At 65.1% G+C, this 56,121-nt stretch carries 59 protein-coding genes and 1 tRNA gene; 40 read left to right on the top strand and 20 right to left on the bottom strand.

The features are described from left to right. The first annotated feature begins 98 nt into the window (after positions 1-98). Complete coding sequence (locus Q8K99_12505) at positions 99-1,454, top strand: multiheme c-type cytochrome (protein MDP2183375.1); 1,356 nt, start codon at positions 99-101, stop codon at positions 1,452-1,454. A gap of 63 nt (positions 1,455-1,517) precedes the next feature. Here Q8K99_12505 and Q8K99_12500 read toward each other — a convergent pair whose 3' ends face one another. Continuing rightward, complete coding sequence (locus Q8K99_12500; protein ID MDP2183374.1) at positions 1,518-2,876, bottom strand: trypsin-like peptidase domain-containing protein; 1,359 nt, start codon at positions 2,874-2,876, stop codon at positions 1,518-1,520. A gap of 220 nt (positions 2,877-3,096) precedes the next feature. Between Q8K99_12500 and Q8K99_12495 the strand changes: the two genes are divergently transcribed. After that, the gene (locus Q8K99_12495) at positions 3,097-3,579 is read left to right on the top strand and encodes a hypothetical protein (GenBank protein MDP2183373.1); all 483 of its coding nucleotides are present in this window, start codon (positions 3,097-3,099) and stop codon (positions 3,577-3,579) included. Positions 3,580-3,595: 16 nt separating this feature from the next. Beyond that, the gene (locus Q8K99_12490; GenBank protein ID MDP2183372.1) at positions 3,596-4,540 is read left to right on the top strand and encodes a D-alanine--D-alanine ligase; all 945 of its coding nucleotides are present in this window, start codon (positions 3,596-3,598) and stop codon (positions 4,538-4,540) included. Between the two features lie 19 nt (positions 4,541-4,559). Here the strand turns inward: Q8K99_12490 and Q8K99_12485 are convergent, their stop codons facing one another. Both Q8K99_12485 and Q8K99_12480 read right to left on the bottom strand, forming a co-directional pair. Further along, complete coding sequence (locus tag Q8K99_12485) at positions 4,560-5,249, bottom strand: HAMP domain-containing sensor histidine kinase (protein ID MDP2183371.1); 690 nt, start codon at positions 5,247-5,249, stop codon at positions 4,560-4,562. A gap of 96 nt (positions 5,250-5,345) precedes the next feature. Beyond that, entirely contained in the window at positions 5,346-8,024 is a 2,679-nt protein-coding gene (locus Q8K99_12480) for a cation-translocating P-type ATPase (GenBank protein ID MDP2183370.1), read from the bottom strand. 387 nt (positions 8,025-8,411) lie between these two features. Between Q8K99_12480 and Q8K99_12475 the strand changes: the two genes are divergently transcribed. From Q8K99_12475 to Q8K99_12460, 4 genes are all read left to right on the top strand, one after another. Further along, positions 8,412-8,735, top strand: coding sequence for a ferrous iron transport protein A (locus Q8K99_12475; protein ID MDP2183369.1), 324 nt, complete (start codon positions 8,412-8,414; stop codon positions 8,733-8,735). Continuing rightward, the gene (gene feoB / locus Q8K99_12470) at positions 8,732-10,612 is read left to right on the top strand and encodes a ferrous iron transport protein B (GenBank protein ID MDP2183368.1); all 1,881 of its coding nucleotides are present in this window, start codon (positions 8,732-8,734) and stop codon (positions 10,610-10,612) included. The genes Q8K99_12475 and feoB overlap by 4 nt, the downstream gene beginning before the upstream one ends. A 387-nt stretch (positions 10,613-10,999) precedes the next feature. Further along, positions 11,000-11,527 carry a hypothetical protein gene (locus Q8K99_12465; GenBank protein MDP2183367.1) on the top strand — a complete coding sequence of 176 codons (528 nt, stop codon included), beginning with the start codon at positions 11,000-11,002 and terminating at the stop codon, positions 11,525-11,527. A gap of 112 nt (positions 11,528-11,639) precedes the next feature. Then, complete coding sequence (locus Q8K99_12460) at positions 11,640-14,558, top strand: helicase C-terminal domain-containing protein (GenBank protein ID MDP2183366.1); 2,919 nt, start codon at positions 11,640-11,642, stop codon at positions 14,556-14,558. On the opposite strand, the gene Q8K99_12455 is transcribed toward Q8K99_12460, so the two are convergent. Genes Q8K99_12455 through Q8K99_12445 form a run of 3 tightly spaced genes read right to left on the bottom strand, consistent with a single transcriptional unit; the run spans position 14,555 to position 16,866 of the window. Beyond that, positions 14,555-14,932, bottom strand: coding sequence for a tautomerase family protein (locus tag Q8K99_12455; protein MDP2183365.1), 378 nt, complete (start codon positions 14,930-14,932; stop codon positions 14,555-14,557). The genes Q8K99_12460 and Q8K99_12455 overlap by 4 nt on opposite strands. A 22-nt stretch (positions 14,933-14,954) precedes the next feature. Continuing rightward, the gene (locus tag Q8K99_12450) at positions 14,955-15,905 is read right to left on the bottom strand and encodes a WYL domain-containing protein (protein MDP2183364.1); all 951 of its coding nucleotides are present in this window, start codon (positions 15,903-15,905) and stop codon (positions 14,955-14,957) included. Next, positions 15,898-16,866 (bottom strand): WYL domain-containing protein, encoded by a 969-nt coding sequence (locus Q8K99_12445; GenBank protein ID MDP2183363.1) that lies wholly within the window; start codon positions 16,864-16,866, stop codon positions 15,898-15,900. The genes Q8K99_12450 and Q8K99_12445 overlap by 8 nt, the downstream gene beginning before the upstream one ends. 283 nt (positions 16,867-17,149) lie before the next feature. Here Q8K99_12445 and Q8K99_12440 point away from each other — a divergent pair, with 283 nt between their 5' ends. From Q8K99_12440 to Q8K99_12420, 5 genes are all read left to right on the top strand, one after another. Then, positions 17,150-18,673, top strand: coding sequence for an ATP-binding protein (locus Q8K99_12440; protein ID MDP2183362.1), 1,524 nt, complete (start codon positions 17,150-17,152; stop codon positions 18,671-18,673). Then, positions 18,670-19,638 (top strand): hypothetical protein, encoded by a 969-nt coding sequence (locus Q8K99_12435; GenBank protein ID MDP2183361.1) that lies wholly within the window; start codon positions 18,670-18,672, stop codon positions 19,636-19,638. The genes Q8K99_12440 and Q8K99_12435 overlap by 4 nt, the downstream gene beginning before the upstream one ends. Positions 19,639-19,688: 50 nt before the next feature. Then, positions 19,689-20,444 carry a hypothetical protein gene (locus tag Q8K99_12430; protein ID MDP2183360.1) on the top strand — a complete coding sequence of 252 codons (756 nt, stop codon included), beginning with the start codon at positions 19,689-19,691 and terminating at the stop codon, positions 20,442-20,444. Between the two features lie 20 nt (positions 20,445-20,464). Next, entirely contained in the window at positions 20,465-21,304 is an 840-nt protein-coding gene (locus Q8K99_12425; GenBank protein ID MDP2183359.1) for a VanW family protein, read from the top strand. A 226-nt stretch (positions 21,305-21,530) separates the two neighbouring features. Beyond that, entirely contained in the window at positions 21,531-21,899 is a 369-nt protein-coding gene (locus Q8K99_12420) for a response regulator (GenBank protein ID MDP2183358.1), read from the top strand. A 47-nt stretch (positions 21,900-21,946) separates the two neighbouring features. Here Q8K99_12420 and Q8K99_12415 read toward each other — a convergent pair whose 3' ends face one another. Then, positions 21,947-22,114, bottom strand: a complete 168-nt coding sequence (locus Q8K99_12415; GenBank protein ID MDP2183357.1) for a Flp family type IVb pilin — start codon at positions 22,112-22,114, stop codon at positions 21,947-21,949. Between the two features lie 240 nt (positions 22,115-22,354). On the opposite strand from Q8K99_12415, the gene Q8K99_12410 reads away from it, so the two are divergent. From Q8K99_12410 to Q8K99_12400, 3 genes are all read left to right on the top strand, one after another. Next, on the top strand, positions 22,355-22,792 hold the full coding sequence (locus Q8K99_12410) for a hypothetical protein (protein ID MDP2183356.1): 438 nt from the start codon (positions 22,355-22,357) through the stop codon (positions 22,790-22,792). A gap of 169 nt (positions 22,793-22,961) precedes the next feature. Next, positions 22,962-23,870, top strand: coding sequence for an ABC transporter ATP-binding protein (locus tag Q8K99_12405; GenBank protein MDP2183355.1), 909 nt, complete (start codon positions 22,962-22,964; stop codon positions 23,868-23,870). Continuing rightward, positions 23,870-24,673 carry an ABC transporter permease subunit gene (locus tag Q8K99_12400; protein MDP2183354.1) on the top strand — a complete coding sequence of 268 codons (804 nt, stop codon included), beginning with the start codon at positions 23,870-23,872 and terminating at the stop codon, positions 24,671-24,673. Before Q8K99_12405 ends, Q8K99_12400 begins: the two co-directional genes overlap by 1 nt. A gap of 20 nt (positions 24,674-24,693) precedes the next feature. Here Q8K99_12400 and Q8K99_12395 read toward each other — a convergent pair whose 3' ends face one another. Continuing rightward, positions 24,694-25,446: a Crp/Fnr family transcriptional regulator gene (locus Q8K99_12395; protein ID MDP2183353.1), complete on the bottom strand. Its 753-nt coding sequence runs from the start codon at positions 25,444-25,446 to the stop codon at positions 24,694-24,696. A gap of 89 nt (positions 25,447-25,535) precedes the next feature. Between Q8K99_12395 and Q8K99_12390 the strand changes: the two genes are divergently transcribed. The 4 genes from Q8K99_12390 (at position 25,536) to Q8K99_12375 (ending at position 28,429) form a co-directional block, all read left to right on the top strand. After that, the gene (locus tag Q8K99_12390) at positions 25,536-25,949 is read left to right on the top strand and encodes a nitrous oxide-stimulated promoter family protein (protein MDP2183352.1); all 414 of its coding nucleotides are present in this window, start codon (positions 25,536-25,538) and stop codon (positions 25,947-25,949) included. After that, positions 25,946-26,335, top strand: coding sequence for a 4Fe-4S binding protein (locus Q8K99_12385; protein ID MDP2183351.1), 390 nt, complete (start codon positions 25,946-25,948; stop codon positions 26,333-26,335). Before Q8K99_12390 ends, Q8K99_12385 begins: the two co-directional genes overlap by 4 nt. A gap of 136 nt (positions 26,336-26,471) precedes the next feature. Beyond that, on the top strand, positions 26,472-28,118 hold the full coding sequence (gene hcp, locus Q8K99_12380) for a hydroxylamine reductase (protein ID MDP2183350.1): 1,647 nt from the start codon (positions 26,472-26,474) through the stop codon (positions 28,116-28,118). Between the two features lie 2 nt (positions 28,119-28,120). Continuing rightward, on the top strand, positions 28,121-28,429 hold the full coding sequence (locus tag Q8K99_12375) for a hypothetical protein (protein MDP2183349.1): 309 nt from the start codon (positions 28,121-28,123) through the stop codon (positions 28,427-28,429). 18 nt (positions 28,430-28,447) lie between these two features. Here Q8K99_12375 and Q8K99_12370 read toward each other — a convergent pair whose 3' ends face one another. Further along, the gene (locus Q8K99_12370; GenBank protein ID MDP2183348.1) at positions 28,448-28,999 is read right to left on the bottom strand and encodes a hypothetical protein; all 552 of its coding nucleotides are present in this window, start codon (positions 28,997-28,999) and stop codon (positions 28,448-28,450) included. Positions 29,000-29,187: 188 nt separating this feature from the next. Between Q8K99_12370 and Q8K99_12365 the strand changes: the two genes are divergently transcribed. Both Q8K99_12365 and Q8K99_12360 read left to right on the top strand, forming a co-directional pair. Continuing rightward, complete coding sequence (locus Q8K99_12365; protein ID MDP2183347.1) at positions 29,188-29,784, top strand: hypothetical protein; 597 nt, start codon at positions 29,188-29,190, stop codon at positions 29,782-29,784. A 97-nt stretch (positions 29,785-29,881) separates the two neighbouring features. Then, a complete protein-coding gene (locus tag Q8K99_12360; protein ID MDP2183346.1) occupies positions 29,882-31,660 on the top strand; it encodes a M28 family peptidase in 1,779 nt (592 codons plus the stop codon). Here Q8K99_12360 and Q8K99_12355 read toward each other — a convergent pair. Together Q8K99_12355 and ccsA are read right to left on the bottom strand one after the other, a co-directional pair. After that, a complete protein-coding gene (locus Q8K99_12355; GenBank protein MDP2183345.1) occupies positions 31,657-32,274 on the bottom strand; it encodes a hypothetical protein in 618 nt (205 codons plus the stop codon). The two genes, Q8K99_12360 and Q8K99_12355, sit on opposite strands and share 4 nt — an antisense overlap. Further along, positions 32,259-33,269: a cytochrome c biogenesis protein CcsA gene (gene ccsA / locus Q8K99_12350; protein MDP2183344.1), complete on the bottom strand. Its 1,011-nt coding sequence runs from the start codon at positions 33,267-33,269 to the stop codon at positions 32,259-32,261. The genes Q8K99_12355 and ccsA overlap by 16 nt, the downstream gene beginning before the upstream one ends. Positions 33,270-33,507: 238 nt before the next feature. Here ccsA and Q8K99_12345 point away from each other — a divergent pair, with 238 nt between their 5' ends. The 16 genes from Q8K99_12345 (at position 33,508) to dnaB (ending at position 45,078) form a co-directional block, all read left to right on the top strand. Beyond that, positions 33,508-34,722: a GGDEF domain-containing protein gene (locus tag Q8K99_12345; protein MDP2183343.1), complete on the top strand. Its 1,215-nt coding sequence runs from the start codon at positions 33,508-33,510 to the stop codon at positions 34,720-34,722. 12 nt (positions 34,723-34,734) lie between these two features. Beyond that, positions 34,735-35,400 carry a DUF1461 domain-containing protein gene (locus Q8K99_12340; protein MDP2183342.1) on the top strand — a complete coding sequence of 222 codons (666 nt, stop codon included), beginning with the start codon at positions 34,735-34,737 and terminating at the stop codon, positions 35,398-35,400. A 121-nt stretch (positions 35,401-35,521) separates the two neighbouring features. Further along, positions 35,522-35,668, top strand: a complete 147-nt coding sequence (locus Q8K99_12335; GenBank protein MDP2183341.1) for a DUF5679 domain-containing protein — start codon at positions 35,522-35,524, stop codon at positions 35,666-35,668. A gap of 177 nt (positions 35,669-35,845) precedes the next feature. Then, the gene (locus Q8K99_12330; protein ID MDP2183340.1) at positions 35,846-36,487 is read left to right on the top strand and encodes a TrkA family potassium uptake protein; all 642 of its coding nucleotides are present in this window, start codon (positions 35,846-35,848) and stop codon (positions 36,485-36,487) included. Between the two features lie 3 nt (positions 36,488-36,490). After that, positions 36,491-37,159 carry a TrkA family potassium uptake protein gene (locus tag Q8K99_12325; GenBank protein MDP2183339.1) on the top strand — a complete coding sequence of 223 codons (669 nt, stop codon included), beginning with the start codon at positions 36,491-36,493 and terminating at the stop codon, positions 37,157-37,159. Between the two features lie 14 nt (positions 37,160-37,173). Beyond that, the gene (locus Q8K99_12320; protein MDP2183338.1) at positions 37,174-37,326 is read left to right on the top strand and encodes a hypothetical protein; all 153 of its coding nucleotides are present in this window, start codon (positions 37,174-37,176) and stop codon (positions 37,324-37,326) included. Further along, the gene (locus Q8K99_12315) at positions 37,326-38,828 is read left to right on the top strand and encodes a potassium transporter TrkG (GenBank protein ID MDP2183337.1); all 1,503 of its coding nucleotides are present in this window, start codon (positions 37,326-37,328) and stop codon (positions 38,826-38,828) included. The genes Q8K99_12320 and Q8K99_12315 overlap by 1 nt, the downstream gene beginning before the upstream one ends. After that, positions 38,825-39,388 (top strand): hypothetical protein, encoded by a 564-nt coding sequence (locus Q8K99_12310; protein ID MDP2183336.1) that lies wholly within the window; start codon positions 38,825-38,827, stop codon positions 39,386-39,388. The genes Q8K99_12315 and Q8K99_12310 overlap by 4 nt, the downstream gene beginning before the upstream one ends. Before the next feature lie 68 nt (positions 39,389-39,456). After that, positions 39,457-39,532, top strand: a tRNA-Gly gene (locus Q8K99_12305). Positions 39,533-39,704: 172 nt separating this feature from the next. Beyond that, entirely contained in the window at positions 39,705-40,646 is a 942-nt protein-coding gene (locus Q8K99_12300) for a M23 family metallopeptidase (GenBank protein ID MDP2183335.1), read from the top strand. 78 nt (positions 40,647-40,724) lie between these two features. Then, positions 40,725-41,018, top strand: a complete 294-nt coding sequence (rpsF, locus tag Q8K99_12295) for a 30S ribosomal protein S6 (protein MDP2183334.1) — start codon at positions 40,725-40,727, stop codon at positions 41,016-41,018. Between the two features lie 61 nt (positions 41,019-41,079). Beyond that, positions 41,080-41,490: a single-stranded DNA-binding protein gene (gene ssb / locus Q8K99_12290; protein MDP2183333.1), complete on the top strand. Its 411-nt coding sequence runs from the start codon at positions 41,080-41,082 to the stop codon at positions 41,488-41,490. Between the two features lie 76 nt (positions 41,491-41,566). Beyond that, complete coding sequence (gene rpsR, locus Q8K99_12285; GenBank protein ID MDP2183332.1) at positions 41,567-41,827, top strand: 30S ribosomal protein S18; 261 nt, start codon at positions 41,567-41,569, stop codon at positions 41,825-41,827. Between the two features lie 7 nt (positions 41,828-41,834). Then, complete coding sequence (locus Q8K99_12280) at positions 41,835-42,785, top strand: DUF2232 domain-containing protein (protein ID MDP2183331.1); 951 nt, start codon at positions 41,835-41,837, stop codon at positions 42,783-42,785. A gap of 58 nt (positions 42,786-42,843) precedes the next feature. Next, on the top strand, positions 42,844-43,467 hold the full coding sequence (gene rplI, locus Q8K99_12275; protein MDP2183330.1) for a 50S ribosomal protein L9: 624 nt from the start codon (positions 42,844-42,846) through the stop codon (positions 43,465-43,467). A gap of 261 nt (positions 43,468-43,728) precedes the next feature. Next, positions 43,729-45,078 (top strand): replicative DNA helicase, encoded by a 1,350-nt coding sequence (gene dnaB, locus Q8K99_12270; GenBank protein ID MDP2183329.1) that lies wholly within the window; start codon positions 43,729-43,731, stop codon positions 45,076-45,078. Positions 45,079-45,101: 23 nt separating this feature from the next. On the opposite strand, the gene Q8K99_12265 is transcribed toward dnaB, so the two are convergent. Then, positions 45,102-45,356: a glutaredoxin family protein gene (locus Q8K99_12265; protein ID MDP2183328.1), complete on the bottom strand. Its 255-nt coding sequence runs from the start codon at positions 45,354-45,356 to the stop codon at positions 45,102-45,104. A 140-nt stretch (positions 45,357-45,496) separates the two neighbouring features. On the opposite strand from Q8K99_12265, the gene Q8K99_12260 reads away from it, so the two are divergent. Further along, complete coding sequence (locus tag Q8K99_12260; protein MDP2183327.1) at positions 45,497-46,876, top strand: FAD-dependent oxidoreductase; 1,380 nt, start codon at positions 45,497-45,499, stop codon at positions 46,874-46,876. A 9-nt stretch (positions 46,877-46,885) separates the two neighbouring features. Here the strand turns inward: Q8K99_12260 and Q8K99_12255 are convergent, their stop codons facing one another. The 7 genes from Q8K99_12255 to Q8K99_12225 form a co-directional block, all read right to left on the bottom strand. Then, on the bottom strand, positions 46,886-47,503 hold the full coding sequence (locus Q8K99_12255; GenBank protein ID MDP2183326.1) for a TetR/AcrR family transcriptional regulator: 618 nt from the start codon (positions 47,501-47,503) through the stop codon (positions 46,886-46,888). Then, on the bottom strand, positions 47,500-48,561 hold the full coding sequence (locus tag Q8K99_12250; protein ID MDP2183325.1) for an ABC transporter ATP-binding protein: 1,062 nt from the start codon (positions 48,559-48,561) through the stop codon (positions 47,500-47,502). Before Q8K99_12250 ends, Q8K99_12255 begins: the two co-directional genes overlap by 4 nt. A gap of 9 nt (positions 48,562-48,570) precedes the next feature. Beyond that, positions 48,571-49,692: an ABC transporter permease gene (locus tag Q8K99_12245; GenBank protein MDP2183324.1), complete on the bottom strand. Its 1,122-nt coding sequence runs from the start codon at positions 49,690-49,692 to the stop codon at positions 48,571-48,573. Next, positions 49,692-50,834: an ABC transporter permease gene (locus Q8K99_12240; protein MDP2183323.1), complete on the bottom strand. Its 1,143-nt coding sequence runs from the start codon at positions 50,832-50,834 to the stop codon at positions 49,692-49,694. Before Q8K99_12240 ends, Q8K99_12245 begins: the two co-directional genes overlap by 1 nt. Beyond that, entirely contained in the window at positions 50,831-51,811 is a 981-nt protein-coding gene (locus tag Q8K99_12235) for an ABC transporter ATP-binding protein (GenBank protein MDP2183322.1), read from the bottom strand. Before Q8K99_12235 ends, Q8K99_12240 begins: the two co-directional genes overlap by 4 nt. Further along, positions 51,808-52,584, bottom strand: coding sequence for an efflux RND transporter periplasmic adaptor subunit (locus Q8K99_12230; protein ID MDP2183321.1), 777 nt, complete (start codon positions 52,582-52,584; stop codon positions 51,808-51,810). The genes Q8K99_12235 and Q8K99_12230 overlap by 4 nt, the downstream gene beginning before the upstream one ends. A 61-nt stretch (positions 52,585-52,645) precedes the next feature. Then, positions 52,646-53,812 carry an HlyD family efflux transporter periplasmic adaptor subunit gene (locus tag Q8K99_12225; GenBank protein ID MDP2183320.1) on the bottom strand — a complete coding sequence of 389 codons (1,167 nt, stop codon included), beginning with the start codon at positions 53,810-53,812 and terminating at the stop codon, positions 52,646-52,648. Positions 53,813-54,053: 241 nt separating this feature from the next. Here Q8K99_12225 and Q8K99_12220 point away from each other — a divergent pair, with 241 nt between their 5' ends. Continuing rightward, positions 54,054-55,076, top strand: a complete 1,023-nt coding sequence (locus Q8K99_12220) for an arsenic resistance protein (protein MDP2183319.1) — start codon at positions 54,054-54,056, stop codon at positions 55,074-55,076. A gap of 64 nt (positions 55,077-55,140) precedes the next feature. Continuing rightward, on the top strand, positions 55,141-55,497 hold the full coding sequence (locus Q8K99_12215) for a hypothetical protein (protein ID MDP2183318.1): 357 nt from the start codon (positions 55,141-55,143) through the stop codon (positions 55,495-55,497). A 72-nt stretch (positions 55,498-55,569) separates the two neighbouring features. Here Q8K99_12215 and Q8K99_12210 read toward each other — a convergent pair whose 3' ends face one another. Beyond that, positions 55,570-55,980 (bottom strand): hypothetical protein, encoded by a 411-nt coding sequence (locus Q8K99_12210; GenBank protein ID MDP2183317.1) that lies wholly within the window; start codon positions 55,978-55,980, stop codon positions 55,570-55,572. Positions 55,981-56,121: the final 141 nt, after the last annotated feature.

The raw sequence follows: 56,121 nt of genomic DNA, 5'->3' as shown, positions 1-56,121 counted from the left end.
AAACCAATGCCGTCGGTCGCGAGGTAGTTGACCGCGCGGCCAAGGGGTACAAAGCGTACAAGACCTTCGAGCGCGTGCGCCAGCGAGAGGGGCATGGTTTGAGACGATTTCGCGGAGTCGCCACGGTGGTGGCGGTGTGTATGGTCGCCTTGGCGTTCGTGGCCTCAGCGGCTGCGCTACCCAAGGTGCCGGTGGACAAGTTCGAGCCCGTGGAGAACTGCGGGTGCCACGCGGCCTTCATGGAGACGTGGAATGAGTCGATGCACGCGAAGGCTCTCATCGACCCGCTCTACCGCTACAAGCTGGATGAGGCAAACAAGGCCACGGACGGCGCGATCGGTCCGTTCTGTGAGGCCTGCCACGGTGCGGTCGCGGTCATGGCCGGCTTGTCCGGCGCGCCCGACAAGATGCCGCCCCAGGCCCGCCAAGGAGTGACCTGCGATCTGTGCCACCAGGTCATCGGCACCTCCGAGCCACTCGGGAACACATCTCTAAAGGTCAAGCCCGACGGGCCCAAACGCGCGCAGTTCAGGGACGCGAAGTCTCCGTACCACAAGACGGTCTACTCTCAGTTCCACGAGACCGCGGAGTTCTGCGGGATGTGCCACAACGTCAACCACCCGGGCAACGGGATGCACCTTGAGGCAACCTACACCGAATGGAAGAACGGCCCCTACGCTGCGCAGGGCACGGTTTGCCAGGACTGCCACATGACGCCAGGACCAGGTGTCGTCAAACCGTATCCGGGAAGCGCGGCAGCGGGCGGGCCACAGCGCGACCACATCTACATCATGACTTTCGCGGGCGGCAACGTGGGGCTCGGCGATGCGGAGCGCGCCGAGGAGCGGCTCAAGGCGGCCGCAACGCTAGAGATGGAGCTGCCGGACATCTTCGCCCCCGGAACCGTGCAGCCGGGCAGGGTGACCATCACGAACTCTGGAGCAGGGCACTATCTCCCGACCGGTCTCACAGAGATCCGGCGCATGCTGCTTGAGGTCGTCGCGACGGACAGCAGTGGCGCGGAGAACGTCATCGGCACGCATGAGTTCGGCAGCGTCCTCAAGGACGAGAAGGGCAACGCTCCCGCCGAGCTGTGGGAGGCTGTCGCGTTCTCCTCGGACGACAGGATTCCGCCCAAGGAGTCAGTCACGGACACATTCGATGTTCTGATGCCCGAGGACGGGAGCGTCACCGTGACAGCCCGTCTGACGTACCGGTCCGCTCCCGAGGAGATGGCGGAAGCGGCGGGAGTCGAGATCCCGACAACGCTGATGGCTTCGACAGCGATGACCGCGTACGGATCGGAGAAATCACGCAAGCAGGCGGCCTCGGAGAGCGACGGAACCAAGGGGGGCGGTACGGTGCCACTCTGGGTGGTTGCAGTGGGGCTGATTGCCTTCGTGTCCGTCGTCGTGCTAGCGGTGCTTCGCTTCAGCAAGGGTTCGGCAGGGTAGCGCTCCGGAAGAACCGAGGGCTCCGCCCGGGGCACGCTGTACGTTTGCCCGTGCAGGGTACGGCTACTCGGCTTCCTCAGCAGGTGTCTCGATGTTGGCCGGCTTCGTTCCGACTGTCATCGTGAGTTCGGCTCGCTCGCCCTTTCGGTACAAGCCGATCACTACTCGATCGCCGACTTCGTGACGCCGAACTTCGAGGATGAGGTCGTTCATCGAGCGGATCTTGGCGCTGTCGAGCGACACGATCACATCGCCCTTCTTCACCCCGGCCTTTTCCGCTTCGGTGCCCTTTGTCACGTCGACAACGAACGCGCCCTCGGCCACAGGCAGCTTCTCTTCCTTGGCAAGCACGGAATCCACGTCCTGGCCAAGCACGCCAAGGAAGGGATGATCGACAGTTCCGGATAGAATGAGCTGGTCAGCGACGCGAACCGCAGTCTCGACGGGAATGGCGAAGCCGATGCCGGCGCTGGCTCCCGTGTCAGAGTAGATCGCCGAGTTGACGCCCACGAGGCGGCCAGCTCGGTCGACAAGAGCGCCGCCGGAGTTGCCGGGGTTTATCGCCGCGTCGGTCTGAATGACGTCGATCAGCGGGTAGATCCCTGCCGGCGCATCGACCGAGTCGGTCAACGCCCGGCCAAGGGCGGAGACGACTCCGGAGCTGACAGACTGTGAGAGGCCGTACGGCGAACCGATCGCGACGACCAGCTGCCCCACCGAGAGCTCGTGGGAGTTCCCGATGTCGATGAGCGGGAGTTTGGCGGAGACCGACACCACGGCGATATCTGTTTCAGTGTCGAACCCGACCAACTCGCCGTCGTAGTACTCGCGACCGGAATCCGTCACGGAGATATCCTCGCCGTTCTCGACAACGTGCGCGTTGGTGATGATGTAGGTCCCTCCGTCCTCGGTGCGCTTGTAGGCGACACCGGAGCCGTTCGAGACCGCGGGAACGCCGGGATGTCCTCCAGGCAGTCCCGAGTCCGGTGAGGCGGCCGTTGCCGTCACCCCGGCTACGTCGATGTTGACCACGGTGGGCAACGCGGCCGCGGCTGCGGCAATGACAGGCTCGTCGGTTTCGGCGGGGATGACCTGTACGGTGGAGGGGGTCTTCTGGTCGCTGTGTGTAGCCAGCCATGCGCCCCCGAGTCCGGCAGCGCCTCCGACGACCGATGCGACGATCAAAGCGGTGAAGAGCGAAATGCCGATCACGGCTCCCGTCGACGGCGATTGCCGGGGTTCCTTGGCGTCAGCGGGCGGGGGCTCCTGAGGCGGCGCCCATGCGGTCTCGGCCAGTGGCAGAGGCACCGGTGCCGGAGCGACCTCGAGGGCGGGCTCCGCGGGGGGCCACGCTTGATTCTCAGGAGCTGATGGGATGACGGGCTCCCCGGACGGTTCGGGCGTTGTCGGTTCATCTTGCATCGCGGTCACCTCGTGCTCGCGGGAGGCGGTCTCTTCTTCGAGAAACCATGGTACGCCTTCGGACAGAACCCGTGGTCAATCACGCGCAGAATGCATAGAAGCACCACAGTGCGTGCGAGGCTCACACAAGGCCGATTCAAGGGGCTTTCCGGTACGCGAGCGTGTTGAGGCAGGGCACCCGCTCGCGTAGACTGCCAGTGGACGACCGGGAGGGGAACACATGGACGAGCTTGTCGAAGAACCCGGCGCAGAAGTCGCCGAGATTGCGCCCGAGGACGCAGCGAACAGCGACATCGCCGAGGAGCCTGCGCCCGAGCCTGCGGTGGCCGAGGAACTCGTCTCGGAGACCCGTCCGCGCATTCCCTGGTGGCCTTTCCTGGTGTACGGGGTGCTCTGGATCGGACTTGTCGCATACGCCGGTACTCAGATCTCCACCGCGGAAGGTGCGGTCCCGGCTGTCGAACAGATCGTCTACCCCTATGTCGTGCTCGCGGGACTCGTGCTCATGCTCCTGGGCCCGCTCGCCAGCATCATCGTGTGGCTTGCTGTCTGGCTGCGTGCGGGCGTGGGAAGGCGAGGCGGCTTGTTCACCACGGCACTCGTCCGGGGGTCGATCTCCACGCTGTTGGGAGTTGTCGCGTGGTGGGGCGCTCTGTACGTTCTGGACGCGCTCAGACTCGGGCTCATCGGACCATTCGGCTGAGGTGGAGGACCAACTCATGACCAAGGCACCCCAGACCGGTCGTCCGGTGGTTGCCGTGCTGATGGGCGGGCGGTCTGCGGAGCGCGAGGTCTCACTCAACACGGGAGCCCAGGTTGCCCGCGCGTTGCAGGAGACCGGGCACGTTATCCTCGAGATAGACGCGGGCGACCCGGACTTCATCGACTCACTGCGCAGCTCGGGCGCCGGCGTCGTCTTCATCTGTCTGCACGGTCGTCTTGGCGAGGACGGCACGGTGCAAGGCCTGCTGGAACTCCTTGGTATGCCGTACGTGGGATCCGGCGTGTTGGCGAGTGCACTTGCGATGGACAAGGTGATGTCCAAGCATGTCTACGCATACTCCGGAATTCCGACGCCACCGTATGTCGTGCTCCGGCGCGGGCGGCCCTACGACGAGGCGGCGATCACCGCCGACCTTGGCACGAAGACGGTCGTGAAGCCCGCCAATGAGGGGTCGGCGATCGGCGTCACGATCGCCCACACACCCGGGGAGCTGCCGGCAGCCATCGGAGAGGCGTTCGTGCACGACGACGTTGTACTCGTTGAGGAGTTCATCGCGGGTGTCGAGGTGACAGTGGGCGTCCTTGGCAATGACGACCCGTTTGCACTGCCCACGCTGGAGATCGTGCCCGAGCACGAGTTCTACGACTATGAATCCAAGTACGTGCCCGGCATGAGCAACCACATCATCCCGGCTCGAGTCTCCCGGGAGCTGCGCGATGAATGCCAGCGTATCTCGCTGGAGGCGCACGAGGTGCTTGGATGCCGGGGGATGTCGCGATCCGACACGATCGTGACCGAGGACGGAACGGTTCATCTACTCGAGACCAACACTATCCCCGGCATGACTGCGACAAGTCTTCTGCCGGATGCCGCGCGGGCAGCCGGTATCGAGTTCCCCGAACTGTGCAGGATGCTCGTCGACTTCGCGCTCGAAACGTAGGGGCCGCTGCCAGTTCGCGCTAGTACGCGACCGGCATTCTCACGACGAAGCGAGCGCCGGCGAGTTCCACGGGATCCTCGAGCGCGACGGTGCCTCCGTGCGCCTCGATGATCGTGCGTGCCACCGGGAGTCCCAACCCGAGGCCGGCGGGCATGCTGCGCCCGGCCGTGACCCGCTCGAATAGGCCGAAGATGCGCTCGCGGTCCTCGGGCGACACACCAGGCCCATCGTCTTCGACGGACAGAACGGCCTCCTTCGCGTCGCAGGTGATCATGACGGCGACCATGCCATCGGACGGCGTGTGCTTCATGGCGTTGCTGACCAGGTTGAAGATGGCCTGGCGCAGTCGCCCCAGCTCGCCGAGGACCGAGCAATTCTCGCCCGTGACGGAGATGCTGTAGTCACCGAGGGGGCGGAGTTCCTCGGCGATGTCTTCGGCGAGGAAGCGGAGCGGCACGAACTCCGTCTGGTAGGGCGAGAAGAGATCGCGCCCGGCCATCGTGGCCAGCAGGTCATCGAGCATCGTGTCGAGTCGCTCAGTGGCGCGCTGAGCAGACGCGATGGCCCTGAGCCGGTCGGCGTCTCCCATGGGGCGACGCAGAAGGTCGAGGTAGCCGCGCACGACGGTCAGAGGGGCTCGCAGTTCGTGTACCACGAGGGCCTGGGACTCCGCGAACTCACGGTCGGTGCGTGATGTGTCGTCGTGCATAGGCAAGTCCGTTTCGGTGCGTCTTGGGGCAGCCGGGCGGCGGACACAGGGATTATAGCCCAGCGGCGCCGTGGCCGCTTGCCGGCCACTCCGCCGCTACACGCCTGCTACCAACGTCACGTCACGGCGACGCTTCCAGGCCTTCTCGATTTCGACTGCGAAGAACACAACGCTGGATATGCCAAGCGCGATCAGCAGTTCCGCAAGCGTGAGCGCCTCGGTCTTGAAGACCGGGCGAAGAAACGGTACGTAGATCGTCGCCATCTGAAGGGCGAAGGTGAGCAGGACCGCGCCCAGCAACGGCTTGTTGGACAGCAGCCCCTGCTGGAACAAGGATTCACGGTCTGACCGAATGGCCATGGCATGTCCCATCTGGCTGAGGCAGAGCACGGTGAAGACCATGGTCTGCCAGTGCATGTCGCCGGTCGAGATGGCGAACGCCTGCGTGAACAGCGATGCGCCGCCCATCAGCAGGCCCACCCAGACAAGGTGGATTCCGAGCCCGTCGGCGAAGATGCTCTCCCTGGGCGCACGGGGAGCTCGTTGCATGATGTTCTTCTCGTGCGGCTCGGACGCGAGTGCGAGGCCGGGAAGGCCATCCGTCACAAGGTTGATCCACAGAATGTGAATGGGCAGCAAAGGCACAGGCAGACCCACCAGGGGCGCGAGCAGGATTGCCCAGATCTCCCCGGAGTTGGAGGTCATCGTGTACTTGATGAACTTGCGGATGTTGTCGAAGATGCGCCGACCTTCTCGGACGGAGTCCACGATGGACGAGAAGTTGTCATCCAGCAGCACCATGTCCGCGGCTTCCTTGGCCACGTCAGTGCCCGTGATGCCCATCGCCACGCCGATGTCGGCCCGTGCGAGTGCGGGCGCGTCGTTGACGCCGTCGCCCGTCATAGCCACGTACTCGCCGCGGTCCTGGAGCGCGCGCACGATCTTGAGCTTCTGCTCGGGGGCGACGCGCGCGTAGACGCGGACATCTTCGACGCGCTGCTCGAAGTGGTGAAGGTCGAGCTCTTCGAGCTCGGCGCCGGTCATCATCTGCTCGGGGTCGTCGGCGATTCCGAGACGCTTTGCGATGGCGAGTGCGGTGGATGGGTGGTCTCCAGTAATCATAACCGGTACGATGCCGGCTGCCTTGCAGATTTCGACCGCCTCGGCGGCCTCCGCTCTTGGGGGATCCACCAGACCGGTGTAGCCGATGACGACGAGGTCGCTCTCCAGGGTGGCGAAGTCCCCGTCCGCGGGCAGCGAGTCCATCTTGCGCATACCGAAGCCGAGGACACGCAAGCCCTGGGCGGACCACTCGTCAACGAGCTGGCTGGCCGCCACACGGTCCACAGCGGACTCCACGCCTTCGGCGCCAAGGGCGCTGACAGAGCGCTCGAGGATCGCCTCGGCGGCACCCTTCGTGAAGCTCACGTATCCGCCGCCGGGCAACGCATGCACCGTGGTCATGAGCTTGCGGTTGGAGTCGAAGGGTATCTCCGCCGAGCGCGGGAAGCTCTGGTCGAGCGCCACGGGGTCGAAGCCGGACGCGGCTGCGATGCGGTAGAAGGCGATCTCGGTGGGGTCGCCGATGAGCGCGCCGTCATCGCCGACAACATCGTTGGAGAGAGCGAGAGCCCTGCCGAGCCAGTCCCAGCCTTCGGCGCCGCTCCCAAGCGTGCCGGGCGTGGCGTCTCCTGCCGCGACATGCTCGACCGTCATCTCGTTTAGAGTGAGGGTGCCGGTCTTGTCGGTGCAGATGTAGGTGACCGAGCCGAGCGTTTCCACTGCCGGAAGCTTGCGGACGAGCGTGTGGGTCTTGACGAGCTTGCGCGCCCCGAGCGCGAGGGTGATTGTAGCGACCGCAGGCAGCGCTTCGGGAACCGCGGCGACCGCGAGGCTGACGGCGGTCAGGAACATCACGAGGGGATCTTCCCCGCGAAGGATTCCCACGCCGAACACGATGGTGCAGAGCCCTATCGCGGCAAGTCCGAGGCCCTTGCCGAACTGTGCGAGTCGGTTCTGCAGCGGCGTCTTGACGTCGCCGGCCGTGCCGAGGAGGTGGGCAATCCTACCGAGTTCGGTCGACAGTCCGACCGCGATGACGACGCCTGCGCCCCGGCCATGCACGATTTGCGTCCCCTTGTACGCCATGCTCGTGCGATCGCCGAGAGGAACCTCGGCTTCCGCGACCGAATCGACGGACTTCTCCACAGGGAGCGACTCGCCGGTGAGCGCGGCTTCGGCAGCACGAAGACCTGCGGACTCGATGATCCGGATATCTGCGGGAACGACACGCCCTGCATCAAGCAGCACCACGTCGCCAACCGTGAGCTGCGACGCGGGGATCTCGAAGACCCGACCGCCGCGGCGCACGGTAGCGGTCTCACCGGCCATCTCCCGCAACGCCTCCATCGCACGCTCGGCGCGGTACTCCTGAACCACGCCGATGACTGCGTTCAGGGCCACGATGACCAGAATCGCGATTGTGTCGGCGGTCTCACCGAGCATGCCCGAGATCACTGCGGCACCGAGAAGCAGCAGGATGAGGAAGTCCTTGAACTGGTCGAGAATCATCCCCGGGAGGGTGCGAACCTCACCTTCCGGGAGGGTGTTTGGGCCCAGTTCCGCAAGTCGGCCCGCCGCCTCGTCGTCGGTCAGTCCATCGGGCGCGCTGTCGAGATGAGACAGCGTGTCGCTAACGGCGACAGTGTGTGCCTTCTCGACGACAAACTGCGGGGGAACCGATTCGGGCGCAAGCGGGGTGGAGTTCGGGGACATGCTGCCTCCTGTGCATCGTTGTCAGGGCGGAAAGGCTCCTGAAGGTCTCGCACACGAGGTGTCTCGATGGCAGGACCGGGGACATCGCGCTCCCGTGATGACGGCCTGCCTCCCAACGCGGCATTGCGTCGGGCTGCTACTCCCCTTCGGGCGGGATGATACCCGATAGCGGCTGCCCGGGCGAGAGAAACCGCGGACAGGAGTACGACGAAGGTCTAGCGACGGTCGTCGCAGACACGAGCCGCCAGATGCGCCGCCGGTGGGCGCGACGACGGCTCGACCCATCGAAGCGTTGACCACGGCCGGAGTCCTTGGCATGAGAATAGCTTCCACAACATGTAGCGCTTAGTGTAAACTAAGGCCGAGACGGAGCAGAAGGAGTCCGAAATGCTTTTCACAGGCGCACAGATGCGTGGACGCGGGCACGGACGTGTCAGAGACCACCGGCCAGGCGAAGAGATAGCTCTCGACGGAGTCCGTCGGGGCGATGAGGTCGAGATCATCGAGGTTGCCGACGACCACGCGCGGTTGCATGCACTGAGATTCGGCGTCTGCCAGGGCTCCTGCGTCAGGTGCGTCACCCGTATCCCCGCAGGGCCTGTCGTAATCGAGAGTGGGCGCCAGGAGATAGCCATCGGCCGAGGACTTGCGAAACGCATCCGGGTGCGCCAGGTCGGCGCAGCAGACATCCGGAGGGCGAGACTGCAGTGACTTCGTCGGTCGTGGCTCCGCAAACCGCACCCCACTGCCACGGGCCGAACTCGCTGGTCGCCCGGGAGGGCGTTGAGCAGGTCGTGCTCGTCGGCAATCCCAATGTCGGCAAGTCAGTCGTGTTCAACGCCCTTACCGGGCTCTATGTCGACGTGTCGAACTACCCCGGGACAACGGTGGAGCTGACCCGCGGGGTCATTGGTGACCGCGATCTGATCGACACGCCCGGAGTCTACGGGGTCTCTTCCTTCAACGACGAGGAGCGTGTGGCGCGCGATATCATCCTCGATGCGGATATCGTAGTGAACGTGGTGGACGCGGTTCACCCCGAGAGGGACCTCTTTCTCACGCTCCAGCTCGTGGACATGGGCAAGCGGATGGTCGTTGCGCTCAACATGGCCGACGAGGCGCGGGCAAGCGGGGTCGCCATCGACCGTGACCTGCTCGAGGACCTTCTCGGCGTGCCCGTCATCGAGACCGTGGCCGTGAAGGGCGCGGGCATCGAGGCGCTCACGAAGGCGCTAGCTGCTGCGCGCACAGGCCGCGGGGATCTGGAGCTCGAAGAGCAGCTCGTGCTCATGGCTGCGCGTGTGGGGACGCGCGCGGAAGCCCTGCTCGTGCTCGAGAGCGACGAGGTCGTGGCTGTGCGTCACGGTCTTGAGCCCGGCGAGGAGCGCGACGCCATCTACATGCGCAGACGCGATCGTGTCAACGATATCGTCGGGCACGTGCTCACCGAGACGACGCAGGGCGTACGTTTCCCCGCGCGACTGTCCCGCGCCATGATGCACCCCGCGACGGGCCTGCCGCTCCTTGGCCTGCTTCTGTGGGGCATGTATGTGGTCTTGGGTGAATGGGTGGCCGGCGGTCTCGTCGGCGTGCTCGAAGAGACGCTCATGCAGGGCTACTGGGAGCCGCTGGTCCGCAATGTCGTGGGCTCTGTCGCGGCACAAGGGTCGCCAGTCTACACAGTTCTCGCGGGCGAGTTTGGCGTACTCACGATGACTCCGACCTACCTCATCGGCGTGATTCTTCCGTTGGTGACGGGCTTCTACCTCCTCCTGTCCTTCCTCGAGGACTCGGGGTACCTGCCAAGGATAGCCGCGCTGGCTGACCGTTCTCTTACCGCGATCGGTCTCAACGGCCGCGCGGTGATTCCGCTCATCCTCGGACTCGGCTGCGTGACGATGGGAACGCTCACAACACGCATCCTCGGAAGCAAGCGTGAGCGGTTCATCGCGACGGCACTCATGGCGATCGCCGTGCCATGCTCGGCGCAGATCGCCGTTATCGTCGCCCTCATGGCCGGAGTCGGCCCGCTGTATGCCGCCGCGTACTTCGGGACACTCCTTGGCATATTCGCACTGGTGGGAACGGCGCTCGACCGCTTGACGCCAGGCGTGTCGACGGACCTGCTGATCGACCTGCCGAGCCTCCGGACCCCGCGTGCCGAGAACGTCGTTCGCAAGACGGTCACCAAGGTGTGGCACTTCATGCGCGAGGTCGCGATGTTCTTCGTGATCGGCGCACTGCTCATCTCACTGCTTGACGTGACAGGCGCGCTTGCGTGGATACAGAATGCGCTGGTGCCGCTCACGGTGGGTTGGCTCGGTTTGCCGAAGGAGGCGGCCACCGCATTCGTCATGGGCTTCGTGCGTCGCGACTTCGGGGCGGCCGGGTTCTTCTCTATGAGCCTGTCGAGCGCCCAACTTCTCGTGGCCATGGTCACGATCACGCTGTTCGTGCCGTGCATCGCCAGCGTCATGGTCATCGCCAAGGAACGCGGTTGGCGCTACCTCGCCGGGCTGTTTGCGGGCTCCGTCGGTCTTGCGTTCCTCGTGGGCGGCCTGCTCGCGCGCGCGCTGGGGGCGGCATAGATGGCATCGACGACGGCTTGTCCCGCGTGTGGCCTCGCGTCCCCCTCGACCGACGTCAGGTGCCCCCGCTGCAACGCGCTCAAGCTGACCGGATGCACGGGCGCATGCTCGATGTGCCGCGAGTCGTGTGGTCCCCGGCGGCAAGAGCGGAAACCCGCAGCGTAAGGGCAGGATTCTGTGGCGGTGCCAGATCGCATCGATGAGGCGTTTGGCCCGGGCGTGAGGCGGAGCAAGTCCTTGGCGTGGCATTCGCTACGCAGGGTCGCGAGAACCGGTGCGTTGCGTTGCACGTCCTACGGGCTGTACGATGTGCGGGCGCGTAAGCGCCGTTCAGGCAAGCTACTCGAAAGGAAACACCAAATGTCGGCTATCTCACAGAAGCAGATCATGATTCTGCTTGTAGTTGTCGCGGCGCTGCTCGCGGCTATCGTGGGCATTCTCATCTGGCAGAACAACAGCGGCCCCTCGCCGGCGGTGACCTCCACCGACGGCGCGCCTGCTGCCGACGGCTCGGCCAGCGCCACCTCGACCCCCGGCATGCCTCCGGGCGGCACCGCGCCTGCGGTGGACTTCGATCCCAAGACCGCGCCGAAGGTCGCCAAGGACCAGACTCCCGAGGAGTACGTCAAGGCCTACTACCAGCTGTGCTCGGACGGCAAGTACGCCGATGCCTTCAAGCTGCTCCCGACTGCGACCCAGGCCTACTACGGCGACGAGGCGGGCTTCGAGTCTACGCTGAGCGGCTACGGCATCACCGGATTCGAGGTCTCCCCGCAGGTCGAGTCGGGCGACTCCATATCGGTCGTCGGCACGCAGCAGGCCCAGGGCATGGCATTTCCGTACACTTGGGCCTTCGTCAAGGGCGACGACGGTTCGTGGCTGTGCCAGTCCCGTACGATGGGCGGCGGCCAGTAGGTCGACCCCGGCGCACACGCGCCAAACAGCCAGATTCGACGCGCGGCGTCCCGGGAAACCGGGGCGCCGTGTTCTTCCTCGGCCTGTCGTTGTCGCGTGCTAGTCTGTGCGGATGGACAGCGACGCGCTTTCCCGGTTCCTGGTTCCGGGCACCGATTCCGACGTGGCCGAGGAGTACGCGGTCTTCGCTGCGCGCGCCCGTGACACGGTCTTCGGCTTCGAGGAAGAGATCGCGTTCGTAGACATCGAGACCACCGGCTTCGACGTGGAGCGCGACGCGATCATCGAGGTCGCGGCAGCCATCGCGCGAGGCCCCGAGATCGTCGCGCGCTTCTCGACCTTCGTGAACCCGGGCAGGGAGATCCCGCCTGAGATCACCAAGCTGACCGGCATAGACGGCGGCATGGTCGAGGGCGCACCCTCTCCAGAGGCCGCCGCGCTCGACGTCGCCGAGTTCGTGGCCGGTCGCGACATCGTTGCGCACAATGTCGGCTTCGACCGGAAGTTCCTCGAGGCGGCTGCGGGCGCGAGTCGATTCTCCGGCGCGTGGATCGACTCGCTGCAGCTCGCCGTCATCTCGCTGCCACGGTTGCGCAGCCATCGCCTCTCCGACCTCGCGACGGCTTTCGACGCTCCGCTGCCGTCGCACCGGGCCACCGACGATGTCGAGGCCTTGGCGTTCCTGTGGCGCGTGATGCTGTGCGGCCTGGCCGCGCTTCCCGCCGGACTCGCCGCTCGCATCAGCCACCTTGCGCCCAGCGCTGCGTGGCCGCTGCGTCTGGTGATCGCACATATCGCGGCGGGGGCTCGGGCCTCGGCATTCGACCTGAAGGAGTCGAGGCGCCGCACGGTCTCGGCCGATCGCGCCGACGCGCTCTTCGATGCCGAGGAGATCGAGTGCGCGTGCCCGCCGATCGACGAGGTCGTGGCGGAGTTCGCTCTCGAGGGGCTAGCGGGACGCATGTACCCGGAGTTCGAGCGGCGCGACGAGCAGGCGGCTATGGCGACGGCGGTGACCGAGGCGTTCGCGAGCGGGACGCATGCCGCAATCGAGGCGGGCACTGGCGTGGGCAAGTCGATCGCGTACCTGGTACCGGCCGCGCGCTTCGCCCTGCGCAACGGCGTTGGCGTCGGTGTCGCGACCAAGACGAACTCGCTCATGGACCAGCTCATCTACTCGGAGTTGCCCGCGCTGTGCCGCGCGCTGGAGGGCGAGCTGCGCTACGTGTCGCTGAAGGGCTACGAGCACTACGCGTGCCTTCGCAAACTCGAGAGGTTCGCCGCCGAACTCGACGACACCGCTGATGAGATGGCGATCGTGACCGCGGCGGCGTTGCTCACGTGGGTCGCCCAGACTTCGTGGGGCGATCTCGACTCGACAAACATCCACTGGCGGCGCGAAACGAGGGCGGCGCTGGCGGCGTCGATTGCGGACTGCACCCACAAACGCTGTCGCTTCTACCCGCATCTGTGCTACCTGCACGGCGTACGCAGACGCGCCGCAAGCGCACACATCGTGGTAACCAACCACGCCCTGCTCTTCCGCGATGTTGTCGCGTCGGGTGGCATTCTGCCCCCGATACGCCACTGGATAGTGGACGAGGCGCACTCGGCCGAGTCCGAGGCACGCAAGCAGCTCACCTTCGGTGCGAGCCACGTCGAGTTGTCCGCGGCACTCGGCACGCTGGTCTCGAAGGGGCGCGGTGGTCTGCTCGAGAACCTGCGGCGCACGCTCAGGAACCAGCCGGCCGAGCACCAGGACGCGGTCCTTGGCGAGATAGCCAAACTGGAGCACGAAGCGACGACGGGGACCACCCTCGCCGACTCGCTCTTCGACTTCGTGAAGGACCTCGGAGAGACGGTACGTGAAAGCGGCTACGACATGTGCGACCTGCGTGTGACCCGCGAGCTGCGCGAGTCCGGCGCGTGGGGCACCGTCGCAGGTGTGGGAGGCTCGCTTGTTCGCAGGCTCGAAGCCGCTATTGAGCACGGTCGCAAGCTGGTGCTGCTGCTCGAGGCCGAGAGCACGGGCTACACCGACCCTCGGGCCGACCTCATCGGCCTGCTGTCGCGTCTGGCCGACCAGAAGCTGGGGCTCGAGATGGTGCTCGACGGGGAGGCCGACGAGTACGTCTACTCGGCCACGCTCGACCGGCGGCGGAACACCAACCCGGAGAAGCTCGTGGCTTCGCGGCTCGACATAGGCGAGGCGCTTGCCGAGGAGCTGTACCCGCGCACCAAGTCGGTCGTGTTCACGTCGGCGACGATCGCCACCGGCGACGACTTCTCGCACTTCGCCCGAGCGGTGGGGCTTGGCCGGCTGCCCGATGACGCATGGGCGGCGCTGCGACTGGAGTCGAGCTACGACTTCGAACGACAGATGGCGGTGTTCGTCGCCTCCGACCTGCCCGAGCCGCGCGACTCGCAGTACCTGCCGGCCCTCGAGTCACTGCTCGAGCAGGTGCACCTGGCGATGGGCGGCTCCACGCTCACCCTGTTCACCAACCGGCGAGACATGGAGCGCCTGTACCGCGCACTCGAGCCGCGCCTCGATCGCGAGGGCGTGCCGCTGCTCGTGCAGGGTCGCGGCGTGTCGGCCAAGCGGCTTCGGGACGAGTTCATCGCCGATGAGAGCTTGTCGCTCTTTGCCACGAAGTCGTTCTGGGAGGGTTTCGACGCCAAGGGAGATACTCTGCGCTGCGTGGTCGTGCCCAAGCTGCCGTTCGGTCGTCCCACCGATCCGCTGGCCGAGGAGCGCGAAGCGCGCGAGGGTCGTGTGGCCTGGCGTCGCTACACTCTGCCGGAGGCCGTCATCGAGCTGAAGCAGGCCGCAGGCCGACTCATCCGTTCGAGCACCGATGTCGGCTGCCTAGTGGTCGCGGACGTGCGTGTGGTTCGCCAGGCGTATGGCCGCGACTTCATCGAATCGCTGCCCGTGCGCGACATAGAGGTGCTGCCTGCCGAGGAAATCGTGTCCGAGATCGCACGGCGGTTCGGGCGAAGCCAACGGGACGGGATGCGCGGGTCCTAGTGGATCGACGGGCGCACTGTGGCCTCGCCGGGAAGCACGTCCAGGTCTACCGTCGATGCGTCGCAGAAGCCGACGGCCACCTCGCACGGCTTGATACCGGGGTCCTTGGCGAAGTGGTCGCGCAGCGCGGCCACGAGCCCGGTCTTCTGCTCGGGAGTGCGCCCCTCATATAGAAGCACCTCGACATGGGTGAAGAACTCCGTGCGGCATTCGTGCAGGTACACGTCCTCGGCGGGTGTCTCGAGCAGGCGGACCGTCACACGCTGCGAAGGCACGCCGAGTGCCGAGACGACCGCATCGCGCGCGCCTGCGAGCAGGGCACGGCGATACTCGGGCGGCTTGGGGCCGATGATGTCGATGCGAACGAGCGGCATTGTGCCTCCATGCGGTCAGGGGTCAGGGCTTGGTGGCGAGTGCCAGCGCATCGGCTTCGTGGAGGGCGACCTCGCGGACTGCTGCGCGGATCTCGGGCGGGCCGAGGACTTCGACCGCGCCGAGGCGTGCGGCCACCATCCGCGCGATCCAGGCGGTGCCGCCGAAGGGGACTTCGACGGTCGCGGAGTCGCTGTCCGCGGCGATCACGCGGGCGCCAGGCCAGTCGCGGGCGGAGAACTCCTTGGCGGACGCGAAGCGCAAGGTCGCGACTGGGAGACCGTCTGGGACGAACGCCAAGGACGAGGCCTTCGCGTCGCGCGGTCGCTCGAAGTGCTCGTCGGTGGACGATGCGGTGTGGATTCGATCGAGGCGGAAGGTGCGCAGGGCGCCGGCACGGCGGCAACGTGCGGAAACGTACCATGCGCCGCGATCGTTGAGCATCGAGAGCGGCTCGATATCTCGCTCCGTCTCGGTCTCGGAACCGGTCGAGCGGTATGTGATGCGGACGACATCGCCGCGTTCCACGGCCAGCGCGAGCGTGGAGTACACGCCGCCCTGACCCTGGGACACCGCCGAACGCACAAGGTGCGCGAGCTCCTCGGCATCGAAGCCGGTCGATGAGGCGGCCAGAAGCCGGGAGGTGAGCGGGTCGTCGGGAGAGAAACCGGCGGCCTGGAGAGCCGCGGCGAGGGCCCGCGCCTCGCTCGCGGAGAGTCGCACGGCCCGATCGAGCGCCGGCAGCGGGGCCCACACGTGCGCCTCGCCGTCCTCGACGTAGACCGCGATGAGGTCGTCGGGCATGTAGGGGGCGACGCCGCAAAGCGACAGCACCTCGATGTCGTCGGCGATCTCATCCGGAGAGGCGCCGATCAGGGCGGCGAGCCTTGCGAGAGGTATCGACTGGCCGGGGGTGAGATGGCGCAGGAGCGCGAGCAAACGGCGTGCACGATCGGCCGAGGAGCCCCTAGCCATGAAGGCTCGCCACCTCTCGGAGACGTGCTTGCGCGTCCCCGGCAAGGGACGCAGGCGCCTCAAGTGCGATCCCCGGGCCATTCTCGACGACCCAGCGCTGGAGCCGACGGCCGTCGCGAGCCTGGATACTCCAGAGTACCGAGCCGTCCGGCTGCGGAACGAGCCTGCCTTGACCGGCTGCTAGCCCAGGCGCTCGCCAGGCCGTGTCAGATCCGAAGCGTACGGCGGCAGAGACAGAATCGGTGCCGAATTGGAACGGTAGGCGTATATAGGAGCTCACGTCGAAATCGGCCGGACGTTCGAAATCCGGGGACTTGGGGCGCGACGTATTCACGCTCACGTCGGCCATGCGCGCGAGGGCGAACGTGCGTATATCGTCGGCTGCGGTATCACGAGCGACGAGATACCAGCGGCCTTCGCGGGCGAACAGCCCCAGCGGCTCAACCTCCCGGGCAGCGGTGCGCGCGAGGGAGTTCGTGTACGTGAAGGTCACGCGCTTCGACGAGGACAGTGCTATTGCCAGGTCGGCGACGACGCGACCCTGCTGCTCCGGCATCTCGTCGGCGAGACGTGCGCGCGCAGGTGCGCCGGGCGCATCCCCGGCTGTCACGATCTTGGCAAGCGCGAGGCGCAGGTCTGCGGCGAACGGGAACCCGGGGTCCTCGGCCAGCGCTGCTACAGCCGCGCGAACGGCGGCAAACTCCGCCGCGGACAGCTCCACCTCGGCCGAGTACGTTTGGTCGGTGTCGAGCAGATACCGTCCCTCCGGGTCTGCCTGGATTGCCAGGCCCGCTGCGCGCAGCTCGTCCTTGTCGCGTTCGAACATGCGCAGGAAGGCCTCGGCGTCCTGATCGGCAGGGTAGCCCTCGACGTCCGCCCGTACGCGCGCAGCACTCACCGGCTCCCGTGCGGCAGCGAGGTACAGGGCAAGGTTGACGAGTCGTTCTGCGGCGTCTGCCACGGGCATGCTCCCGGTCCGGGTCGTCATCCGATTCTAGCCGAGGAGCCAGTCCCGCATAAGCGGTGAATGCCGCAATGGAGCCAGGAGGAGTCCGGACAGAAGGAAACGAGGCGCGTGGGGGGACGCGCCTCGTTCAAATCGAGCCCGCGGGGTCCGCCCCTGAGGGGGGAGGAGAGGGCGGGTCGCATGGCTCTCAGGGCTACCGAAAGCAATCTGCATGCCAAGGAAAGCGGGTTTCTCGGAAAGTGACGCGATGATATACAGGGATGTGGAGGAACCTCACTTGGGCGACAACAGGGCACAGAACCTTACAGCTGCCGAAGCGCAAGCATCCGAGACGTCCGTTCTCGAACGCACCGCGACCGGGCTTCGTGATGCCCTGGCCGCGACGAGGGTCTACGCGGGCACTCTCGACGGTGTCGTGCTGAGGATTCGAGCGAGCGCGCCTATGGGAAGCGGCATACCCGCACCCGTAGTGGTCGGGGAGATCGAGGGACTTCGCGTGGCGGCGGAGCAGCAGGTCGTGACCCGGATCGAGGGCGCAAGGCCGCCCTTTGATGGACCGGTCGTGCTTGTCATCCCCTGGACTGCCAAGGGCATCACCTACGGCTTGGGAGTCGCGATCTTAGCGGAAGAGGCTGGCATACCCGGCGACGCGGTACTGGCCTTCTTGGGTGCGAAGGTCGGCTCATCGGTAGCGGCACTTCGAGAGTGCGAGCAGCTGGCCCACAGGGTCGCGAGCCTCCAGGGCGCCGACGGCCTGCTCGAGCGGGTGATCGAGCACTCCTCGGAGGCGATCAAGGCCATCGACCTCGACGGGCACGTGCTGCAGTGGAACGGGGGAGCCGAGTACCTGTATGGATGGCCGCTCTCGGAGGTCGTTGGGCGGACGATGCCTCACGTTCCGGAGGACATGCGGCTGCGTGCGATCCAGGACTTGAGGAGCATCGCCTCCGTGGGCCGAGTGGTCTCGCGGCAGTCGGTGGCGCTGCGCCGGGATGGATCCACGTTCATCCAGCAGGTGACCATCATTCCAACGAGCGATGCCGACGGAAATCCGTCCGGGGTGCTGTCGCTTGCCCACCAACTCGATCAGAGAATCGGCCGGGACCGCATGAAGGAGGACTTCGTCTCTGTTGTGTCTCAGGAGCTCAAGGGCCCGCTCACCGCGCTCACCGGGTTCGCCCAGCTGCTCGCTCGCCCCGAGATCCTGGATGACCCTATCCGCCGCTCCCGGACGATCAAGGGTCTGGAGGAGCGTGCGAGCGCGATGGCTAAGCTCGTCGACGAGCTCGTGCTCGTGTCCGAGCTCCACGACAACCGACTTGAGATCGAAGTTGAGCCGGTCGACCTCACAGGCATGGTTGCCGATCTTGTAGCACACTTCGAGGACGGAGCGACTTCCCGCCGGTTCGTGATCGACTTCGACTCGAGCCTGGGCGCGCTCCCGCTGGACCGCCGGCGCATGACGCAAGCCCTCACCCACCTGTTGTCCAACGCGGTCAAGTACTCTCATGGTGGGGATGTGGCGGTCACCGTCGGCCCGCGCGACGGCATGGCGACCATCGAAGTGAGCGATGTCGGCATCGGGATCGAGCCCGCCGAACTGCCGAACGTCTTCGAGCCGTTCTACCGGACGGACATGGGCATCAATAGAGAGTATCCGGGCGCCGGCATCGGGCTCTACCTCACAAGGATGATCGTGGAGGCTCACGGCGGTTCGGTGAGCGCAGCAAGCACGCCGGGACACGGCAGCACATTCACCATCAGTCTGCCGCTTGCCCACTACAAGGGAGGACCAGCATGACCGAGGAGACTACCCAGGAAGCGGCTCCGCAGCAGCCCGCCGAGCAGCCCCGCCCGAAGCGTCGGAGTCGCCGTCGCTGGCTGGTGTGGGGCCTCATCGTGCTCGCGCTCGTCGTCCTTGGCGTGGGAGGGATGATAGGGTACCGGACGCTCACCGCGCGCGGCGAGGCCGACAGCAAGCTGGCCGAGGCGACGAAGCTGGTGGAGAATGCCGACCAAGTCGTGCTCGACACCGACGAGGTCGTGCGTTCGGAGATCGACGCGGCGAGCGGAGGCCTGGCTTCGCAGCTCGCGACCGACGCCCCGGGCGCGGCGGCGGATCTAGACAGGGCGGTCATGCTCATCGATGAGGCGCTTCCCGATCTGGCCGAGGAGAACCAGCCACGCGCCAGGGCACTTCGGGCCTCGGCGTCTGCGCGCATGGAGATGCTCGAACTCGCGCTGCCGATCCTGAAAGCAACAGTGAAGGCGGCAGGTGCAGTCGGCCCTGCAGCCGAAACCTGGACGCTCATCGTGGATGCGGAGAAACTCTCTGATGACGCCGTCGCGCAGTACAACAAGCTCAACAAGAATGCTGTAGAGAACGCCAAGAAGCTGAGCAAGCAGGCCCAGGACAAGCTGGGCGCCGCGAAGGCGCAGCTCAAGATCGTTCAGGCCGCGCTTCCCGAAGCCGACATGCAGCCCTACATCGACTATGTCGATTCCAAGCTCGCCTCGATAGCGCTTTCGGTCAAGGCTGACGACACGTACCTTGCCGGCAAGACCGCAGAAGCGAACAGCTACAGCGACAAGTTCAACGAAGCCGAGAAGAAACTCGCCGAGCGCGCGAAGAGGCTGCCCGGGCCGCCGTCGGACGTCGTTGCGACCACGTACGACTCGATGGCGGGCGAGGCGACCGACAAGTACTTCGACGCACGGGACAAGGCTGCTGAGGCAGACGCCGACCTCAAGGCATTGACGGACTAGGCCGAGGCTATCCCGGCCGGTGCGGTCGGGCACGACGATGGGAGATGCGCATGGACGCGGAGTTCTGGTCGAGCTGGATCTGGCCGGCCATGACGGCGGCGCTCGGGTTCGTGTACGTCGCGCTGCTCGTCGCGCAGTGGCTAAAGCGTCGCAAGCCGCACCAGCTCATGTGGGCGATCGGATTCCTGTTCTACGCCCTTGCTGCGGTCTTCGAGGCTGTCTCGGAGTACGGCGGCGGGTGGAACGCGACCGTCTATCGTGTCTACATCGTGCTCGCCGCGTCACTCGTCGGGTTCCTTGGCAACGGGACGCTGTACCTGATCACCAAGAAGCGCATCTGGGGCGATGCGTACCTCGCGTTCAACCTGGTGTGTCTGGCGATCTTCCTCTACGGGACGTTCACGACGCAGCTCGTCACCGAGAACCTTGTCGCCGGCATCACGGTCGGCGGCACGGCGCTCGGGGCGAGCGGGTCGTTCCCGCGGCTCATGTCGCTGCCCTTCAACATCCCTGGATCGTTGCTGTTGCTCGGCGGGTCCGCCTGGTCGGTCTTCAAGTTCTGGCCAAAGAAGGCGTATCGCTACCGCGCATGGGCAAACGTGCTGATATTCCTGGGCACGCTGCTCATCGCGGGAGCGGGCTCGATGGCGCGTGTGGGGACGACCGCCGGGCTGTATCCTGCCGAGATGGTTGCCAGCGCGATCCTGCTCGCGGGCTTCCTCATGGCGAGCACGCTTGAGAAGGGCGCGCAGGCGATCAGGGCCCGCAGAGATGGTGAGCGGGGCGCGGATCCGGCTTTGGGCTGACCGAGGCGCCTGGGGGAGTCGTGACCAGAGGGACATTCGGAGCTTCGCAAGTGGACGTGAGGGTCGGGGCGCTGGCAGTCGCGCGGGTTATCCTTGGTCCGTCGGTTCGTCGCGTCCGCCGCGAGATTCACTGGCGTCACCGCGAACTCAACTTCGCCGTCCATCGCGGCTCGAACCCCGGTGGGTACATCATCGCAGGGCACTCGACACCTCTCTACCGTTCGCTGTCTGGACTGGACGAGCGGCTGCAGCGCAACAAGGTCGTGAACCTGCGCATCGCTGCGGAGCGGCTGGACGGAATCGTCCTTGAACCCGGCATGCGGCTTTCGTTCTGGCGGGAGGTCGGGAAACCCTCTCGCCGCCGTGGGTTCGTGGACGGCATGGTTCTCAAACACGGACGTATCGCTGTTGGCGTTGGCGGCGGGCTGTGCCAGATGACCAATCTGCTGTATTGGATGACGTTGCACACACCACTGTCGGTCGTTGAACGCTGGAAGCATAGCTACGATGTGTTTCCGGACGTGGGGCGCACTCAACCGTTCGGCAGCGGGGCAACTTGTGCATGGCCGGTCCTGGATCTGCAGATTCAGAACGACACGCCGGTGCGACATAGGCTGTCCATCAGGCTCACGGAAACGGACCTTGTCGGAGAGTGGACGGCGCCAGCGCCCATACGGCATCGGTTTCGAATCGAGGAGCGAGGACATCGCGTGACTCACGAGGGGCCTGGCGTCCACGTTCGGCACAACGAGCTATGGCGGATCGAGACACATACGGCAGGTGACACCCGGGAGGAGTTGGTAGCCGCGAATAGCGCGCGAATGATGTATGAACCGTTCCTGCCACCAAGCACGGAGTAGATTGTCCCGGGCTCGTGCCGCAGCTGAGTCAGGCAATGCACGGCCCATGTTGAGGCGGCTTCGGTAGCTGCGGACACGGGTATCGAGAATCTGCCGTCCACCGAGGATTCTCGTTCCAAGTTTGTGTCCTCCGGGTGATATGCTGGCGTTACAGTTCTCCTTCATTCACAAGAAGTGAAGGAGCCGGTGGCCATCGTGTCCCGGCGGGAGCATTGGGGGGTGCCCTGTGGCGAAGAAGGTGCTGGTCGTAGATGACGAGCCGGCCATCGCGAACCTGGCGAAAGTCAAACTCACAAACGCTGGCTTCGACGTTGTGACGGCGAATTGTGGCGAGGAGGCGCTCGAGAAGGTGGCGAGCGAGTCCCCGGACGTTGTAGTCCTCGACGTGATGATGCCGGGGATGGACGGCAGGGAGGTCGCGAGTCGACTGAAGGGGAATCCGGAGACCCGGCACATCCCAATCCTCATGCTCACAGCGCTCGGTGTCGGCGAGCAGGCGGTGCCGGGGGCCGCAAACATCGACGAGTACTACACCAAGCCGTTTGAAGGGGCCACCCTGGTCAAGCTCGTTCGTAAGCTCGTGGGCAAGGACTGATGGAGTCGCTTGCATAGCCGATGTTCAGGGCTGACGGGCTTCAACGACTAGAATGCGCCATCGAGCAGACCGAACATCCTCAGGACGTGCTGGCCGATTGTGAGCACGATGCCGGCCACCACGGCACCTATGAGCGACGCCATGATTGCGTACTCGACGGCTGTCGCGCCACGCTCGCTCGCGATAGCGGTTCGAAGCCATCTTCTTGCACGCATGGCCCACGGCTCCTTTCCCAGTGCCACGAAGTCATGTTACCCCGCATCGCAGGTGATACGGGTCGGCACGGCGCGTTTTCAGACCCCTTTCCTACGATTGGACGATGGAGTCCTCCGGTCGACCCCCCTTGACCGCGAACATCCGTTTCATCGGATAGGAGTCGGTTACAGGAATATGCTGACTTGTGGAGCGTTGCGCTTCGGGAGCCACGTACGCGGTCTGGCGCGATTGGAGGGTGCATGGAACACAGCATGGACTTCTGGGGGCGTTGGCTGGTGGCCGCCGCCGTGGTGGTTCTCGCGTTCGGCCTGGTCCTCGTGTTGCTTGCCGGCCCAATGCAGAACGTGTTCGAGTCGCTGTACTTCGCGCCTCGCGGGGCAGCTGCCCTCAACGCTGACGAAGCAGCCTACACGGCTTTCATGGGCGCGGTCATGGGATCGGTCATGGTTGGATGGGCGGTCTTGTTGCTGTTCGTGCTCCACGGCCCGTTTCGCCGGATGGAGACGGCGGCCTGGAACATGATCACCGCATCGCTGATTGCCTGGTTCGTTCCGGACACGGCGTTCTCGCTGTGGTCCGGCTTCTGGCAGAACGCGATCTTGAACGCGGCGATGCTTGTGATCTTTGCGATTCCACTGGGGGCGACGTACGGGCGGTTCCATCGACAACGTGCGTGAGAAGGTTTCGGCAGGACGGCTTCTCTGCCGGGGGATCGACCGGAGGGCGTGCGCGACCGGCCGAGGAGTCAGATCGGGCGTCAGACAATCATTGGCCGACGGGCTATGCTCTGGATGACACCCGGGCGAGCGAACTTGCGACGGCTCGCATCAGAGTGGAGGCAGAACCATGAGCAAGACGGTCATCCGCTGCGACGGGCTGACCAAGTACTATGGCAAGTCTCGTGGCATCGAAGGTCTCTCCTTCGAGGTTCGGCCGGGGCAGGTCTACGGCTTCCTTGGTCCGAACGGCGCGGGGAAGACCACGACCATTCGGTGTCTGCTCTCGATGCTTCGCCCCACCGGGGGCAAGGCGTATCTGTTCGATGAGGAAGTCGGCGTTGACGGTCGCGAGCTTCGCCGCCGCATCGGGTATGTCGCGGGCGACGTCAAGCTGTTCGAGAAGCAGACCGGCCAGTGGATGATCGACTATGTGGCCGGGCTGCGGGGCGGACGCGGTCCGTCGGAGAAGCAGCTTTGCGAGCGCTTGCAGTTCGATCCGAGCCGCAGGGTCACAGAGTTGTCGAAGGGCAACAAGCAGAAGCTGGCCCTCGTCATCGCGCTCATGCACGACCCTGAACTGCTCATTCTCGATGAACCGACCTCAGGCCTCGATCCGCTCAACCAGCAGGTCGTCTTCGATATCGTCGAGGAGCGCACCCGGGCCGGCGCGACCCTCTTCCTCTCGAGCCACATCCTCTCCGAGGTCGAGCGCGTGTGCGAGCGGGTGGCCATCATCCGCGCAGGCGCTGTCGTTGCCGAGGAGTCCGTCGAGACGCTTCTGGACAAGGCGCTCAGGACTGCGGAGGTCACGTACGTCGACCCGGTCCCCGATTCGATGCTCATGGGCATCCCGGGTGCGGTGAGTGCGGAGCGTACGGCGGACAACGTAGTCGTTGCCAAGCTCTCCAGCGATTTGGACGGCGCGCTCCGAAAGCTGCTCGAGCAGCCGATCAAGGACATCCAGATCGAGCACGCCTCGCTCGAGGAGATCTTCCTCGAGTACTACGGCCACATCGAAGGGGAGGTGGGTCAGTGATGAACTGGACGATTCTCAGAGCGTCTCTTCAGCTTCGCCGCGTCTCCCTCATGTGGTATGCGATCGGTCTTGCCGCCTACGGCTGGATGATCGTAGCCTTCTTCCCGCTCATCGAAGCTAACCCCGGCTACATTCAGATGGCCGAGGACGTCTTCACCGAGGAAATGATGGCGGCCTTCGGTGGGGCGGGACTCGAGTTCACTACCCTTGGCGGGTTCCTGAGCATCGAGTATCTGAGTCTTATATGGGTGTTCATCGTGGGCGCGGCGGTCATCACCTTCATCGCGGGCGATCTGGGCGGGGCGGTCGAAGACGGAACGATGGAGGCCACTCTCTCCCAGCCTGTTTCGCGCACTACGGTGGCGCTGACCCGATACCTCGCGATGGTGCTCTACGCGCTGGTACTGAACTTCGTGACGGTTGCCACCATCTACCTACCTGGCTTCCTGCACGACGTCGATATCCCGCTCGATGCGATGGGGCTGCTGTTTGTGGCCGGGATGCTTATCACGCTGGCCATCGGCAGCTTCGCGTTCGCCATTTCGGCGATGTCGTCGGGCAAGGGGCGGACGATAGCTGTCAGCCTGGGCGTGCTCGTTGCGATGTACCTGGCAGACATCCTGGGCAACATCGCCGACAAGGCGGACTGGCTGGTGAACTTCTCCATGTTCCACTACTGGCAGCCCAACAAGGTCATCGACGACCTCGTGCTGGGTACGGGGACGTGGCTCGTCTTTGGCATCGCGACGGTTCTGTTCTTCGCGGTGGGGATGTACGCATTCCGGAAGCGGGACGTCGTGTAGGGAGTTGCGGAAGGACGGCCCTACCCCTCCTCGTAGCCCGATCCCATTCGCGCGAGGGCTCCCACGTCATACACCACGACCACGCGTCCCTGCACGTCGAGAACGTCATCGTCGCGCAGCCGCGCGAGCGCGCGCGAAAGCGTCTCGGGCACCGTGCCTAGGGCGGCGGCCAACTCGCTCTTCGTCATCCCGAGGTCCACGCGGAGGCCTTCGGGCGTGGTCTCGCCCACCGCGAGCGCCCGCTGGAACAGGTAGCGCGCGAGGCGCGACGGCACATCAAGCGCGAGAGTCTGCACGACGGCAGTGAAGTTGACGACCTTGCTTGCGAGCATCGCCACCAGCGTCCGGGCGACAGTGGGCTCCTCGGCCAGGAGGGCGTAGAGCGACTCGCGCGGCATCCACGCAATGGTGCCCGCTGTCGTGGCCTCGATGTTGGCGGGGAAACGTCCACCGCCGAGTGCGGCGACCGCGGCCGGGGCGTCACCGGTGCCGAGTTCCTCGAAGGTGATCTGCTTGCCGTCGGCGCCGAGGTAGAATACGCGCGCCCGGCCCGACACGAGCACGCCGAAGCCGTCGGCCAGGTCGCCCTCGGCGGCGATCATCTCCCCGCGCTCCATGTCCCGCACGGTCGCAGTGCGGGCGAGCTTCTCGACGCCTCGGTCACTTGCGCCGTGCCAGAGACGACAGGTGCGGAGAGCGGCCCAGAGGTCCGGGCGGATGTCCTTGGGCGCGGGCATGGGCGGCTCCTTGGCGGGAATACGGGCGAAGCTCATCAAGATTCTTCCCGGAATTGACGCACGTCAAGGTGCGGCAGTGAGCGGGTACGTAGTGTGGGTGCAGTCCGGATCGCGAAAGGCGACACATGAGCGAGCGGTTCGCAGAGAAGATGAGGGACCCCGAGGTCGTGAAGGACACGCGACTCCTCGGCGATTTCGCCGTGATCTACTGCAAGGGCAATCACGACGGCGCGCGGCGCGCTCCACTCGCGAGTGAAGGTGCCGTGCTCGGTGTCTATGGTCGCCGGGCGCCAGTCGTCTGCCGAACATGCGCCGAGCTGCTCGACTACGCCGAAAAGCGCCGGGCGTTCTGCCCCAAGGACCCCAAGCCGTTCTGTAGTCACTGCGACACGCACTGCTATCAGCCCGAGATGCGCGAGTTCATGCGTAACGTCATGCGCTACTCGGGACCCCGTTCCGTCCTGCACGGCCATGCGGTCGACTCCGTCAAGCACCTGCTCGAGGGGCGACGCCACAAGAAGCAGGGAGAGACATCATGAGCACCGAGACCATCACCAGGCAGATCGTCCGCATCGACGAGGAACTGTGCAACGGCTGCGGCGTGTGCGTGAGCCCGTGCGCCGAGGGAGCGATCCAGATCGTCGACGGCAAGGCCAAGGTCATCCGCGAGGAACTCTGCGACGGAGCGGGCTTCTGCCTCGGCGTATGCCCGACCGGCGCGCTCACCATCGAGACGCGCGAGACCGTGCCCTTCGACCACGCAGCCGCCGAGCCGATCATCGCCGAGAAGAAGGCGACCTACATCGCACAGCACTGCTACGTGTGCGGGTCTTCCGAGGACGCAGCGCCGCTGCTTCCCGTGCGGTACAAGGGCGACAGCACCTGGGTCTGCATCCGGTGCCTGCCGCAACTGATACACGGGTAGAGCGTGCCGCGGACCTTCGGCCTTTGTCCTCGGACCGCCGCCTCCCGGCGACGGTCCTGCGAAAGGGACGGCCTCCGGCCCACGGCACGCGTCAACCGATGACACAGACCAATCATCGAGACGGAGAGGAACCAAGATGTTCTGCAACCAGTGTGAACAGACCGCAAAGGGCGTCGCCTGCACCGTGTCCGGCGTCTGCGGCAAGAAGCCGGAGACTGCCGCGCTTCAGGATCTGATACTCGACCGCATGATCGCCCTGTCCTTGTGGGCTCAGGCCGCTCGCAAGGGTGGGTTCGTGAGCGACGAGGTCGACACCTTCGCCAGCCGTGCCGTCTTCCACACCGTCACCAACGTGGACTTCGACAACGACATGCTCGCAAGCGTGGTTCGGGAGTTCGACACGCACATTGCCCGCGTTCGTGCCGCCGCCGAAGCCGCCGGGCTCGGCCCCGCGAACACCGACCCGTCGCTCGACTTCGTTCCCGCAGCCGATCTCGATGCCCTCATCGCGCAGGCCGAGGCGATCGGTCACTTCTCGAAGCACTCCGCCATCGACGACATCGCCTCACTCATGCAGGTCACGATCTACGGTGTGAAGGGCATCTGCGCCTACGCCGACCACGCACGTGTCTTTGGCCAGTACGACCCGGCGGTCGAGGGCTTCGTCTACGACGCGTTCGCAGCTCTCGTCGATCCCACGCTCGGGGCAGACGAGTGGGTCGCGCTCGCACTCAAGGCCGGCGAGATCAATCTGCGCACGATGGAGCTGCTCGATGCGGCGCACACGGGAGAGTACGGCCATCCGGTGCCCACCGAGGTCCCGCTCGGTCACCGCGCCGGTCATGCGATCGTCGTCACCGGTCACGACCTGCACGATCTGAAGGAGCTGCTCGAGCAGACGCAGGGCACGGGCATCGACGTCTACACGCATGGCGAGATGCTGCCCGCGCACGGCTATCCGGAACTCAAGAAGTACACGAACTTCTATGGGCACTACGGAACCGCCTGGCAGAACCAGCGCAAGGAGTTCACCGACTTCCCCGGCGCTATCCTGTTCACGACGAACTGCATCCAGGCGCCGGTCGACTCCTACACCGAGAACGTCTTCACGACCGGCAACGTCGGCTGGCCGGGCACGACGCACGTACCGAACGGCGAGTTCGGTCCCGTGATCGAGCGTGCCCTCGCCCTTCCGGGATTCGCCGAGGAGACCGACGGCGGCGCGGTCATGGTCGGGTTCGGCCGCAACGCCGTCCTTGGCGTGGCTCCGACCGTCATCGAGGCCGTGAAGTCCGGCGCGATCAAGCACTTCTTCCTGGTCGGCGGCTGTGACGGCGCCAAGCCGGGCCGCAGCTACTACTCCGATTTCGTCGAGCAGGCGCCGGCCGACACGGTCGTGCTGACGCTCGCGTGCGGCAAGTTCCGCTTCTTTGACAAGCAGCTCGGCGATATCGGCGGCATCCCGCGCTTGCTCGACGTCGGGCAATGCAACGACGCCTACAGCGCCATCAAGATCGCCGTCGCGCTGGCAGACGCGTTCGAAGTGGGAGTGAACGAGCTGCCGCTCTCGATGATCCTGTCGTGGTACGAGCAGAAGGCCGTCGCCATCCTGCTGACACTGCTGCACCTCGGTATCACCGACATCCGCCTCGGGCCAACGCTGCCCGCGTTCATCACTCCGAACGTGCTTCAGGTGCTCGTCGACAACTTCTCGATTCGGCCGATCGCCGAGACCGCTGCCGAGGACCTCGCAGCCATCCTTGGTGACGGGCAGGCCGCGTAGCTATGCGGAAGCGCCGCATACTCATCGGCGGGCTCGCAGTGCTTGCGCTCCTGCTTGCGACGGGCGGCTATCTGTACGCATTCGGCACGCCGCAGGCCCCCAGCGGGCCTGCGGCGGGTGCCGTAGCGTCGGCCGGGGCGATTGCGGCCGACGTGCCCGCGCCGGACCCGAACAGCCCGCTCGCGGTGCAGATTCCCGGTTGCGTGTGCCACAGCGACGATCCCGAGCTGGTGCAGCAGCATGCGACATACCGCATGAATCAGTGCGTCGGCTGCCACGCCGGCGGGATGCCGGAGAACATGGGGCGGTAGGTCTCTAGTCGACCGGGGTCATTCCTTTGGCGACGGCGATGACCTCGGATCTGTCGACTCCCACGGCGAGGACGGCGTAGTTCGTGAAAGTCGCCGGAGATGGAGCCAGGACGACGGTTGCCTCGTTGCCGTACGCGGGGGACTCCCATTGGTACCTCCCCCCTCGATGACGCTTGCGTTCATATCGCCGAAGGTTGCGTCGGTCGATGTTTCCTTGCCAGCATCGCCGCCGAGGTCCCACACCCCTTGCAGCACGAGCAGTCTGTCGTCGCCGCGACCGTAGCTGATCCCGACAAGACCGGCCGCGACCTTCCTCTCGTCCTCCAGGAGGACGAACCCGTCCGGGATGTAGGTGGGCTCGTATACGGTGAAGTTCGCCGTCGACGCAGCGGTCGGATAGAGGTCGCTCGCTGGAGCCGGGGCCTCCACCGTCGGTGTTGTCTCCATCGATGACCCAGTTACCGGCTCGGGCTCAGGTTCAGCCGAGTTTGACGCGCACCCACCGAGGCAGATCGCCAACACGACACCGAGGAGCACTGCGCACGCGCCTGACATACGCCACCGCTTCATCAGGAATCCCCCCATTCCGATGACGCACCCTCTCGATGAGGACAAGCTAGTCCTCTGAGCGTGCGCCTTCAAGGGGTGGGAGCACGCGCGCCTGTCCCTCGTGGTCTAAGCCTCAACTCGGTCGGGCGGCGCGACAAGACTATGGCATCATGGCGACGACACCGGTTTCCCCGCTGAGGAGGACCCACATGGTCGCACACGGTCGCTTCACTGCATCCAGCTACCTGGTTCGTCGCAAGATTCTCAAGCTCGCGGGCGGGGCGTTCCACGTCTACGACACCGGGGGCACCGTCGTTGCCTTCAGCGAGCAGAAGGCCTTCAAGCTCAAGGAAGACATCCGTGTGTTCACGGATGAGTCCAAGACGACCGAGCTGCTGTCCATCCAGGCACGCCAGATCATGGACTTCTCGGCGGCGTACGACGTCACCGACTCCTCGACCGGGGGCGAAAAGATCGGAGCGCTTCGCCGCATGGGCGGGCGTTCGCTCCTGCGCGACGAATGGCAGATTCTCGACGCGAACGACGCTCAGATCGGCACGCTCATCGAGGACAGCATGGGCCTGGCGCTCATACGCCGCTTCCTCTCAGGGCTCGTGCCCCAGCGCTACGACGTGTTCTTCCCGAACGCCGAGGGCACCAAGGTCGCGAACATGGACCAGAACTTCAATCCCTTCGTCTACAAGCTCGCCGTCGACTTCTCGATGGACTCCGGGGGAGTCTTTGATCGTCGGCTCGGCATCGCTGCGGCCATCCTGCTCGCCGCGATCGAGGGGCGCCAGAGCTAGGAGCGCCTGCAAATCTCGGGGCGCGGCTCCTTGGCTAGTGGACTATCATGGAGGGCGAACCAGGAGCGGTCGCAGCGAGCAGCGCACAGGAGGACCGATGGCAGAGGTTGCGCAGCACTTGCAGGAGCTCGCCGGGCGGATAGGGCCGCGTCCGGCAACGACCGACGCCGAGGCACAAGCTGCCGACTATATCGAGGACGTGATGCGCGGCCGCGGACTCGATGTCTCGCGCCAGGATTTCGAATGCCCGCGCACGTACGCATGGGCCTACGTGATCTACCACACGCTCACCATCGCCGCGGCTGTTGCGTCGTACTGGACGGTCGCCATGTGGCCCGCCTTCGCCGTAGCTGCTCTCGTCGCGCTCACTATGTGGATGGACCTCGACACACGTTGGGGGCTGTCGGGTCTTATGCCCAAGGGCCCGAGCCAGAATGTCATCGCGCGTCACGTTCCAAAGGCCCGCCGAGGAGAACGCCTCCGCCGGATCATCGTGGTGGCGCACTACGATTCTGCGCGCTCCTCGCTCGCCTTCTCGCCGGGCATGGTGAAGAACTTTGCAGCCACGTTCGGGCTGATGAAGTGGTGCACGTTCCTCGTGCCGGCGCTCGTTCTTGCCAACGCGCTGCCGTTCACCAATGCCGCCGGCCCCTGGCTGTGGTACGCGACGCTTGCCGCCTCGGCCTACCTGGTGATCCCGCTGCTCATCAACGTGCACCGCGAGCTGTTCATGCGTGCAACCGACGGGGCGAACGACAACGCCTCGGGTGTAGCGGCGCTCCTCGGGATACTCGAGGCCATCGTGCCGGAGGCCGAGGTCGATGTCTTCGGAGTGACGCAGCCCATTCGCACGAAGCCGCTTCCGGAACCGCCCAACGACGATCTCGACGAGGGCGGGCTACTCGCATACTCCCCGGCGGAGACGCCCGAAGAGGTACTCACCGAGCTTCCCGACGATTTCACGTGGGCCGAGACGGCGCCCGCGCAGAAGGGTCAGGCGACCTTCGAGTTCGACACGATCGAGTTCGATGCGGTCAGTCCCGCGAAGGTGGCCGAACGGGGACCCGAGCGTGCGCCTTCGCGGGACGTCTCGCGGGACGAGCCCGACGATGAGGGAGCACCCGCTTCTGGGCCGGATCCGGAACCTCAGCCCGAGCCGGATGCGCCGCACGAGCGCCGCGGCCTGTGGTCTCGCGTGCGCGCCAAGGACCGTGAGCCCGGCGTGAGCGGATGGCTTGGTGTCAACAAGGACTACGACGTTCGCCAGGAGGGTCGCAAGATCGGCAACTGGGACAACTTCGCCGAGGACGAGGACGACGAAGTCGGCTTCAAGGGAGGCTGGGCCGGTGACGACCCGATCGGCGACCCGGACTTCGCCTCCAACGAAGCACAGCGCATTCGCAAGCGCGTGACGGAGTCCTTCGACCGGTCCTTGGCCGAGAAGGAGGTCTGGTTCGTGGCGACCGGCGCCGAGGAGGCCGGCACCTGGGGCATGCGCGCCTTCTTGAGGGAGCATGCCGAGGACTTACGCGGCTCGTTCATCATCAACCTCGACAACATCGGTACCGGGACCCTGTACTGGGTCACGAGCGAGGGAATGGCGCGACGCTACCCGAGCGACAGGCGGCTTGTGAGCACCGCGCGCAAGGTCTCGCGCGATGAGCAGATTCTCGTGAAGGGCCGCGCCTACAAGGGGCTTTCCACCGATGCCACGCCGGCCCTTGCGCGCAAGTTCAAGGCGATGAGTGTGATGGCGTTCGACGTCAACGGGCGGCTGCCGAACTGGCACTGGAAGACCGACACCGTCGAGAACGTGCAGGTCGAGAACATCGAGAACGCCGTGTCACTGGTGACGGGCATCGTCCGCGAGCTCTAGCGAGCGCGTCGCGGCCTCCAGGCGAGACGGTCCGCGTAGAACGACAGCGTTGTGCCACCGAGCGTGAGCGCAGCCGCTGCCCAGAACACCGGCAGCATGAATGTTGAGCGCTGCAGGGCGACCACAACGTACGCGAAGACGATGAAGCCCAGGTGCAGCAGCCCCGATCCCGTCTTGGTGAGTCGGCCCTCGGTGAGATACGAAGGCGCGCGAGCTCCGGCGATCGTCATCGCGACCACGGCGACCTGGATGAGGGCCGCAAGCGCCAGATACGCCGCAAGGCCGGTGGTCGCAGAGCCGGTTGCCACCCCGACCGCGAACCCGGCGCCAAGCATCACGGCCGAGACGGCCACGAGAGCCAGTCGTGAGAAGATCCGCTTCGGCACGCAAAGCCCCATCGCGACCACGAGCAGCACCACCTGCGGTGCTGCTATCGCGTTCATCGTGGCTACGAAGCCGGCGTATCCCGCTTGTTCCCATCCCAACACCGCTTGCTGCGCCCACCACACGTACAGCGTGCCGACAAACGACTGCAGTCCCAGCCCGCCAAGGAGAACCACGGTCGCCACCGTGAGCCAGTAGTCCCAGCCTCGCCGGGCTACGCCGCCACCCATGACGCCACCTCCTTGGCAGGCATCGGGGCGAGGGCGTAGCTGTGAGCTCCGGGCACGATGTAGGTTGCGAGGTAGGTGAGCACGAGCACGACGAAGGAGAGCACCGCAACCGCCGCGACGAGCCGCCACATCCCGCGTCGGCGCAGGTAGAGCCGCGCGTGCAGCAGCGCTGCGTAGAGCAGCCACATCATGATCGACATGTTGACCTTGCCCGACCACCACCACGACTCTCCCTGCCACGACATGATCGCCCACGGGAACCCCAGGAGCATCCCGGCTGTGAGAGGCAGGTACCCGAAGCGCGCCCAGCGGTATGCGGTGGTCTCGAACGCCGAGTACCGCGTGCGGATCATGGCGACGGTCGCCACGAACGACATCACGAAGGCGCCGTAGCTCAGGAACAACAGCGGTGGATGCACCCACATGTACCAGGTGTTGTAGTAGAATTGCCGCGCGCCTTCCATCCCCTCGAATGCCGCCCGCGTGGCCTCGACGTTGCCCGAAGCCGTCGCCTGCAGGTACCCCTGGTACTGGCCAAGGAAGCTCGGCAGCGGCTGTGTGAACGGGTGACTCCATAGGACGGCGCCGGCCACCAGCAGCGCCAGCACGAACGCGCCGCCAGGGAGCAACTCCTTGCGGTGGCGACGGGCGAGCACCAGCATGCATGCGAGCACGAGAGCCCAGACGTACAGCTTCTCGGATTCGATCCACAACGGCGCGGCGACCCGTCCGGTGATCGCGCCGGTGTCGGGGCTCACGACGATCGCGAGTTCGTAGAGACGGTAGTGGAACCACATGAGCGCGCCCTCACCGCCGGCGAGCAGCAGCGCCATCAGTGCGACGGCTCCGGACAGACGGGCGCGGGTCGCGGGAACGACTGCTACGACAGCGAGTGCGATGGCAGCTGCGAGCAGTATCCACTCGATCGGGCGTGTCTGGGACGCGAAGGAACGCACGAGATCGTCGATGAGCGCGTGTGTCCCGGCGGCGTCCACGATCCTCCTTCCAGTTGCGACGCGGCAAGTATACCCGCTTCGTGATGCTGGAACGGGAGCTCGCGGACTCCCCCTCGAGGTCTTCCATTGGCCGAGCCTCAGCTGCCGTCAGCCGTTCGCGCACCAGCTCGAGGCAGGAACGCGTTTGCTGCGCGCAGAAGAGGGACGGTACACTTCGACTCACCTCTGCGCCGTCGCGGTCACCGGGCGACGACGCAAATGCCCGGGAGGTCGGTGCTTGAGTCCGAGCCGCATCACCAAGATGCTCGCCCGTCGCGTCATGATCTCGTGGCGGGAACAGCCGACGCGCTTCGACATAGAGGCACTGCAGGCCAACGTGCGTCGCGTTGGGCTTGTCATTCGCGTGAGGTGGGCACTCGTCGGCTCGCTCGCGGGCTTCTCTCTCCTTGGCGGGTGGGCGTACGCGCTTGAGATTCCGCTTGCGGACCTGTGGATCAACATGCGCATGCCGGCGCTCGCCATGGTGTTCGTGCTTGTGTACAACACCTACTACTGGCTGACGTACAGACACCTGGGCAACATCGCCCTCCTCAATCACGCGCAGCTCATGTTCGACGCGGTGGTCGTGACCGTGCTCGTGTACTTCAGCGGTGGGGTGTACTCGTGGTTCTGGGCCATGTACTCGCTATTCATCCTCGAAGCGGCGTTCATCCTTCCCAAGCGCTGGCACACATGGCTCATCGCGGGGTTCTGCGGGGGGTTGCTGGGAGTGCTTCTCCTTGGCGAGTACCTCCAGGTGATTCCACATGTCACGGTGCCGTTCTGGGGAAGCAATCTTCAGCTGAATCGCACATATGTGGCCGTTAGGTACATGTGGCAGATCACCGTGCTCGCGGGAACCGCGACGGTAGCCACGCTGATGACGGCGTCGATCCGCAATCGAGAGGCCGAGCTGGCGGCGGCATCCATCCTCGATGACAAGACCGGCCTGTACGACCGGCACTACTTCCTCCGGGCCCTGTCCAGCGAGTTGCTCCGGGCCGCCAGGGCATCGCGTCCGGTTCACGTCATGCTCATCGACATCGATCACTTTGCGGATTTCAACCGGCTTGTGGGCATCGAGCGCGGTGATGCAATGCTGCGATTGGTTGCCGACGCGCTTTCAGAGAGCATCAGGGTGGGACAGGACGGCTCGCCCTGCGAAACGAACATCGCGAGCCGCTACGGCGGCGAGGAGTTCGCCGTCGTGCTGGCCGATTCCGGCCAGGGCACCCCGGGAGCCGAGGACGCACTTGCGTTCGCCGAGAATGTTCGCCGGGCGGTCGAAGGCCTTCGCGTCAACGACGCCGGAGTGACGGTGAGCATCGGCGTGGCGTCATTTCCCGGTGACGGGTCAACGACGCAGGAGCTTCTCGACGCGGCAGACGGTGCGCTTCACAGCTCGGCGGCGGCTGGCGGCAACTGCTCCAGACTCGCGGCCGACCTCGACTAGGGACGTGCCACGATGACGCAGGCCCTCGAGAAGGCGGCGGTGGGCCTCGCGCTTGCGGTTCTCATCGCCGGAGTATCGGTCATCGCTCTGACCACTCCCGGGTTCACCAGAACGGTGATGTTGGCCACGCACGGCCCCGCTCTCGCCGGGCTCGATCGCGATACCGCCGTCCGGACTGCCGAGGAGGTCAGACGCTACGTGGCCGACGGCTCGGTCGGACAGACGCTTCCCGCGGTCGTCGGCGCCAGGTCCGGCTTCGATGCTTCCGCCACGGCACATCTGGACGATGTGCGGGCCGTCATGGAAGCTACGCGGCTTGCGACAGGCCTGTCCGCTGCGCTGCTGGCTGTCTGGATGCTTGCGGCGTTCGTGAGCCGGCGGTGGCGGGTCGTGACGGGCGCCCTGAGGGCCGCGGCGGGCATTGCTGTCAGCGGCACGGTGCTCGCCTCGGCAATCGCCGCACTCGATTTCGATCGATTCTTCGCGGGTTTCCACGGCCTGTTCTTCGAGACCGGGACGTGGACCTTTCCCGCCGACACGTTGCTGGTCCAGCTCTTTCCCGAGGCTTTCTGGGTCGCTGCGGGCGTCGCATGGGCGGGGCTCCTGCTCTTCGCAGCCGCAGCACTTGCCGTCGGTGCGGGGGTAGTGGACGCGAGACTTGCACGGTCTTCGGCATGACAAACGGCTGAAGACGTGTAAACTTGCGTGTGGGCACACCGCCTTCATGTGAGCAATAACGTCGGGACCGTGATTCGACACAGACCCGGCGGGGAATCCGATATCGAGGAGGTGACGTTGCATGGCAGCTAAGGAAGGCTACTGCGTCAAGTGCAAGGCCAAGCGTGAGATGAAGGATGCGCAGGCGATCACGATGAAGAACGGTCGTCCGGCAACCCAGGGCATTTGCCCCGAGTGCGGGACAAAGATCTTCAAGATCGGCAAGTAGCGCCATCTTGCGAGAGATTCGGGCGCCGCAGGTCTGAGTAGACCGGCGGCGCCCGTGTTATTGGAGCCTGCACGCGAAACCCCACGCTGTTGACAGTGGTAGGGGGCAGGAGTAGCGTCCGATAATCATTGCCGGTGTGGCTGCACACTGGCGTCGGGATGGAGGCGCATCAGGCGCATGAACGTCATTGTGGTGGGGTGCGGGAGAGTCGGCTCTCAGCTGGCAACCCTGCTGTCGGTCGAGGGTCACAACGTGGTCGTCATCGACAAGGACGCAGAGGCCTTCAAGCGGCTAGGCACCATCTTCAACGGCGTCACCCTCAAGGGCCTCGGCTTCGACGAGGAAGTGCTCACCGAGGCCGGCATCCGCGACTGTGACGCTTTCGCCGCCGTCACCAACCTCGACAACACCAATCTCATGGCCGCCGAGGTGGCGCGCAAGATCTTCGAGGTCAAGCACGTGGTGGCGCGCCTCTACAACCCGGTTCGCGAGCGCACATACCAGCAGCTCGGGCTCGACTACGTGTGCGGCACCACGCTGGTCGCCGAATCGCTGCTCGACAAGATCAAGGCGGGCCACGGCCACCATCTCGGCTCTCTCGGCGATGTCGAGATCATCCAGTTCAAGGCGACCCGCGCGGTTGACGGCAAGCGTGTGGGCGACATCGAGATCGCGAGGCGTTTCAGGATAAGTGCGATCTCCCGCGGTGACACGATGTTCGTGCCCGAGTCAGACGCGATCTTGCACACCGGCGACGTCGTGATCGCGTCCATCAAAGAAGAGGCGTTCGGCAAGATCGAACGCTACATGGAGGACTGAGCCGTGTTCATCGTCATCAACGGCGGCGGCAAGGTCGCCTCCTATCTTGCACGGACCATGCTCGAGAACGGCCACGACGTGGCGCTCATCGAGAAGCGCGAAGGAATCATCGACAAACTTGTCGCCGAGCTATCCTCCGACGTGCTCCTCATCCACGGCGACGGATGCGACGCCTCGTTCCAGGAGGACGCGGGCGTCGGAAGGGCTGATGTCTTCGTTGCATCCACTGGCGATGATGATGACAACCTCGTGGCGTGTCAGCTCGCCAAGGTCGCATTCGGCGTTCCTCGGACCATCGCACGAGTCAACAACCCCAAGAACGAGCACATCTTCAACGCTTTGGGAATCGAGGCGATCTCATCCACGACCATCATTTCGCGGATGATCGAGGAAGAGGCCACCGTCGGCGACATTCGCACGCTCGCCAGCCTTCGCAAGGGCAACATGGCGATCGTTGAGATCGAGCTTCCGACCGACCGGTGTGTCGTGTGCAACAAGAAGATCGCGGAGCTGGCACTACCGGTCGATTGCGTGCTGGTTGCACTCGTGCGTGGCGACGACGATGTCGTGACCGTCCACGGTGACACCGAACTCATGCCCGGGGACGTGGTCATCGCGTTCACTGCTGTCGAACACGAGAAGGCCCTCAAGAAGGCACTCACGGGTTCGTAGAGGCGGATGACACAATGGCGCAGCAGCGCAAGCCGATCCCGCGCCTAGGAGCACGGGGTGGGTGGGGGCAGTACCTGGTGGGCGTGCTCGTTGAGAGCGCGTTTGTAGTCGCGCTCGCGCTCGCGGCACTTGCTCTCGCGGCACTGGTGCTCCTGGTGGTTCGCTGATGCTGCTGCGGCCGCTCATCGAGGACCACAAGGTCATCGGCAAGTACACCGCCAAGATTCTCGTAGGCGTCGGTCTGCTCATGGCCATCCCTCTCGTGACCGCGCTGCTTCTGCGCGAGTGGGACTCTGCGCTCGACTTCGTGATCGGCATGGGGGCGTGTCTCATCCCGGGGTTCGCGCTCCAGGTGCTTTGCCGCACCAAGAAGGAGCCCTCGTGGAGCCACGGTCTCGTGATCGCCTCGGGTTCCTGGATCCTCGCGACGTTGCTCGGCGCGATTCCGCACTGGCTGTCGGGTCACGAAGGCAGCTATCTCGACGCGATGTTCGATGTGATGAGCGGATACACGACCACCGGTCTCTACCTCATTCAAGACCTCGACCATATATCCTCGGCGCTCAACATGTGGCGGCACCTGCTCACCTGGGCAGGGGGCCAAGGAATCATCGTCGTGGCGCTCACGTTCCTGTTCAACGGTGCGGCGGGCGCGTACACGCTCTATGTCGGCGAGGGCAAGGACGAGCGCTTGCTGCCAAACGTCGTCCACACCGCACGGGCGATCTGGCTTGTGAGCTTCGTGTGGCTTGCTGTCGGCGCGACGGCCCTCGCGGGTGCCGGCCTCTACCTGGGCCAGGAGCCGCTGCGGGCGGTGCTCCACGGCATCTGGGTCTTCATGGGTGGCTGGAGCACCGGTGGGTTCGCGCCCCAGTCGTACAACACGATCTACTACCACTCGCTGCTCTATGAGTCGCTCACGGTCGTGGTCTTCATCGTTGGCTCGTTCAACTTCGCGTTGCACTGGGCCGTGTGGACCGGCGAGCGTCGCGAGATCAGGCGGAACATCGAGATTGTCAGCTTCACCGTCACGCTCATGCTCACGACGCTTCTCGCGACCTACGCGCTGGCGAAGGCAGGTGTGTACTCGGACGCGGTGGTGCTGTTCCGCAAGACGTTCTACCAGCTCGCATCGGGACACACGACGACCGGATTCTCGACAATCTACTCGCGCTCGTTCGTCCGGCAGTGGGGTGAGGTCGGCATGGTCGCCACGACGATCGCGATGGCGATCGGGGCATCCGCATGTTCGACCGCAGGCGGCATCAAGGGTATGCGTATCGGCATCATCACCAAGGCGATGATCCGGGAGGTGCGTCGCGTCATGATGCCGCCGTCGGCGGTTGTCAACGAGCGTTACCATCACATACGCACGACGATACTCGAGGACGGTGTGGTGCGCTTCGCGCTGCTCATCACGGTCGCCTACATCACGATGTATGCGCTCATGACGATCCTCGGCTTGATGCATGGGTACCCGTTGAGCGAGGCCTTGTTCGAGGGCGTGTCTGCCGCCTCCAACACCGGTCTTTCGTGCGGCGTGACGGGTCCCGCGATGCCCTGGGACATGAAGGTCGCCTACATCCTGGCGATGTGGCTCGGGCGGCTCGAGTTCATGTCAGTGTTCGCTGTGGCGGGACACCTCATCGCGGTGGTGAGGGGTCGATGAGCATGTTCTGGCCAAGGACACGCACGGTCGTCGGGGTCGCGCTGCTCGCGCTCGTTGCGGCTGCGCTCGTGCCGGCACCCGCGCATGCCCAAGACGGCGTCCCGCCGCTGAGCGCCGAACTCGTAGAGCGCGCCGATGAGTTCGACGGCACGACCATCACGTTCGAAGGCGAAGCGATCGGCGAGGTCATGTACCGTGGCGATCACGCGTGGGTGCACGTCAATGACGACGCCTACAAGGCACGCAACGTGGAAGAGGGGGCCGCCCTGGGCGGGTACAACACGGGACAGGCCTTCTGGGTGCCGGCCGATATGGCGCGCAAGATCGAGATCTGCGGCGACTATCACCATGAAGGCGACACCGTCCGCATCGTGGGCGTCTTCAACGCTGCGTGCTCCGAGCACGGCGGGGACATGGACATCCATGCGACGGCGGTGGAGGTTGTGACTCCCGGCCACCACGTCAATGACCCTATCGAATACTGGAAGTGGTATCTGGCTGCCCTCTCGGTTCTTGGCACGGGGCTGTCGTTCGCGTGGTTCAGACGCTCGGGCGAGTGAGCGTGCCCCGATTTGCCGCTTCTGTGAGCGCTGGTCTACAATCCATCACGCGCCGAAGGGCGCAAGACGCGGGCATAGCTCAGTTGGTAGAGCGACAGCTTCCCAAGCTGTAGGTCGCGGGTTCGAGACCCGTTGCCCGCTCCAAGAAGTGCGAAGGGCCGTCCGGTGGGCGGCTCTTCTTCATGCCGCTCGTCGGTTTCTGCCGCCTTCTGTCATCCGGAGGCAGGAGATGCGACGCTGATAGCGAACACACGTTCGTAGAGACGCGCCACCACCCCTTGCTCTCCTCGGTGCGAAATGAGAGAAGGGGTCTGCCATGATACGGTTCCTTGCCGGGATGGCGCTATGCGCCGTCTTCGCGCACGCCATACCTGCATTCGCCACTCCCTCCGCGTGGCCGTTTGCCGAAGAGCGGCCGGTTGTGTTGGGATACGGCTCCACATACCTGAGGGATGCCAAGGAGTACGCGCACAGCGGCATCGACATTGCCGGGTCCGAGGGCGATCGGGTACTCGCATGCGCCGGGGGCACCATCAGCTTCGCGGGACGCGTCCCTTCCGCCGGGGGCGGATCGGTTCTGGCGGTGACAATCGAGCTCCCCGACGCACGCAAGCTTACGGTGTTGCCTCTGGCGTCGCTGGATGTCCGCGCAGGAGAGACAGTCGAATGCGGCAGTACCTTGGGCATGCTCGCCGCAGTCGGCGACTCGTCGTGTGAGGCAGCGCACGTTCACGTTAGCCTGCGCCGAGGAGAGCTCTACGAGGACCCCGGCGCGCTGCTCCTCGCGCCCGTCGCGCTCTCGGTGCCGGAGCAGAGTGCATCGGCGGACATGGCGGTTGGAGTTGTCAGCCCGGGCGTGACGGACGCTGAGGTGCCTGCCGGCGCGGGTGCGGGTCTATCAGTGGCCGTTGCGGTACGAGGAGCTGAGCTTGCGAACTCGGGCGGCGTGGAGGCGGGGGCCTCCGGGGAGGTAGTCGGAGCGCGCGGCGTTGAGGTTGCGCGCTCGGCCGGCTCGCTCGGGGTTGGCTCCACCGTTCATGAAGGAGTGTTCATCGGCGAACCTGCGCCGACGCGGTCTCCGAATCTCGGAGTGACCGCCCGCCCGGTCGGGCAAACGGGGCTCGCTGCGGCCTTGTGTCGCTCGCTGGCCGCGCTGGCTGCAGCAGGTTCTGCCATTTGCTTTTCCCGTTTCTACGAGAGTCCGAAGGGCCGTGTCAGACCTGGGGGCCACGCTGTTGCAGCCGCGGTAGGTCGGTGATACACTTCGGAGGCTCATTTCCTGCTCCGGGCGCTGCCTTCCTGTTCCGGAGCCACTTAGCCCAAAGGAGGTGAATACGTGAAGGCTTACGAACTCATGATTCTACTAACCCCCTCTCTCGATGATGAGGCGCGCGAGGCCGTTCTGGAGAAGATCCAGGGTCTCGTGACTGCCCAGGGGGGCACCGTGGACAATCTCGAGTCTTGGGGCAAGCGCAAGCTCGCGTTCGAGGTTGAGTCCGTCACCGAGGGCGACTACGTCGTACTCGACTTCCATGCTGCTCCCAGTGCGATCGCCGAGATAGACCGCGTGCTGCGCATCACCGATGCGGTCATCCGGTTCATGGTCGTGCATCGCGAGGATCGAGACTGATCTTCGGAGACCGGGCCGGGTGGCGCACACGCCATTCGAGCAACGAAGAGGGTGTTTACAGATGAGTATCAATCGAGTTGTCATATCCGGGAACCTAACGCGCGATCCCGAGCTGCGCACCACATCCAGCGGGATGGCGGTGCTCAAGCTTGGCGTCGCCGTGAACGACCGTCGCAAGAACCCAGAGACGGAGCAGTGGGAAGACGTACCCAACTTCGTCGACGTGACCATGTTCGGCGCGCGCGGCGAGGCAGTCTCCCGGTATCTCTCAAAGGGCACGAAGGTGGCCATCGAGGGCAAGCTCCGGTGGAGTTCGTGGGAGAACCCGCAGGGCGAGAAGCGCTCCAAGCTCGAGGTCATCGTGGACGAGATCGAGTTCATGAGCTCTCGGGATTCCAGCGGGAAGCCCGGTGGCTTCGAAGCCCCGGCACCGAGCTCGGGGCCGATCGACGACGAAGAGATCCCGTTCTAGCAGACCGTCCGGCGGCCTCCTCCCGCCGGGCGAAACGACTCATTCGGCCCCAGAGGGGCTCGAAGGGAGGTAAGAGATGTCCGATTACGCTCGCAAGCCGCGCAGGAAGTACTGCGCGTTCTGCAAGGACAAGGTCGAATACATCGACTACAAAGACGCGCAGATGCTGCGCAAGTACATGACGGATCGCGGCAAGATCAAGCCGCGCCGTGTGTCCGGCAACTGCGCCCAGCACCAGCACCAACTCTCCATTGCCGTCAAGCGTGCGCGTGAGATGGTCCTCGTGCCGTACACCATTCCCGTGGTGAGCGGTCGCGTGGACGGCCGCAGGCGGTAGAGACACCGTGACGTTGCGCCCCTCAGCGATACGCGTTCCGGTCGTGCCGATCGTGGTGTGCCTTGCGGCAGTCGTGATCGCGCCCGACATGCCATACGTGGGGCTGCCGCTTTGTGCCGCAGCGCTTGCGGCCATGGCGTTTGACGGGCGTGCGCTGACCGCAGTTCTCACCGCGAGCGCGGCGGCCGGTGCGGTCTCGTTCCTGGGTGGCATCCCTGCAGCCATCGCGGTGACACCTGCCCTGGCGGCGATTCTCGTCGCGGCCTCCAGCCTGCGCAAGCGCTCGGCCCTGCGAACCACTGCGGCGCTGGCATTCGTTCTGACCGCGGTGTTCGTTGCTGCAGATGTCTTCGCCGCGCGAATGACCGGGATGGTCTTCACGCAGTTCATTGCCGAGTCCACGACGCAGGCGGCCTCCGCGGCTGCCGCGCTAGCGGGATCGGAAGTGGTCGCCGAGCAGGTCGGCGCTCTGGCGGAGTTTCTGGCACGGACGTGGCCCGCTGACTACGCCGTGACTGGAATCATCTCGGCCGTCGGTATCGTCACGGCCATCGGATGGGCATCTCGACGTGTCGGCGTTTCGACCCAGCGGCTTCCCCGGCTGGACAGCTTCGACCTCAGCCCGTGGGTGTTGGTCGCCCCGACGGCAGCGCTTGTTCTGCTCGCTGTCGGTCGAATGAACACCCCGGCGATAGTGACGACGCTAGGGTTGAACGTGCTCTTGATCGTGCGGCCGCTGTTCGTGTGGCAGGGGCTGGCGGTCACCGCAGATTGGATGCGTCGCGGAAACGTCGCTCCCCTTGGCCGGATCTTCGTGTACGCAGCGGTGGCTCTTGTCGAGTTGCTGTTCCTCGGCCTCGCGATGATAGGGTTGATCGATCTTAGGGCGAATCTGCGCAAGATAGCCCGGTCCGATGAGGCGGCAGACGAGGCTCCGGGTCCGGCATCAGGAATCTGAAGGATGGTATTTCTCTCACGAGTCGCCGTGCGACTTGAGGAACGATAGGGAGTCCAGAATGAAGGTCATACTCACGCAGGAAGTCAAGGGCAGGGGCGGTGAAGGCGACGTGATCGAGGTCGCTCGCGGGTTCGCTGTCAACTACCTGTTCCCCCGCAAGCTCGCCTTGGAGGCGACGTCGGGCAACCTGAAGCAGCTCGAAGCGCGCCAGGGCAACATTCGCAAGCGCGAGGGCGCCCGCATGGGCGATGCCCAGGCGATCGCCGACGTTCTGCAGGGCAAGAAGGTCACGATCGGCGCCAAGGTCGGCGACGAAGGCCGACTGTACGGCTCCATCACGAATCACATGATCGAAGGCGCCATCGCGGAGCAACTGGACGTAGATGTCGATCGTCGTAAGATCGATGTCCACGGCCACATCAAGGAGCTCGGTGAGCACGTCGTAAGTGTGCAGGTATACCGCGACATCTACGCCGAGGTCACCGTGCGTGTTGTGGCGGAGGGCCAGGTTGAGTCGACGCTCGAGGCACTCGAGGCCGTTGAAGCAGAGATCGAGGCCGAAGAGGCCAAGACTGTGGACGCAGATGCCGAGGCGGATGAACCCGGCGATTCCTGGAGCGCCGAAGAAGCCGATACCCGGGAAGCCGCTGAGGCCCCCGAGGACGATTCGGTCGAAGAGTAGGCAAGCGGGTCGGGGACGCCGCCGTACGGCGGCGTCCGCATGCCCGATTCTGTCGCAATCTGTGGATGTTCTGGAAATCCCAGGACAGACCATTCATGCGCTGTGGACAACGGTCCGCGGCGCGTTGCTTTGTCAGACACCGCTGCTATCATCGGCCACGTCAAGGACCAGTCCGTATGGGTGCTGCTGCATGGTGCGGCGGGTGCTCTCACGGGCGGATGAGGACGGGCAGTGGTTGATCTGGCTACCAGGCGGGCAGGCATGATAGGTCTTGCCGACCGGGTTCCACCGCACAATCTGGAGGCGGAGCAGGCGCTCCTTGGCGCTACGTTCCTGTCATCGGAAGCCGTGGAAGTCGCCATGAGCACGGTGTCCGCCACGGACTTCTACCGCCCGGCCCACCAGCGGGTCTTCAGTGCTGTTGAGCACCTATTCAACTCGGGGCAGCCAGTCGATCAGGTTAGCGTGGCGGACCGCCTCGATGCTGCAGGTGACCTAGAGCAGGCGGGGGGCAAGGCGTACCTGCTCGACATCACGGGTGTCGTCCCGACCGCTGCCAACGCACCACGCTACGCGGAGATCGTGCGCCGGACATCCATGCTTCGCGATCTCATCACCGCCGCAACCAAGATCGTTGCGATGGGCTACGACGCGCCGGACGATCTCCGCCAGGTAGTCGAGGAAGCCGAACGGGCGATCTTCCAGGTCACCAGCAAGAGAGTCGCCAGCAGCTTCCGAAAGATGGACGAGCTACTCGGCGTGACATTCGAGCACCTCGAGAAGCTCGCCGAGCAGCAGCAGCACATCACCGGCGTGACCACCGGGTTCGCGGATCTGGATCGCATTCTCGCCGGTCTTCACAGGGGAGACCTCATCATCCTTGCAGCGCGTCCCTCCGTCGGCAAGACGGCGCTCGCGCTCAACATGGCCATCAACGCAGCGAAGGCCGGCACATCGGTTGCGCTGTTCAGTCTCGAGATGGCTGCCGAGCAGCTCATCCAGCGCATTCTGTGTTCCGAGGCCCGAATCTCGTCCCAAAGCGTTCGCACGGGAAACATTCGCGAGGAGGACTGGACCGCGATCGCCAGCGCGATGGGTCGAATCGGCGACCTCGACTTCCACGTCGACGACTCGCCGGCAACCACCATTCTCGAGGTCCGAGCGAAGGCCCGACGCCTACTGCGCAACAAGCCAAACGGCCTTGTGGTCGTGGACTACCTGCAGCTCATGCAGCCGCACAGCCGCCGTTACGAGAACCGGCAGACCGAGATCGCTGACATCAGCCGGGGCCTCAAGATCCTGGCCAAGGAGCTGGAGGTTCCCGTTGTCGCCCTGTCTCAGCTCTCGCGTGCCGTCGAGCAGCGTGCCGGCAAGCGCCCGCAGCTCTCGGACCTGCGAGAGTCGGGCGCGATCGAGCAAGATGCCGACGTCGTCATGTTCATCGACCGCGTAACGGATGCCAGGGCCGAGGAGGGCGAGGATCGCCGCCCCGCGCTCGGCACAGCCGAGATCATAATCGCGAAGCACCGCAATGGGCCCACCGGACACGCGACGCTGACGTTCCTCGATCGCTATACGAAGTTCGAGAGTCACACTCGCGAGGATACCTAGGCCGACAGGTGAGCCAGGGGCGCCTAGTTCTTGGGTTGGAGCTCCATGAGCCGTCGAAACTCGGCTTCGTTCCAGCCCACAACGACTCCGTTTCCGGCGCGGATTACGGGAACCCCGTACTGGCCGGTCATGAGGACCATCTCCTTGCGAGCGCCGGGGTCGCTGATGATGTCGGCCTCGGTGAATTCGATGCCGTTGTCGATCATGTATGCCTTTGCCGCGCGGCACCAGGAGCACGTCGGGGAGGTGTAGAGCTTCACGCGTTTCTGCTGGTCCACGCATTCCTCCAAGCAGGGGTCGTCTCCCTGTGTTTGTTCCCCCAAGGGCAGAAGCCGTGGCCTAACACCGCCCGAATGGTATCTTCTCCAATGGAACGACGGCTACCAGGCAAGGCAGCGCACGCTACCGGGAGGTTCATGTGAGTAGGAGCTACGACGTGGTCGTGGTCGGGGCGGGCCCGGCGGGCATCTTCGCTGCCCTCGAGCTGGCGACTGCGGACTCGCTCGACGTGCTGGTCGTTGAGAAAGGCCACGATATCTCCAAGCGCCGTTGCCCCGCGCGGGACACTGCGTGCGTCGGCTGCCGCTCCTGCGACATCATGACCGGCTGGGGTGGCGCGGGAGCGTTCTCCGACGGCAAGCTCACGCTCACCGGAGAGGTTGGCGGCTGGCTCGGGGAGTTCGTCGGCAACGCATCCCTCGACCAACTCATCGAAGACGCCGACGCCCTGTGGCTCGAGTTCGGCGCAGACGCCCACGTCTACGATCCCGATCCGGATGTCGCTGCGGACCTTCAGCGCCACGCAGCACTTGCGGATATGCAACTGGTTCCGATGCGCATCCGGCACCTTGGCTCCGATCGCTCTCCGAAGGTGCTCGATGCGATGCGCGCTCACCTGGTGGAGCGAGGAGTCGAGATCCGTACAGACTGCATGGTCGCGCGGATTCTTGCAGATGCCGGGCACGTCGAGGGAGTCGAGCTCGCTGACGGGACCGTGATCAAGGCGGACACGGTGATAGCGGCACCGGGGCGAGAGGGAGCCGATTGGCTCGCGGCGCAAGCGGGATCTCTCGGCATCGGCCTGTCGAACAACGCGGTGGATATCGGGGTCCGCGTGGAGGCGCCGGCGTCGGTGATGGAACCGCTCACCGACGCTCTGTACGAGGCCAAGCTCCTCTACTACTCGCGTGCCTTCGGCGACCGGGTGCGCACGTTCTGCATGAATCCGTACGGCGAGGTCACGACCGAGTCCTATGGCGACGTTGTCACCGTCAACGGACACTCATATGCCAATGAGAAGACCGCCTACACCAACTTCGCAGTGCTTGTGAGCCAGAGCTTCACGCGTCCGTTCCGCGAACCTATCACCTACGGGCGCTCGATCGCGCGGCTTGCGAATCTCCTTGGCGAAGGGATCATCATTCAGCGGCTCGGCGATCTGAAGGCAGGGCGGCGCTCGACGGCAAGCCGCATCGCACAGTCGGTGGTGGTGCCTACGATGCCGCGGGCCACGCCGGGAGATCTGGCCTGCGTGCTGCCATATCGCCATCTCGTGGACATCCTCGAGTTCATCGACGCGTTGGACAAACTGGTCCCGGGAATCGCGTCACCGAGCACTCTGCTCTACGGCGTGGAGGTGAAGTTCTACTCGTCGCGACTTGATGTCGACGCGAGCCTGATGACGCAGGTGTCGGGTTTGTACGCGATCGGCGACGGCGCGGGGGTCACGCGCGGGCTCATACAATCGAGTGCGAGTGGCCTTGTTGCCGCACGGGCGTGCCGGCGCTCTCGCGCGTAGGTACGTCCGTCAGGCGGCCTCCGACCACCCCATGATGCGCATGACGGCTTCGGCTACGGCCTCGTCGGCCTCGTCCTCGAGCACGATCGACGTGACGAAGTAGCCCACGAACAGCGCCATGAGCACGCGAACGCGAGCGGCGGTCTGCGTGGGCGTGCACGAGATGTCGAACTCGCCGTCGATCCTCTCGGTGGTACCCGTGAGCCTCGTGCAAAGGGGCTCCACGATGTTGGCTCGATACGCGCCAAGGAAGGTCGGGTTGTAGGTGGTCGCTGCGAGCACCGTTCGCAGCACCGGGCCATAGACTGCCATCGCCGTGCGCCTCTGCGCGAACACGGCCATGAGCTGGTCTCGCAGGACAGGTGCGCGCGCCGAGTCCAGGAGTGCATTCGCCTCGCCCCGGAGTCGCTCGGCGAAGCCCTCGATGATTGCGACGAAGAGGGCCTCCTTGCTTGCGAAGTGCCGGTAGAGGGCCGGCTCGCTCACGCCCACCCTGTTCGCGATCTCGCGTAGCGACCCTGCGTCGTAGCCGCGTTCCGAGAACACCGCCAGCGCGGCGTCGAGGATGTCCGCCCGCCGCCCTTGCACCACTTCGCGGAAGAAGCGGATATCGGAAGAGTGTGTCACGGCGGGCCGTCCCCTTGCGGCGTCTCGTCCGCAGGCTCCTCGGCCGTCTCCGGCGGTGCAAGCTCCTCGGCAGGAAGGAATCCCAGCGGCGACGTGAGGTCGCTCGCCGCTGGGGACCTTGCCTGCTCGGCAATGCGCTGTTCCGTCACAAGGTGCACGAACACGTCCTCGATCGTGGGGTCCACCGGTGCGATGTGGAGCACATCGAGACCCCCCGCCCGCAGGACTTCCGCGACGGCGTCGCGCGTGGTGACGGCTGCACTCGATACGTTCGCGTGCAGGGCCGCACCGCTCAGGTACGCGTCGTGGACGCCCTCGGCCTTCTCGAGTACCGTGAGCGCCCGCTCGGTGTCGTCGACTTCGACCTCGAGCACTGTCTCCGTCATCAGCTCGCGTATCTGCCGAGGAGACCCGCTCGCGATGATCTTGCCTCGGTAGATGAAGGCGAGCTTGCCGCAGTGTGCGGCCTCGTCCATGTAGTGAGTCGTCACGAACAGTGTCACGCCACTCGCGGCCAGGTCGTACAGCAGGTCCCAGAAGTGCCGCCGGGCGGTCGGGTCGACGCCGGAGGTCGGTTCATCCAGGAAGATGAGCTCCGGCTCGTGTATGGTTGCGCACCCTAGCGCCAGGCGCTGCTTCCACCCCACCGAGAGGTTCGCCGTCAGCTCGTTCTCCCGCCCGACCAGGTCGGCCATCTCGAGCACGTAGGCTCGCCGCTCAGCGAACTTCTCCGGCGACAGGTCGTACACGCCCGAGTAGAACCGCAGGTTCTCACCGACCGTCAGGTCCTGGAACAGCGAGAACTTCTGGCTCATGTAGCCGATGCGTCGCCTGACGGCTTCCGGATCACGCAACACGTCGGTGCCGAGCACGCTCGCCTCGCCGCCCGTTGGCGTGATGACGCCGCATAGCATCCGTATCGTGGTTGTCTTGCCCGACCCGTTCGGGCCGAGGAACCCGTAGATCTCGCCGGCCGCAACATCGAGGTCGATGGCGTCGACGGCTGTGAAATCGCCGAAGCGCTTCGTCAGTCCGCGTACCTGGATCGCTGCGTCCATCGCCGCCTCCTAGTCCGTCAGCCGCTTCTGGAACCGGGTGAGGGCCAGTGCGAAGATCACGAGTCCGAAGACGGCCATTGCCGCGTACTGCGGCCACAACGCGGCGAACCCCGTGCCCTTCATGAAGCTGGAGCGCAGCACGACGACCACGTAGCGCAGGGGGATGAGATACGTGATGGGCACGACGGCCGGGGGCATCGACTCGAGCGGGAAGATGAAGCCGGACAGTACCATCGTAGGAATCAGGATGAACATATTCATCTGCTGTGCCTGGTGCCGCGTGTGCGAGACCGTCGAGATCAGCAGAGACTGACCGATTGCGCTGAACAGGAACAGAATCAGTCCCGCACCGATCACGAGCAGGTTGCCGTTGAACGGCACGCGGAACCAGTAGATGCCCACGACCATGACGACGGTGATCTGGATCGTGGCCAGGCCGATGTAGGGCATGATCTTGCCGATGAGGTACTCGCTGCGGGTGATCGGCGTGACGAACATCTGCTCGAGTGTGCCCTGCTCGCGCTCGCGCACGACCGCCTGGCTCATGATCGCGCCGATCGAGATCAGCAGAATCGTCGCGACGAGTCCGGGAATCATCGCGTTGACCGCGCGAAGCGTGGGGTTGAACAGCACGCGCACCCGCGCGTCGATTCCCGCGGCGTCTGGCATGAGCCCCGACTCTTCGAGTCGGCGTTGCGAGAAGTCGGCGAGAACCTGGGCGGCGTATCCCGAGGCCACTGACGCGGTCTTGCTGTCAGCGCCGTCCACCACGATCTCGAGAGGCACCTGCTCCCCGCGTTCGAGTGCGGCCTGGAGTCCCGGAGGAATGAGTACTGCGACCTGAACATGGTTGCCGTCCATCAGGGGCCGAAGCGCCCTCTCATCGGCAGGTCGTTCGAGGATCGTGAAGTAGCCGGTGTTCTCAAACGCCGAGGATAGGTCTCGCGAGACCGCCGACTGGTCCTGATCGACGATCGCGGTGGGAATGTTGCGAACGTCCGAGCCCACGACGTAGCCGAACATGATGAGCTGGAGCACCGGCATGATGAAGATAAGCGGTAGAAGCATGCGGTCGCGGCGGAGTTGGAGGAGTTCCTTCCACATGAGCAGACGTATGCGTCGTCCGGACACTAGCGCGCCCTCCTTGAGTACAGCAGTGACGCGAGCGTGAGTGAGACGATCGCATAGAGCGCGAGGGCGCCGATCTGCGGCCACAGAACGTCAAAGCCCGCGCCCTTCAGGAACACCGAGCGCGAGATGGTCACCATGTAGCGCCCGGGGAAGATGTAGGACACGTACTGCAGGAAGCGCGGGATGCTGTTGAGTGGGAACGCGAAGTCGGAAAGCATGAAGCCCGGCAGGAAGCTGATGAGCAGCGCGACGAGGTTCGCGACCTCGACGCTGGAGGCGCGCGCCGACACGAGCAGGCCGATGGCCAGCGAGCACAGGACGAACAGGAAGGTACTCGCGACGAGTACGAGCACGTCGCCACGCAGGGGCACGCCAAAGACGAACATGCCCACGAGCGAGACGCCGATCATGTCGGCGAACGCCAGCACCACCCATGGTGCGACCTTGCCGACCATCAGCTCGCCGCGCCGGATAGGGGACACCACGATCTGTTCGAAGGTCCCCTGCTCCTTCTCCTTCACAAGCGTGACCGCTGTCTGCTGCACGGTGACGATCATGATGATGACCACGAGCAGGCCGGGGATGAGGAAGTCTGCGGACTTGCGTTCAGGGTTGTACCAGGTGCGGATGCGCGGCTCGATGCGTCCTCCCTGGGTCGGGTCCACACCCTGGCGCTCGAGCCAGTCGAAGGTAACCTCTCGCCCGAGCTTCTGGTTGAGCGCGACGGCATACGTCTGCCCGAGCTGCGCGGAATTCGGTTCTGAACCGTCGACGAGCACCGAGACCTCGCCCTTCTCGCCGCGCGAGATGGCCTCGCCGAAACCGGGGCGAACCATGATTGCGATGCGCGCCATGGACCGGTCGAATGCGGAATCAACGGCGTCCATCGAGTCGACGCGCTCGACCACATGGAAGAAATCGCTCTGCTCGTAGGCCGCGAGATACTTGCGACTTGCGGTGGTCCGGTCGCCGTCAAGCAGCACCGTGGGCACGTTGTTCACGTCGAAGCTGATCGCGTAGGCGAACAGGAGTAGCTGGATCAGTGGCATCGCAAGCACCGCAAAGAGCATCCGCGGGTCGCGACGGATGTGGATGAACTCCTTGCGCCCGATGGCGAGGATGCGGCGTATCGTCTCCCTCACGTGACCGCCTCCTCGCGCTCCCGGGCGGCAGCAGTCTCGATGTTCGCCTTGCGTGTTTCCTCGGCGAGGAAGGCGAAGGTCGCCTCCATGTCGACACGCGCCGGCGCGATGCTCTCGACACCGATACCCGCCAAGGAGAGTGCGTCGCGAACACCCTCAGCTCCCGGCCCGCCGTTGCCGACGACCGTTCGCACGACGTCGCCGTAGACGGTGGACGCCAGCGTCCAGGGCTCCTCGGCAAGCTGCCTGACAGCGTGTCGCTGATCGGAGACAACGAGTTCGTAGAGAGTGCCCGGCACGCTCGCCTTGAGCCCCGCCGGCGTGTCGCGGAAGAGTATCCTGCCGCCCTCCATGAAGGCGACGTGGGAGCAACGCTCGGCTTCGTCCATGTATGGAGTCGCCACGAAGACCGTGATGCCCTGCTGGTGCAGGCCGGCGATGATGCGCCAGAACTCGCGTCGGGAGACAGGGTCGACGCCGGTCGTCGGTTCGTCGAGAAAGAGCAGGTCGGGCTCGTGGATCAGCGTGACGGCGAGCGCGAGCTTCTGCTTCATGCCACCGGAAAGGTACTGCGCTTGCCGCTTCGCGAACTCGGTGAGCCCGGCGAACTCCAGCAGGCGTTTGGAGCGCGAAGCGACCTCGCCCCGCGGTACGCCACGCAGGTTGGCGAAGAATGCGAGGTTCTCGCGGACAGTCAGGTCGGGGTAGAGCGAGAACTGCTGCGACATGTATCCGATGCGGGGCTTCACTCCGCCGGCGTCCTTGCAGACAGAGTGGCCGAAGACCTCCGCGTCGCCGTGCGAGGGCATGAGCACGGTCGCAAGCATGCGGATGAGCGTGGACTTGCCGGCTCCGTCTGGACCTACCAGCCCGAACACCTCGCCGGCTTCGACCTGGAACGAAACGTCATCGACCGCGAGCACGTCGTGCCCGAAGCGGTGCGAGACCTTCCGGATGTCGAGGGCGAGCTCGGTCACTTGAATCTCACGTCGACGGGCATGCCCGGCTTGAGAACGTCGCCGGAGTCGGGGATGTCGAGGCGCACCTCGTACACAAGCTTGACGCGCTGGTCCTTGGTCTCGATGTTCGATGGCGTGAACTCGGCTTGCGATGCGATGTAGGTGACGCGTGCATCGAACTCGCGCGACGAGGAGTCGGTCGTGACGGTCGCCCACTGGTCGAGCTTGATCTGCCCGATCTCGGTCTCGGATATGTAGACGCTCACGTGCAACCTCTTGAGGTCGGCGATCTTGGCGAGCGTCTTGCCAGGTGCCGCATTCTCACCTGCCGAGGCCGTGACCTGGGTGATCACACCCGACACAGCGGCTTCTACCTGTGCGTACCCCGCCTGCGCACGCGCCATCTCGAGCGCGGCCTTGGCTTGGTCCACCCGGGCCTTCGCCTGGTTGACCTCGGCTTTGGTGCCGTCGTCGGCCTTCACTTTCGAGAGTGCCGCCTCCGCACCCCGCACGCCCGCCTCGGCCTGCTGGACCTGAAGGTCGAGCACTGCACTGTCGAGCGAGAAGAGCACCGTTCCCGATGCGACCTCCGCTCCTTCGGTGGCCGTCACGCTCTCGATGCGACCTGCGATGACCGAAGAGACCGTGACCTCATCGGCTTCCACCGTTCCGCTCCCGCCAAGGAAGGCGTCTTCGGGGGCCTCGGTGTCGCCGTAGGTCGTCCACGCCCACCAGCCGCCCGCGGCGAGCACCGCCACGATCACGACCACCAGGATGATTCTCTTTGCCATGCCCTCAGCTCCGTTCCTGCTCTGCCGGCGCGCCCCGCGCGCTCGCTCGCGTCCGGAATACCTACAATCCCTTGCGTATCGTGACGTCGACCGGGGTGCCATGCGGGAGCGTCACTTCATCGTCGAGCTCGACGGTGACCCGGAAGCCCCTGGTCAGATGGATGATCTTGGTCGCGAAGACTGTCGGAACGAACTCATACTCGTTCTCAACGCCGGCTACGTGCGCGGCGTAGGCCATCCCGGGTTTGGAGTCCGCGAAGACGTGCGCCTGCACCCCGGGCGCGAGTCCCGCGCGTTGGTCGGCGGTCACGTAGGTCTCGAGCAGAATCTCGGACGACATCCTAACTGTCGCAAGCGGCGCGCCCTGAGCGAGTACTTCACCCGCTCCTGCGATCTCGAGCACCGTACAAGGACCCGATGCGACGATCTTCGTGCGGCCGAGGTATGTCTCGGCGATGCGGACGGCGATGTCCAGTGCATCGACTACCGCGCGGGACGCGTCCCGCGCATACTGCAGCGCGGTCTTGGTCGTGTCGAGGTCGACCTGCGTCTCGGCCAGTGCTTCGAGGGCCTTGTTGGCCTGCTCGATACCGGCGTCGATCTGGAGAAGTGCGACTTCGAGCTGCACGACGAGCGCGGCCGGGCTGGTCGCGCTCGGCGGCACGGTCCCGGTCGTGGGTGCCGAGGCCGCCTGTTTGGCCGCGTCAAGCTTGGCAGCGATGTCGGCACGTTGCACGGTGAGGTCGGCGATCGTGGTCTGGATCTCGACGGTCTTGGAGGTGAGCTCGGAGCGTCCCTCTGTGACTGCGCCGATGAGATCGTCGACCACGGAGAGATTGGCTCGTGCGCGCTTGGCGTCGGCTTGGGCCGAAGCGTACGCGTGGCGCAGAGCCGCGTCATCGATCGTCGCTATCGTGTCCCCTGCGTTGAGCTTGTCGCCCACGCCGACAGAGACGGAGTCGACGCGCGCCCACGAGGTCGCCCGCCCCGTTGCCGTGATTCCGCCGGCTGCGGCTGCACCCATCGAGCCACTGGCGACTCCGGCGCTCCCGGTCGTCTCGAAGCCGACCTCGAGGTCGGGTGTCGAGCCGGGGAGGAAAGGAACGGCGATCATCGCGGTGTCATCAACGACGCGCCCGGTGAGAACGAGCTCGTTGGCAGACGTGGACGCACAGCCGCCCGCTGCGAGAGCGGTCAGGATCAGCACTGCGATCAGGAAACGCCTCACGCTATCACCCATGCACTCCGTCGGGGGTTAGTTATCACTCACTAACATGAGTCCTCTGCGCATCGTAGTACTTTCCCGAGGCCTGTCAAGAGTCCTGCACCGAAGTCACCCTTGCGAAAGGGCACACATGCGCGGTAGAATACCCCCAAGGGTATCGCGGAGTAAACCGCTCCGCGCCACATCCGACCAACCAACCAGCCCTGTCGGCAGTGTCCGTGCTGGCGTGTTCGGAAGGATTCGTATGTCCTCGGCCACACACAGTCCCGCCCTCCGTGCGCTCGCGGGTCTTCCCAAGCACCTCTCGGTGCTCATCCCGCTCTCGATGGCTCTCGGGCTTGGCGTCGGCATCGTAGCCGACCTCTCGCCCCTGAAGTCCCTGATTCTCCCCGTGACCATGCTCATGGTCTACCCGATGCTCGTGAACTTTCGCCTGTCCGAAACGTTCAGCCTGAAGGACGGCAAGGCGGTCGGCATCGCGATGGCGATGAACTTCATCGCCGCTCCCGCCATCGCCTGGGGGCTCGCGAAGCTGTTCTTCGGCGGAGACCCCGGCTTGTTCGTGGGCATGGTTCTCATCGGGTTGTTCCCCACCAGCGGTATGACGATCTCGTGGACCGGACTGGCCAAGGGCAACGTCGCGGCCGCGGTCAAGATGACCGTCATCGGCCTGCTCGCAGCGTCGGTGCTCGCACCGGCGTATCTCTACGTGCTTGCAGGTGCGGTGGTCGACGTGGATGTGATCGGGGTGGCCCGCGACGTCTTGCTCGTCGTGTTCGTCCCGATGGTCGCCGCCGTCGCGACCAGGACGCTGCTCGTGCGTCGAGTGGGCCAGCAGGCGTTCAGGCAACGCATCGCGCCCGCGTTCCCCGGTCTCTCGACGGTCGGCGTGCTCGCGATCGTGTTTCTCGCGATCGGACTGAAAGCCAAGATGATCGCCATGAACCCCGGACTGTTGCTCCGGATCGCCGCGCCGCTGGTGCTGTTCTACCTTGTCGCTTTCGCCGTCTCGACCATCGCCGGTCGACTCGCCCTCGGACGTGCCGACGCGGTGGCCGCGGTCTATGGGAGCGTGATGCGCAACCTCTCGATCGCGCTCGGCATCGCGATCGCCTCCTTCGGCCCCGAGGCCGCCCTTGTGCTTGCCGGCGCCTACATCGTGCAGGTCCAGGCCGCGGCGTGGTACGTGAGGGTTGCCGACCGCGTGTTTGGCCCCCACGTTCACCTCGCCGAGGACAGCGGCGCGGCAGCGCCCGCATCCGCGTAGTCGCGACCTCGCCCGCGTGCGGGTTACGATAGGCTCAGCCCCGCAGTCGACCCAGAGGCCGCCGATGCGCACGCCTGCCGGCACCGAGTGCCGCTTCTACTACGAGGACTTCCAGCGTGGCGCCGCGCGCCAGGAGTGCCGTATTCCCACAGGGCCTGGCTCGCAGTCGTGGCGGCCAGACGACTGCGCGCGCTGCCCGGTGCCGGGAATCCTGCTACGCAACGACAACCCCGACCTCGGTCTGCGCATCACGATCGCGACGGGGTTCGTCGGCACGAGGCGTCGCATCAAACTCGAGTGTTGGTGCGAACGCCATGCGATCGACGTCGAGCAGCCGGAGATCGGCTGTCCGCAGTGCGCGAGCGAAGCCGAGGAGATCTTGCGACGAGCGTTTGGGGAGGGCGAGGGCAAGGGGGAGTAGGAAGCTGCTTGGTGGGGACTTCCTCGGCCGGTTGTCTCGCGGAGACTCGGAGGTAGACGGTCCACTTGGTGGTCAGTCCTCCTTGGGCGCTTGCCCCGTTATCTCGCGAGGAAGCTTCGCCTCGATGGAGGTGTAGTAGCGGGAGGCGAACTCGATCACGTCTTGGGCCTCCTTCTCGCTCACGAGGCCGGACTGCTCGTAGATCGTTGTGTTGCGCTTCCGACGCAGCTTCTGGAGCCGCCGGATCATCGGGGCTTCATCGGGCAACGCCTCTTCCATGAACTGGAACGTGTTGTAGTGCTTGCCTTCGCCGCGGGGGCGATACCCGAGGTGGTTCATGTATGCGATCGACATCTGCAGGACGCCGTTGTAGGCGATGGCGAACGCCCAATCCAGGTCGGTGTCGAGCATCGCCTCAGAGGCCCTGATGTCGCGTTTGGACAATGCCAAGAGATCTGCGATCTCTCGCGGAGTGATCGTCACGTGCTCGACAGCACGCCGCCTAAGGAAGCGTCAAACAACAACTGAGCGGTTGCGGGGATGGATCACATAGTTCCATTCGGGATGGAACTCATCTCGGGTGAGGTTGACTGTCGCCAGTTGGGCGTCTGAGACCCTGACGCC

Source organism: Actinomycetota bacterium (assembly GCA_030682655.1).
In the GTDB taxonomy this organism is placed as follows: domain Bacteria; phylum Actinomycetota; class Coriobacteriia; order Anaerosomatales; family JAUXNU01; genus JAUXNU01.
The sequence above is the reverse complement of the archived record's forward strand: the minus strand, read 5'-3'. Positions and strand labels throughout refer to the sequence as shown.

Excerpts from the sequence above, each read along its gene's own strand:
- Q8K99_12415 (MDP2183357.1), bottom strand. The coding sequence starts at position 22,114 with ATGCGTGCAAGAAGATGGCTTCGAACCGCTATCGCGAGCGAGCGTGGC.
- Q8K99_12455 (MDP2183365.1), bottom strand. The coding sequence starts at position 14,932 with ATGCCGCTCGTTCGCATCGACATCATCGGCCCCAAGCCGCCCGAGTAT.
- Q8K99_12360 (MDP2183346.1), top strand. The coding sequence starts at position 29,882 with ATGGCAGAGGTTGCGCAGCACTTGCAGGAGCTCGCCGGGCGGATAGGG.
- Q8K99_12340 (MDP2183342.1), top strand. The coding sequence starts at position 34,735 with ATGACGCAGGCCCTCGAGAAGGCGGCGGTGGGCCTCGCGCTTGCGGTT.
- Q8K99_12410 (MDP2183356.1), top strand. The coding sequence starts at position 22,355 with ATGGAACACAGCATGGACTTCTGGGGGCGTTGGCTGGTGGCCGCCGCC.
- Q8K99_12370 (MDP2183348.1), bottom strand. The coding sequence starts at position 28,999 with ATGAAGCGGTGGCGTATGTCAGGCGCGTGCGCAGTGCTCCTCGGTGTC.
- Q8K99_12475 (MDP2183369.1), top strand. The coding sequence starts at position 8,412 with ATGCTTTTCACAGGCGCACAGATGCGTGGACGCGGGCACGGACGTGTC.
- ssb (MDP2183333.1), top strand. The coding sequence starts at position 41,080 with ATGAGTATCAATCGAGTTGTCATATCCGGGAACCTAACGCGCGATCCC.
- rpsR (MDP2183332.1), top strand. The coding sequence starts at position 41,567 with ATGTCCGATTACGCTCGCAAGCCGCGCAGGAAGTACTGCGCGTTCTGC.
- Q8K99_12310 (MDP2183336.1), top strand. The coding sequence starts at position 38,825 with ATGAGCATGTTCTGGCCAAGGACACGCACGGTCGTCGGGGTCGCGCTG.
- Q8K99_12355 (MDP2183345.1), bottom strand. The coding sequence starts at position 32,274 with ATGGGTGGCGGCGTAGCCCGGCGAGGCTGGGACTACTGGCTCACGGTG.
- Q8K99_12315 (MDP2183337.1), top strand. The coding sequence starts at position 37,326 with ATGCTGCTGCGGCCGCTCATCGAGGACCACAAGGTCATCGGCAAGTAC.
- Q8K99_12430 (MDP2183360.1), top strand. The coding sequence starts at position 19,689 with ATGGACGCGGAGTTCTGGTCGAGCTGGATCTGGCCGGCCATGACGGCG.
- rplI (MDP2183330.1), top strand. The coding sequence starts at position 42,844 with ATGAAGGTCATACTCACGCAGGAAGTCAAGGGCAGGGGCGGTGAAGGC.
- Q8K99_12395 (MDP2183353.1), bottom strand. The coding sequence starts at position 25,446 with ATGAGCTTCGCCCGTATTCCCGCCAAGGAGCCGCCCATGCCCGCGCCC.
- Q8K99_12465 (MDP2183367.1), top strand. The coding sequence starts at position 11,000 with ATGATTCTGCTTGTAGTTGTCGCGGCGCTGCTCGCGGCTATCGTGGGC.
- Q8K99_12450 (MDP2183364.1), bottom strand. The coding sequence starts at position 15,905 with ATGGCTAGGGGCTCCTCGGCCGATCGTGCACGCCGTTTGCTCGCGCTC.
- Q8K99_12365 (MDP2183347.1), top strand. The coding sequence starts at position 29,188 with ATGGTCGCACACGGTCGCTTCACTGCATCCAGCTACCTGGTTCGTCGC.
- Q8K99_12495 (MDP2183373.1), top strand. The coding sequence starts at position 3,097 with ATGGACGAGCTTGTCGAAGAACCCGGCGCAGAAGTCGCCGAGATTGCG.
- Q8K99_12480 (MDP2183370.1), bottom strand. The coding sequence starts at position 8,024 with ATGTCCCCGAACTCCACCCCGCTTGCGCCCGAATCGGTTCCCCCGCAG.
- Q8K99_12400 (MDP2183354.1), top strand. The coding sequence starts at position 23,870 with ATGAACTGGACGATTCTCAGAGCGTCTCTTCAGCTTCGCCGCGTCTCC.
- Q8K99_12490 (MDP2183372.1), top strand. The coding sequence starts at position 3,596 with ATGACCAAGGCACCCCAGACCGGTCGTCCGGTGGTTGCCGTGCTGATG.
- Q8K99_12330 (MDP2183340.1), top strand. The coding sequence starts at position 35,846 with ATGAACGTCATTGTGGTGGGGTGCGGGAGAGTCGGCTCTCAGCTGGCA.
- Q8K99_12375 (MDP2183349.1), top strand. The coding sequence starts at position 28,121 with ATGCGGAAGCGCCGCATACTCATCGGCGGGCTCGCAGTGCTTGCGCTC.
- Q8K99_12335 (MDP2183341.1), top strand. The coding sequence starts at position 35,522 with ATGGCAGCTAAGGAAGGCTACTGCGTCAAGTGCAAGGCCAAGCGTGAG.
- Q8K99_12250 (MDP2183325.1), bottom strand. The coding sequence starts at position 48,561 with ATGGACGCAGCGATCCAGGTACGCGGACTGACGAAGCGCTTCGGCGAT.
- Q8K99_12230 (MDP2183321.1), bottom strand. The coding sequence starts at position 52,584 with ATGGCAAAGAGAATCATCCTGGTGGTCGTGATCGTGGCGGTGCTCGCC.
- Q8K99_12385 (MDP2183351.1), top strand. The coding sequence starts at position 25,946 with ATGAGCACCGAGACCATCACCAGGCAGATCGTCCGCATCGACGAGGAA.
- Q8K99_12215 (MDP2183318.1), top strand. The coding sequence starts at position 55,141 with ATGCGCACGCCTGCCGGCACCGAGTGCCGCTTCTACTACGAGGACTTC.
- Q8K99_12220 (MDP2183319.1), top strand. The coding sequence starts at position 54,054 with ATGTCCTCGGCCACACACAGTCCCGCCCTCCGTGCGCTCGCGGGTCTT.
- Q8K99_12405 (MDP2183355.1), top strand. The coding sequence starts at position 22,962 with ATGAGCAAGACGGTCATCCGCTGCGACGGGCTGACCAAGTACTATGGC.
- Q8K99_12460 (MDP2183366.1), top strand. The coding sequence starts at position 11,640 with ATGGACAGCGACGCGCTTTCCCGGTTCCTGGTTCCGGGCACCGATTCC.
- Q8K99_12485 (MDP2183371.1), bottom strand. The coding sequence starts at position 5,249 with ATGCACGACGACACATCACGCACCGACCGTGAGTTCGCGGAGTCCCAG.
- Q8K99_12300 (MDP2183335.1), top strand. The coding sequence starts at position 39,705 with ATGATACGGTTCCTTGCCGGGATGGCGCTATGCGCCGTCTTCGCGCAC.
- dnaB (MDP2183329.1), top strand. The coding sequence starts at position 43,729 with ATGATAGGTCTTGCCGACCGGGTTCCACCGCACAATCTGGAGGCGGAG.
- Q8K99_12500 (MDP2183374.1), bottom strand. The coding sequence starts at position 2,876 with ATGCAAGATGAACCGACAACGCCCGAACCGTCCGGGGAGCCCGTCATC.
- hcp (MDP2183350.1), top strand. The coding sequence starts at position 26,472 with ATGTTCTGCAACCAGTGTGAACAGACCGCAAAGGGCGTCGCCTGCACC.
- Q8K99_12320 (MDP2183338.1), top strand. The coding sequence starts at position 37,174 with ATGGCGCAGCAGCGCAAGCCGATCCCGCGCCTAGGAGCACGGGGTGGG.
- Q8K99_12435 (MDP2183361.1), top strand. The coding sequence starts at position 18,670 with ATGACCGAGGAGACTACCCAGGAAGCGGCTCCGCAGCAGCCCGCCGAG.
- Q8K99_12390 (MDP2183352.1), top strand. The coding sequence starts at position 25,536 with ATGAGCGAGCGGTTCGCAGAGAAGATGAGGGACCCCGAGGTCGTGAAG.